The organism is Stenotrophomonas sp. (genome assembly GCF_059505245.1).
On record NZ_JCACKF010000034.1, the window covers coordinates 1 to 42,796 of the forward strand.

34 protein-coding genes are annotated in these 42,796 nt (G+C 66.6%); 28 read left to right on the forward strand and 6 right to left on the reverse strand.

Features of this window, described 5'->3' with window-relative positions:
- The first annotated feature begins 119 nt into the window (after positions 1–119).
- The 10 genes from AC5JLE_RS12820 to AC5JLE_RS12865 all read left to right on the forward strand — a co-directional run bounded on the left by AC5JLE_RS12820 (position 120) and on the right by AC5JLE_RS12865 (position 15,576).
- Complete coding sequence (locus AC5JLE_RS12820) at positions 120–1,058, forward strand: nucleoside hydrolase (RefSeq protein WP_496065339.1); 939 nt, start codon at positions 120–122, stop codon at positions 1,056–1,058.
- A gap of 88 nt (positions 1,059–1,146) precedes the next feature.
- A complete protein-coding gene (locus tag AC5JLE_RS12825; protein WP_005410871.1) occupies positions 1,147–1,389 on the forward strand; it encodes a type B 50S ribosomal protein L31 in 243 nt (80 codons plus the stop codon).
- Positions 1,390–1,685: 296 nt separating this feature from the next.
- Entirely contained in the window at positions 1,686–2,963 is a 1,278-nt protein-coding gene (locus AC5JLE_RS12830) for a citrate synthase (protein ID WP_014038331.1), read from the forward strand.
- Between the two features lie 292 nt (positions 2,964–3,255).
- On the forward strand, positions 3,256–4,344 hold the full coding sequence (locus tag AC5JLE_RS12835; protein ID WP_197561502.1) for a hypothetical protein: 1,089 nt from the start codon (positions 3,256–3,258) through the stop codon (positions 4,342–4,344).
- A 376-nt stretch (positions 4,345–4,720) separates the two neighbouring features.
- A complete protein-coding gene (locus AC5JLE_RS12840) occupies positions 4,721–5,227 on the forward strand; it encodes a CS1 type fimbrial major subunit (RefSeq protein ID WP_496065340.1) in 507 nt (168 codons plus the stop codon).
- 49 nt (positions 5,228–5,276) lie between these two features.
- Positions 5,277–8,000, forward strand: a complete 2,724-nt coding sequence (locus tag AC5JLE_RS12845; protein WP_496065341.1) for a TcfC E-set like domain-containing protein — start codon at positions 5,277–5,279, stop codon at positions 7,998–8,000.
- Positions 8,001–8,020: 20 nt separating this feature from the next.
- On the forward strand, positions 8,021–9,130 hold the full coding sequence (locus tag AC5JLE_RS12850; RefSeq protein ID WP_496065350.1) for a CblD like pilus biogenesis initiator family protein: 1,110 nt from the start codon (positions 8,021–8,023) through the stop codon (positions 9,128–9,130).
- Between the two features lie 19 nt (positions 9,131–9,149).
- A complete protein-coding gene (locus AC5JLE_RS12855; protein WP_105164584.1) occupies positions 9,150–9,848 on the forward strand; it encodes a pilus assembly protein in 699 nt (232 codons plus the stop codon).
- Between the two features lie 67 nt (positions 9,849–9,915).
- Complete coding sequence (locus tag AC5JLE_RS12860; RefSeq protein ID WP_496065342.1) at positions 9,916–14,763, forward strand: ESPR-type extended signal peptide-containing protein; 4,848 nt, start codon at positions 9,916–9,918, stop codon at positions 14,761–14,763.
- Positions 14,764–14,832: 69 nt separating this feature from the next.
- Positions 14,833–15,576, forward strand: a complete 744-nt coding sequence (locus tag AC5JLE_RS12865; protein WP_164110380.1) for a hypothetical protein — start codon at positions 14,833–14,835, stop codon at positions 15,574–15,576.
- Positions 15,577–15,712: 136 nt separating this feature from the next.
- On the opposite strand, the gene AC5JLE_RS12870 is transcribed toward AC5JLE_RS12865, so the two are convergent.
- Together AC5JLE_RS12870 and AC5JLE_RS12875 are read right to left on the reverse strand one after the other, a co-directional pair.
- Entirely contained in the window at positions 15,713–16,357 is a 645-nt protein-coding gene (locus tag AC5JLE_RS12870; protein ID WP_164110378.1) for a hypothetical protein, read from the reverse strand.
- 258 nt (positions 16,358–16,615) lie between these two features.
- The gene (locus AC5JLE_RS12875; protein WP_164110376.1) at positions 16,616–19,039 is read right to left on the reverse strand and encodes a penicillin-binding protein 1A; all 2,424 of its coding nucleotides are present in this window, start codon (positions 19,037–19,039) and stop codon (positions 16,616–16,618) included.
- 219 nt (positions 19,040–19,258) lie between these two features.
- Between AC5JLE_RS12875 and AC5JLE_RS12880 the strand changes: the two genes are divergently transcribed.
- The 15 genes from AC5JLE_RS12880 (at position 19,259) to AC5JLE_RS12950 (ending at position 36,003) form a co-directional block, all read left to right on the forward strand.
- A complete protein-coding gene (locus AC5JLE_RS12880) occupies positions 19,259–20,317 on the forward strand; it encodes a pilus assembly protein PilM (RefSeq protein WP_014038321.1) in 1,059 nt (352 codons plus the stop codon).
- A complete protein-coding gene (locus tag AC5JLE_RS12885; RefSeq protein WP_496065343.1) occupies positions 20,317–21,189 on the forward strand; it encodes a PilN domain-containing protein in 873 nt (290 codons plus the stop codon). Before AC5JLE_RS12880 ends, AC5JLE_RS12885 begins: the two co-directional genes overlap by 1 nt.
- Positions 21,186–21,842 carry a type IV pilus inner membrane component PilO gene (locus AC5JLE_RS12890; RefSeq protein ID WP_005418916.1) on the forward strand — a complete coding sequence of 219 codons (657 nt, stop codon included), beginning with the start codon at positions 21,186–21,188 and terminating at the stop codon, positions 21,840–21,842. The genes AC5JLE_RS12885 and AC5JLE_RS12890 overlap by 4 nt, the downstream gene beginning before the upstream one ends.
- Complete coding sequence (locus tag AC5JLE_RS12895) at positions 21,842–22,375, forward strand: pilus assembly protein PilP (RefSeq protein ID WP_005418914.1); 534 nt, start codon at positions 21,842–21,844, stop codon at positions 22,373–22,375. The genes AC5JLE_RS12890 and AC5JLE_RS12895 overlap by 1 nt, the downstream gene beginning before the upstream one ends.
- A 21-nt stretch (positions 22,376–22,396) precedes the next feature.
- A complete protein-coding gene (locus tag AC5JLE_RS12900) occupies positions 22,397–24,367 on the forward strand; it encodes a type IV pilus secretin PilQ family protein (protein WP_197561496.1) in 1,971 nt (656 codons plus the stop codon).
- A 186-nt stretch (positions 24,368–24,553) separates the two neighbouring features.
- A complete protein-coding gene (locus tag AC5JLE_RS12905; RefSeq protein WP_164110374.1) occupies positions 24,554–25,579 on the forward strand; it encodes an AAA family ATPase in 1,026 nt (341 codons plus the stop codon).
- An 8-nt stretch (positions 25,580–25,587) separates the two neighbouring features.
- Positions 25,588–26,517 (forward strand): DUF58 domain-containing protein, encoded by a 930-nt coding sequence (locus AC5JLE_RS12910; RefSeq protein ID WP_496065344.1) that lies wholly within the window; start codon positions 25,588–25,590, stop codon positions 26,515–26,517.
- Positions 26,514–26,963 carry a DUF4381 family protein gene (locus tag AC5JLE_RS12915; RefSeq protein WP_496065345.1) on the forward strand — a complete coding sequence of 150 codons (450 nt, stop codon included), beginning with the start codon at positions 26,514–26,516 and terminating at the stop codon, positions 26,961–26,963. Before AC5JLE_RS12910 ends, AC5JLE_RS12915 begins: the two co-directional genes overlap by 4 nt.
- The gene (locus tag AC5JLE_RS12920; protein ID WP_496065346.1) at positions 26,960–27,964 is read left to right on the forward strand and encodes a vWA domain-containing protein; all 1,005 of its coding nucleotides are present in this window, start codon (positions 26,960–26,962) and stop codon (positions 27,962–27,964) included. Before AC5JLE_RS12915 ends, AC5JLE_RS12920 begins: the two co-directional genes overlap by 4 nt.
- On the forward strand, positions 27,961–29,799 hold the full coding sequence (locus tag AC5JLE_RS12925; protein WP_496065347.1) for a VWA domain-containing protein: 1,839 nt from the start codon (positions 27,961–27,963) through the stop codon (positions 29,797–29,799). The genes AC5JLE_RS12920 and AC5JLE_RS12925 overlap by 4 nt, the downstream gene beginning before the upstream one ends.
- Positions 29,796–31,511, forward strand: a complete 1,716-nt coding sequence (locus AC5JLE_RS12930) for a BatD family protein (protein ID WP_496065348.1) — start codon at positions 29,796–29,798, stop codon at positions 31,509–31,511. The genes AC5JLE_RS12925 and AC5JLE_RS12930 overlap by 4 nt, the downstream gene beginning before the upstream one ends.
- 57 nt (positions 31,512–31,568) lie before the next feature.
- Complete coding sequence (locus AC5JLE_RS12935) at positions 31,569–32,888, forward strand: dicarboxylate/amino acid:cation symporter (protein WP_014648249.1); 1,320 nt, start codon at positions 31,569–31,571, stop codon at positions 32,886–32,888.
- A gap of 214 nt (positions 32,889–33,102) precedes the next feature.
- On the forward strand, positions 33,103–35,100 hold the full coding sequence (gene tkt, locus AC5JLE_RS12940) for a transketolase (protein ID WP_496065349.1): 1,998 nt from the start codon (positions 33,103–33,105) through the stop codon (positions 35,098–35,100).
- 307 nt (positions 35,101–35,407) lie between these two features.
- Positions 35,408–35,686, forward strand: a complete 279-nt coding sequence (locus AC5JLE_RS12945; protein ID WP_032962148.1) for a type II toxin-antitoxin system RelE/ParE family toxin — start codon at positions 35,408–35,410, stop codon at positions 35,684–35,686.
- An 11-nt stretch (positions 35,687–35,697) separates the two neighbouring features.
- A complete protein-coding gene (locus AC5JLE_RS12950; RefSeq protein ID WP_495233156.1) occupies positions 35,698–36,003 on the forward strand; it encodes a HigA family addiction module antitoxin in 306 nt (101 codons plus the stop codon).
- An 87-nt stretch (positions 36,004–36,090) separates the two neighbouring features.
- Here AC5JLE_RS12950 and AC5JLE_RS12955 read toward each other — a convergent pair whose 3' ends face one another.
- Both AC5JLE_RS12955 and AC5JLE_RS12960 read right to left on the reverse strand, forming a co-directional pair.
- Positions 36,091–38,043: an acetyl-CoA hydrolase/transferase C-terminal domain-containing protein gene (locus AC5JLE_RS12955; protein ID WP_495233155.1), complete on the reverse strand. Its 1,953-nt coding sequence runs from the start codon at positions 38,041–38,043 to the stop codon at positions 36,091–36,093.
- A gap of 33 nt (positions 38,044–38,076) precedes the next feature.
- The gene (locus AC5JLE_RS12960) at positions 38,077–38,634 is read right to left on the reverse strand and encodes a flavin reductase family protein (RefSeq protein ID WP_069118237.1); all 558 of its coding nucleotides are present in this window, start codon (positions 38,632–38,634) and stop codon (positions 38,077–38,079) included.
- 118 nt (positions 38,635–38,752) lie between these two features.
- Between AC5JLE_RS12960 and AC5JLE_RS12965 the strand changes: the two genes are divergently transcribed.
- The 3 genes from AC5JLE_RS12965 to AC5JLE_RS12975 are packed head-to-tail and all read left to right on the forward strand — an operon-like array spanning position 38,753 to position 40,912.
- Positions 38,753–39,118 carry a BlaI/MecI/CopY family transcriptional regulator gene (locus tag AC5JLE_RS12965; protein WP_014648244.1) on the forward strand — a complete coding sequence of 122 codons (366 nt, stop codon included), beginning with the start codon at positions 38,753–38,755 and terminating at the stop codon, positions 39,116–39,118.
- Positions 39,111–40,352, forward strand: a complete 1,242-nt coding sequence (locus AC5JLE_RS12970; RefSeq protein WP_414614254.1) for a M56 family metallopeptidase — start codon at positions 39,111–39,113, stop codon at positions 40,350–40,352. Before AC5JLE_RS12965 ends, AC5JLE_RS12970 begins: the two co-directional genes overlap by 8 nt.
- On the forward strand, positions 40,349–40,912 hold the full coding sequence (locus tag AC5JLE_RS12975) for a hypothetical protein (protein WP_197562135.1): 564 nt from the start codon (positions 40,349–40,351) through the stop codon (positions 40,910–40,912). The genes AC5JLE_RS12970 and AC5JLE_RS12975 overlap by 4 nt, the downstream gene beginning before the upstream one ends.
- A gap of 53 nt (positions 40,913–40,965) precedes the next feature.
- On the opposite strand, the gene AC5JLE_RS12980 is transcribed toward AC5JLE_RS12975, so the two are convergent.
- Together AC5JLE_RS12980 and AC5JLE_RS12985 are read right to left on the reverse strand one after the other, a co-directional pair.
- Positions 40,966–41,766 (reverse strand): MBL fold metallo-hydrolase, encoded by an 801-nt coding sequence (locus tag AC5JLE_RS12980; protein ID WP_197575474.1) that lies wholly within the window; start codon positions 41,764–41,766, stop codon positions 40,966–40,968.
- Between the two features lie 11 nt (positions 41,767–41,777).
- Positions 41,778–42,596 carry a S1/P1 nuclease gene (locus AC5JLE_RS12985; RefSeq protein WP_414614253.1) on the reverse strand — a complete coding sequence of 273 codons (819 nt, stop codon included), beginning with the start codon at positions 42,594–42,596 and terminating at the stop codon, positions 41,778–41,780.
- Positions 42,597–42,796 lie beyond the last annotated feature (200 nt).

The window sequence follows — 42,796 nt, forward strand, 5'->3', positions numbered from 1 at the left end:
AGTTGCCGGCCAGCGGCCGGCACTACCGCGGGTGCAGGGCGCAGCCCTGCCGAACCCCCCATACTTGCAACGGTCATCATCCCGGTCCACACTTCGTTGCCGATCTGAAGACGGCAACGATGACCCACAAGATCCCCCTGTTGATCGACACCGATCCCGGTGTGGACGACGCCCTGGCCCTGCTGATGGCCTTTGCCGATGAACGGCATGACGTGGTCGCCCTGACCATCGCCGCCGGCAATGTCGGCCTGCAGTACACGGTCCGCAACGCCCTCAAGCTCTGCGACATCGTCGGCCGCACCGACGTGCCGGTGTTTGCCGGCAGCCCGGATCCGCTGCTGCATCCTTCCGTTGATGCTGCCCACGTGCATGGCCGTGATGGCTATGGCGACGTGGACCTGCCGCCGCCGAGCCGCCAGGCCGAAGCCGAGCATGCTGCGCTGGCCATCCTGCGCCTGTCGCACGCGCATGCCGGCGAACTGATGCTGGTGATGCTGGGCCCGCTGACCAACCTCGCGCTGGCACTGAAGCTGGACCCGACCCTGCCCCAGCGCATCAAGCGCATCGTGGTGATGGGCGGCGCGGTCACCTGCCACGGCAACATCACCCCGGCGGCCGAATTCAACATCGCCTTCGATCCGGAAGCGGCGCATGTGGTGTTCACCTCGTTCAAGCATCTGCTGGTGTCGGACTGGGAGGCCACCGTCGCCCACGGCCTGCCGCTGGAAGAAGCCGAGAAATGGCTGCAGGCCGATTCCGATCGCGCCCGCTTCTACGAGCTGATCTCGCGCAAGACTCGTGGCCTGTCCGAGGACAGCAAGGGCGGGCGCTGGTACACCGCCGACGCGGTGGCCATGGCCTGGGCACTGAACCCGGAAGGGCAGCTGCGGGTCGAGTCGCGTCCGCTGAACGTTGAGCTGAACGGCACGTTCAGCCGCGGCGCCACCATCGTCGACTGGAACCGCCAGACCGGCCAGCCGGACAACTGCGATCTGCTGATGGCCTACGACCAAGGGCGTTTCGAAGCCCTGGTGCGCCAGGCCCTGGGCGCGGACTGACGTCCGTTGCCCGGCACCGGTTGCCCCGAGCGGCAACCGGTGCTTATAATGCCGCTCTTGACCACCAGCCCATTTACGGTGTGAGCCCATGAAGGCCGATATCCATCCGAACTACCGCGACGTCGTCTTCCATGACGTCACCTCCGATTTCAAGATCCTGACCCGCTCCACCATGGCGACGAAGGAAACCATCCAGTGGGAAGACGGCAACGAATACCCGCTGGTCAAGGTTGAAATTTCCTCGGCTTCGCACCCGTTCTACACGGGCAAGCACAAGGTCATCGACACCTCGGGCCGCATCGACAAGTTCCAGAAGCGCTACGCGCGCTGATCTGTCGATCCAGCTTCGAACCGACGGCCGCGCTCTGCGCGGCCGTTTGTTTTTCCCCAACGCCAACCCAACGGGCGTTTGGATGGACAGAACACTGCGTTCGTGTGACAACGCTTTTGCCGATCCGGGCCGCTTGCTGGCCGGGTTCTGGCCGCCTGCCGTCTACGACTTCTGTCTAGCGCCGGGCAAATGCTGCTGTGCGATAATGGCATGATCCCCGGCACAGGCCGAGGACGTCATTCACGTGCCTGACCAATGCGCTTGGGCAGGCGCCTTCCCATGAAGGAGCGCACACAGTGTCCGATCTTGATCAGGTCACGCTCAACGCCGGCGATAAGTCCGTCGTTCTGCCCGTCATCAAACCCACCCTTGGCAACGACTGCGTCGACATCGCGAAGCTGACCAAGGAAACGGGGTTTTTCACCTACGATTCCGGCTTCACCGCGACGGCCAGCTGCAAATCCGCCATCACTTACATCGACGGCGACAAGGGCGTGCTGCTGTATCGCGGCTACCCGATCGAGCAGCTGTCGGAAAAGTCGAGCTACGTCGAAGTGGCCTACCTGCTGATCAACGGCGAGCGCCCGAGCGCCGAGCAGCTGAAGGCCTTCACCGATGAGCTGACTGCCGAAGCCAATGTCGACGACTCGATCAACACCCTGATCGGCAGCTTCGCCAAGGACGCCCACCCGATGGCCATACTGGCTGCTGCGATCGCGCAGCTGTCGGCCATCTACCACGACTCGCTGGACCTGTCCGACGCCGAACAGCGCCGCCAGGCCGCCGTGCGCCTGATCGCCAAGGTGCCGACCCTGTCGGCGCTGATCTACCGCCATGGCAAGGGCCTGCCCGCCAACAAGCCGGACACCTCGCTGGACTACGTCAGCCGCTTCCTGAAGCAGACCTTCGAGTCGGCTGACGGCCAGTACGATCTGAACCCGGACGTGGTCAAGGCGCTGGACCTGCTGTTCATCCTGCACGCCGACCACGAGCAGAACGCCTCGACCTCGACCGTGCGCCTGGTCGGTTCGACCGGTGCCAACCCGTACGCGTCGGTCGCCGCTGGCGTCACCGCGCTGTGGGGTCCGGCCCACGGCGGTGCCAACGAAGCCGTGCTGAAGATGCTGGAAGAGATCGGCAGCGCCGACAACGTCGAGTCCGCCGTGGTCAAGGCCAAGGACAAGACCTCCGGCTTCCGCCTGATGGGCTTCGGCCACCGCGTCTACAAGAACTTCGATCCGCGCGCCAAGGTCATCGGCGAGATGACCAGCAAGGTGCTCAAGCAGCTGGGCGTGCAGGATCCGCTGCTGGACGTGGCCGTGAAGCTGGAACAGGCCGCGCTCCAGGACGAGTACTTCGTCGCCCGCAAGCTGTACCCGAACGTCGATTTCTACAGCGGCATCATCTACAAGGCGCTGCAGATCCCGACCGAGATGTTCACCGTCATGTTCGCCCTCGGCCGCACCTCCGGCTGGGTCTCGCATTGGCTGGAACAGCAGGTCGACCCGGAAATGAAGATCGGCCGTCCGCGCCAGGTCTACACCGGCAGCGACGTGCGCGACTACCAGGGCTGATCTCCTGCCGTAGTTCGTGATGAAACGCCCCGCATCCGCGGGGCGTTTTTTTTTGCGCGGACCTGGTAGGTGCGGACCGTTGGTCCGCACGATTTCGGCGCCCGCGAAAAATCATCCACGCATGGCGTGGATCTACCACCGCATCCGCCTTCGGTAGGTGCCAACCTTGGTTGGCACGCGCTTCACCGCGCCAAGACCGCGTGATTCAAGGGTCTCGCCAGCTTCACAACCGCTCGCGCAGCCTCAGGACACCAACTGCATCCGCAGCACCTGAAATGGAGCATCCATCCCGATGAGTACCCGATTCGACCCACCCGAGCGCGGCCCGCTCGGCCCAGACGTCGCCACTGTCGTCACCGCCCCCATCGTCGCCCCTCCCAGCGAAAGCGCCGTGTCCTGGGGCGCGATCTTCGCCGGCGCCGCCGCTGCCGCTGCACTCTCCCTCATCCTGCTGATTCTCGGCGTGGGCCTTGGTCTGTCATCGGTGTCACCGTGGTCGTTCGAAGGCGTCAGCAAGGAAACCTTCGGCTGGTCCAGCATCATCTGGCTCACCTTCACCGCGCTGGCCGCTTCCGGCCTGGGCGGTTATCTGGCCGGTCGCCTGCGCACCAAGTGGACGCAGATCCACGGCGATGAAACCTACTTCCGCGATACCGCGCACGGCTTCGTGTCCTGGGCCGTGGCCACCCTGCTCACTGCTGGCCTGTTGACCTCGGCCATCGGTGGCGTGCTGGGCGCTGGCGCAAAGGTTGCCGGCGCCACTGCAGGCGCCGCTGCATCCACGGCCGGCGTTGCCGCCGCGGGTGCCGGTAGCGCCGCTGCGGCCGCACCGGAAGGCGACCTCAACTATTGGGTGGACTCGCTGTTCCGCAACGCCACCCATGCAGACCCCGCAGCTGCGAGCGCGCCGCCGGCCCCGGGCGCCGCCGACGCTACGCCGGGCGTGCCGCCCATGGGCCCGGCCACGCCTTCCCCGGTCGCCAGCGTCGGCCCACGTGACGCCCGCACGGCCCCGCCGCCGCGCCCGATGTTGGGCAATGGCCCGATGGGTGACCGCCGCGAACTCCGTGCCGAAGTGAACCGCATCATCGTCAACAGTCTGCAGGGCGATGGCCTGGATCCGGCCGATACCCAGTACCTGTCGCAGCTGATCGCGCGCGAGACGGGCATGAGCCAGGCTGAAGCGCAGGCCCGTGTGACCGACGTGCAGACCCGCATGCGTGCTGCGCTGGAAAAGGCCAAGAACACCGCCAAGCAAGCTGCCGACGATGCGCGCAAGGCCACGGCCTATGCCGCACTGTGGCTGTTCATCACCCTGCTGATCGGCGCGTTCTTCGCCAGCCTCAGCGCCACCTGGGGCGGCCGTCGCCGCGACCTGTAACCCCATCTGATGCAAGGAGACCTGCCATGAAAACGCTTCTGCTCTGGTTCCTGGGTGTGCCGATTCCGCTGTTGATCCTGTACGCGATCTTCTTCTAGGCACCGCACCGTTCATCGCATCAGGCCGCCGAAAGGCGGCCTGATGCATTTTGGCGTCAGTGCAATGAGGGTTGTTGCAAAGGACTGGTGAGGACAATTGCATAGCCCTCAAACATTGAACGCCTTCAAGGAATCTCCTTAACACGCATCTATTTAGGAAAGCTTGAATGGCCGCAGGGTAGGGCGCTGCCTACCATTCTCTCCGTCGCCCGCCCCCACGCAGGCGGGTGATGCCTCCGCACTGGAGGCCTCATATCCCACCGTCCGAGAGAGACACCATGAACTCCATCCTGAAGAAGGCCGCGCTCGCTGCAGCGCTGGCTACCGTTTCGCTGTCCGCCAATGCATTTGACGCCGACATCAAGGTCTGGGCCAACGTCGATCCGACCCTGGCCCTGCTCAAGGCCGATGGCATGGCGCTGGATTCGGTGGTCAACATGGTCCACAACCCGGTCAGTGGCCTGGTGCCCTGGTCGCAGCAGGTGCGCATCTACTCCAACGATGAAAGCAAGGACATCGAAGTGCGTGTTGGCAGCACCCCGCAGCTGCTCAACACCGATGGTGGCGGTACGCCGGTGCCGCTGACCGTCAGCCTCAACGGCAGGGCGCTGACCGTGGCGGCGCAGGATTTCACTGCATCCGATCTGTTCGATGGCGCCATGCCCGGTGCGTCGATCCCGATGGCGCTGCGTATCGCGCAGACCAGCCCGGCGCCGATCACCCGCGGTGGCCGCTACGAAGGCATCGTCACCATCGCCATGCAGCAGAAGACCACCAGCCCGTAAGGCACCCGCGCCGGCCCGCTTGCCGGGCCGGCTGCTTCCGGTAATCCCCATGAATGCTCCCGCACCCGCCGTCACCCGGCTGGCGGTCGCGCTCGCCCTGTCGCTGGCCACACCCCTGGTCGCGGCGCGCGGCGTTCCCGCCGGTTTCGAGGATCTGGTCGAAGGCCAGACCGAACAACTGGAGATCCGTCTGTTCGGTCGTTCGACCGGGCTGGTGCCGGTGCGCGTGACCCTGGAACACGTGCAGCTGGAAACCCCGGCCGAGGCGCTGCAGGCATTGCAGCTGTCCGCCGAAGCGCAGGCAGCGCTGCTGCCGGCGTTGTCGAAGCCGCTGCCGCGCAACAGTCATCTGGCATGCCGTTACGGCGGTGCCAGTGCCGGTTGCGGGTACATCGATCCTCCCCAGGAGCCCACTGCCGTGCGCGCGCTGTATGACGAAGGCGAGGGCGCTGTGCGCCTGTTTGTCGCCCGCCAATGGATCCCCGGCGAGCCGGCCGCCGAGCGCTACCACCAGGTCAGTGCCAATGCCGAGAACGCCTTCCTGCACCAGCACACCTTCAATGTCAGCGGTGGCCGCGGCTACCAGGCGCTGGCCGCGCAGGGCATGGGTGCACTGGGCGTGTTCCAGCGCGGGCACCTGTCCGCCGACTGGACCTTCAGCCAGCAGCACTACCGCGGCGGTCTTGCCAGCCGCCGTTTCCAGCTCGACAACGCCTACTACCGCCATGACCTGGGCCAGCAGCACTACCTGCAGGCCGGGCGCATGGACCGCCGCAACCTGAGCAGCCCGCAGGGCGGCACCTTCAGTTTCAGCATGCTGCCGATGGATCGCTTCCAGGGCCTGCGGCTGGGCACCACGCAGGCCTACGTGGACTCCGCCGCCGCCGTGCAGGCCACGCCGCTCACCGTGCTGCTGGCGCGCGATGCGCGTGTGGATGCGTTCGATGGCGAGCGCCTGTTGCAGACCTTCTACCTGCAGGCAGGCATCAACCAGCTCGATACGCGCCGGTTCCCCATGGGCAACTACACCGTCAGCCTGCGCATCTACGAAGACGGCGTGCTGGTACGCAACGAGGACGCGCCGTTCGACAAGGGCGGTGACTGGACCGACAGCAGCGTGCAGTGGTTCTTGCAGGGCGGCCGCCGCAACGAGCGCCGCAGCGACCGCTTCGACGACGAACTGGCGGCCATGGGCGGCCTGCGCGTGCCGATGGGGCGCAACGTGGCCATGACCGCTGGCATCGCCGATCTGGGCGGTTTCAGCTACGGCGAACTGCGGGTGTACCTGCGCCATGTGTTTGCCACCCAGGAAGTCCGCGCTACCTTCAGTGGCATGCACGGCAGCGATGGCAGCCGTGGCCAGCAGCATCAGCTTTCCTACCGTCGCCGTGCTTCGTGGAATGTGTACCACCAGCGCATGCGCGGCCGTGCCTGCCAGTTCGAGGATGACGCGCGCGACCGGCTCGGCTGCGCCGATTCGCTCAGCGCCTCGATGGCGCTGCCGGTGGCCGGCGGCAACGCCTACGTGGCCTATACGCGCCGCCAGACCTGGCGTGCAGGCACCGTGCGGCCGGGGCTGGATGATGATCCGCTGGCCGGGCTTGACCCGCTGCTGCCGCCGTGGATGCCACAGCCCACGCGCATGCCGCAGCTCAGCCGCACCTGGCAGGCCAGCTACAGCCGCAGCCAGCGCTGGGGCGAGTTCAGTGTCTCCAGCCGCATCGGCGTGTGGCAGCAGACCAGCGGCGGTGGACTGCGCGATGGACGTGACCGCGGCGTCTACCTCAATTTCAGCCTCAACCGCCTGCAGCACGATGACCGCGGCAGTTCGCAGCGACGCTATGGCGTGGACGTGCGGCAACCACAGCATGCGCGGCCGGACATCAACTACAGCGCCGGGCAGACGCTGCGCCAGGAATACGAGGATCAGTACCGCGAGGTATCGGGCGAACTGCGCGGCAACAACAACGAGCGCTACAGCGCCACGCTGAGTACCCAGCTGCAGAACCGCATCGGCCAGACCGGTGCCACGGTGTCGCGCTACCAGCACCAGGGTGGCAACGAAGTGGCATACAGCGCCACGCACAGTTCCGGCCTGGCCATCGGCAAGCGCGGCGTGTACTGGGGCGCTGGCGTTGGCGCCGACGCGGGGCTGGCGGTGCAGGTGGATGACACCGACGACCTGGACCTGAGCGGCGTTGCCGCCGAGCTGCAGGTGGGCGGGCTGCGTCGACAGCGACTGAAGCTGGGCGAGCGCCGGCTGCTACCGATTTCCGCCTACCAGTCACACCGCGCTGAAGTGCAGGACGCCAGCGCCCTGGACAGCATCGCCGCCGTGCGCGTGAGCGGTGTGGGCGGCGCGCGTCCGTTGTTCCTGCCACCGGGCCGGCTGGTGCGCATGCCGGTGCCGATTGAAGTGACCTACACCTTCATCGGCAACGCCCAGGACATCGCCGGCGCACCGCTGCGCGGTGCCCGCATTCTCAACGCGCCGGTGCCCGGCACCGGCAGCAATGGAGGTTTCGTGGCCGACTTCCCACGACGCGAGAAGACCCTGTACCTGCTGCAGGACGACCGGTTGCTGCACTGCCCGCTGCAGGTGCGCGAGCGCCGCAGCGTGGTGATGCTGGTAGGCGCCGTGCAGTGCGAGCCGCTGGCCGTGGCCCAGCTGCCGGCCGACATCCGCCACCAGGCACGAGTGACTCGGCTGCTGCAGGAGCAGGCGCTGATCGCCTCCACGCCACAGACCGCAGCAGCGGGAGGTGCGAAGTGAGCCGTCGGTTGTGGTGGGTGATGGCGGTGTTGTGTGGGCTGGTGCTGTTGGTGCCGAGGGCGAAGGCGCAGAGGCCGCCGGAGACGCATCCGTCGAGTGAACACCGCGACATCGTGATGAGCTGGGATCGCTCTGCGATGCCGGGAGATATCGAGTTGTGGGCGCCGAGGACTGTGCTTGGTTACAGCAGAGATGAGGGTCTGCAATACGGTCGAATTCATCTGACATGCGAATCGGAATCGAATTCGAGCACGGGCCTGTGCCCGGTAGTTGGAACTGAACGCTTGGCAAGCGGTTCGATGCCAATCTTGTTGCGAGTAGTGGAGAAGCGTAGCGGTCTTGCTACAGACGTGCGCGTCATGGCATCGCTGAGTCGCGCGTTGGGGGAGAGAGCATGCGGGCTCGATTTCTGGCTAAGTGAGAAGAGACCTGTCTGGACCTCACGACAGGAGGAATGTGGAGGTGAGAAAGCGATAGGAACATCGGTGGAGCTGCTGCTTCCCGTGAAGGAACTCGATCAACTTGTCGCTGGCAATTGGAGCGGTAAGTTGATCCTGAACTTGAGGACGGATCCCGCATCGTTAATCGTTGCGGTCAACACTTTCACATTCGACTTCACCATCACCGACCACAACGCGGTCTCCATCTACTTCCCGCTTTTCGATCAGGTCACCCCGCACTTCGGTCTGAACCTGCAGTACGACCCCATCGCGCAGACCATCGGCGGTCGTACCCAGCTCGACATGTGCCTGTACGACGGGCTTGGCTCGCAGAGCAGCTACCTCGGCGTCACCGTGCGTGACAGCGGCGCGCAACCTCCCGGGCCCTCGGGCTACTCGGTATGGCACGTCGATGGCGGCAGTGATGCCAGCCAGCGCGTGGACTACACCGTCACCCTGGATCACAACGGTAGCGCCTTGCCCATGCGCAATGGTGTGGAGCAGCTGCTGCATGGCATCGACAGCGCACGACTGCGGCTGGTGTTGCTGCCCGGCATGACGCAGCCGGTGTTCTGCGTGCCTACGCCATTGACGCTGGAAACACCACGCGTGCCGGTCAGCACCAAGCGCCCCGGCTACTACAGCGGCGATCTCAAGGTGGAACTGCGTGTTCCCACTGTCACGCCCTGAACCCCACATGGAGTCCCCGATGAAACCCCTAGTCCGCTGCTTGCTGCCGCTGTCACTGCTGATGGCGTTGCCTGCCCATGCCAATCTCACCGTGCACCCCATGCGTACGTCGGTAGACGCGAAGAAAGGCGCACAGATACGCATCTACTCGCAGTCCACCCAACCGCAGTACGTGCAGGCATCGATCAAGCGCATCGTCGACCCGGCGGGGGCAGGTGAACAGGAGGTTGAGGTGGAGCCGAATGAGGCCGCCATCGCCATCACGCCGGGAAAGTTCGCCCTGGCCGGTGGCGGCAACCGGCTGATCCGTGTGATTCCGCTGCAGCCAGTCGAAAAGGAAACGGCATACCGCGTGTACTTCGAGGGCGTGCGCGGCCCCGAACGTGCGGACCCGGCAGGCGAGGGTGAGAAGGCCCAGGCCAATGTCGGCGTCAGCCTGGTATGGGGCGCGCTGGTCAATGTACTGCCCGCGCAATCGACGATGGACGTGCAGGTGGAGGGAAACCAGCTGCGCAACACCGGCACGGTACGCGTGGGCATCACCAGCATCGCTGACTGCGATGGCGCGCGCTGCACCGCGCATGACGTCTCGCGCAGCCTGTACCCCGGCAGCGCGCTGGAACTGCCATTTCCCCTGCAGCCGGGCCACACGCTGCAGCTGCGCTATCGGCTGACCCGCGATGGCTATCGCGAGCACGTGCACAACGTCGCGCTCTGAGTGCATCTCGCCGCTGTGGCTTGGTGCCACAGCGGTTCCTTCTGTTCCGTTTGTTAAGGAGAATCCCATGAACAAGATCTATCGACGACTCTGGTCCGCCGCCCGCCAATGCTGGGTGGTTGCAAGCGAACTGGCGGCAGCGCGCGGCACGCGCAGGCACACATCGCGTGGTCCCGGACTGGCGCTGGTGCTGGCCATGCTGCCGGCATCGGTCATGGCAGCCACTGCGGGCCATCTCGAAACAGGCGCTGATGAGTGGACGGAAGATGCCCTCTACGCTGCCTTTGGCCCGTTCAACACAAGCGCCATGCTTGTGCACGAGGATGCCGTCACCGCTCCCAGCGGGCGAGCGTTCTCCCGCGCGAACGCGCTTCCGCTGGCCTACAGCGATTTCGTCCAGCTCGGTTCGTACGCCGGTGCCCGTGACAGGGCGGTCGCGGTCGGTGTATCGGCCTTCTCCAACAGCTACGGCGTGGCACTTGGCTATCGGGCCGATGCCAATGGGCAATACGCGACCGCGCTGGGGCACAAGGCAGTTGCCTGGGAGCTCGGCAGCGTCGCGGTGGGCAATGATGCGAAGTCGTATGCGCATAACGCGGTCGCCTTGGGGAGCGGCGCGCTCGCAGCCGGGCGCAACTCCGTCGTGCTGGGGGCGGATTCCAACGACTACGGCGACAATCAGGTGTCGGTCGGTAACGGCGGCATGCGGCGCAAAATCGTATACGTTGCCGACGGTGCAGTCGACGCAAACAGCAGCGAGGTTGTGACCGGCAGGCAGCTGCACGCTACGCAGCAGGCGCTGGCCAGCGTGAGCCAGAGTCAGAAGTTGCTGGCGACGGGGACTGCGGCGACCAATGCCAACGCTGCCCAGGCAGTGGGTAGCCGTGCGCTAGCGATGGGCGTTGGCTCAACAGCTGATGGCGACGATACCATCGCGTTGGGCGGGGGCGCACGCACAGCGTCCGGCCCGGGTATCTCCCGCATCGCCATCGGTGCAGGCGCCTCCGCGGGCACCAGCGGCTGGACGGGTGCCGTCGCCTTGGGCGGGGGCGCCAGTTCCACGCATGACGGCGTTGCCATCGGCTATCAGGCCAAGACAAGCAGCAGCGGTACGACCGCGCTTGGTCGCGGGGCAACGGTCACGCACGGAAATTCGGTTGCACTGGGCGCCAACTCGGTGACCTCCAGCGCCAATACGGTGTCGGTGGGTAACAGTAGCAACAAGCGCAGGATCCAATACCTCGCCGATGGTGTGATTGCGGCGGGCAGTACCGACGCGATCACCGGCAACCAGTTGCATACGACCAATGCATCGGTGGCGACCGCGGCGGCAACGGCCGCTGAGGCAAAGGCCGGTGTTGATGCAGTCAACCGGCGACTCAATGCAGAAGCGCTGGCGTTGGGGGGCGGTGCGCTTGCAGAGTCCAATGCTTATGGCATCAGCACCGCAGTGGGACGCAACGCCAGGGGCTACAACGGCAAGAGCGTCGCGCTGGGTGACGACGCAAGGTCTGGCGTGGACAAGGACGGGAACCGTGTTGCCAATGCCAATGGGGGCGTGTCGGTGGGGGCAATGTCACGCAGCGGCAACGGTGCTGTTGCGGCAGGGTTGCAGGCCAGCGCGGTAGGTGATCGTGCCATTGCCGTTGGCCATGAGGCGTCGGCGGATGTGATTCACGCGACCGCGATCGGATATCAGAGCAAGGCCAGCGCCGGGCATTCCACCGCACTCGGGCGCGGTACCCACGCAAGCGGCCTCTACGCGACGGCCATGGGCAATCTGGCCAGGGCCTCGGCCGAAAGTGCCGTGGCCATTGGTGATCGCTCCCTGGCTCAGCACAATGGTTCGGTGGCGTTGGGCAATGGTTCGCAGACCAGCGCTGCCAATCAGATTTCCGTTGGCAACAGCGCCATCAAGCGCAAGCTGGTCAATCTGGCTGACGGTGCGCTCAGTACGTCCAGCACCGAGGCCGTGACCGGCAAGCAGCTCAACGCTACCAATGCCAATGTGACCACCGCGCAGAATGCGGCCAATGCCGCGCAGACGGCGGCAACCGGCGCCAAGACCGCCGCAGACAACGCGCTGGGCAGGGCCACAGCGTTGAGTGGTCTGGTCAGCCAGGTATCGGCCACGGGCAATGTGCGCCTGGGCGCAGACAACGCTGGCTCCGTGGTGGATGTGGCCAACAAAGACGGCGCGAAGCGGCGCGTCAACAACGTTGCCAACGGCGTGCTGAGCGGTACCAGTACCGATGTCGTGACCGGACAGCAGCTGCATGCCACCAACCAGTCTGTTTCCACGCAGGGCCAGTCACTGGTGCTGCACGGCCAGCAGCTGGCAACGCATACCCAGACCCTGGCGGCACAGGACCAGCGCGTCGCGACCAACCGCGCCGACATCGATCAGCTTCGTACGGACGTGGACGACTTTGATCCGGATCTGGATGGGGTGGTGAAGTTCAGTGCCGATCGCCTGCTTGTGGACATGGAAGGTGCGCGCATATCGGGAGTGGCGGCGGGAGATGTGAGCTCGGCGGCCAGTACCGATGCGGTGAATGGTGGGCAGTTGTTTAGCACCAATGAGCGAGTGACAGCAATCGAGACTGCCAAGGGTTTCGTGCAAGTTGGTGTTGATGGCGAAAGTCAATTCGCGCAGGCGGGCTTGTTAGGGGTTGCCATTGGTGACTCTGCAGAAGCTGCAATTGATTCTGACGGAGCTACTGCAATTGGTGCATTCGCACGAGCCCGTGGACAGGGGTCAGTGGCCCTCGGCAGAGGCGCACTCGTTGTCGCTGCGGCCCAGAACGGATTTTCACTTGGGACCGGCTCGAATGTCTATGCCGCAGGCGGAACGGCTCTAGGTTCTTTTAGTCAGGTTGAATCGGGAGCGGAGAATTCAGTGGCATTGGGCAACAGTTCGATAGCTGAGGATTCAGATGTCGTTTCAGTCGGCAACTCTCATCTCACGCGGCGTGTTGTCAACGTAGGGCGTGGTGTGAACTCCAGCGATGCAACCACTGTTGCTCAACTACGTGATGCGGTGACCGTTTTTGGCGGAGGCGCAGATCTGGGGCCAGACGGCAACATTGTTTCACCATCGTATGGAGTGCAGGGGGGTGTTCAACATACGGTTGGCGATGCTTTGGATGTACTCGATGGCGCGGTTCTCCGGTCCGGCGGCCGCATCGATGGTGTCGAGAACCAGCTGCGGGCAACGTTCCAACAGTCGCCTTCAACCAATGAGAATGGAATCGGCCAATTGAACCTGGCTGGTGCGCAGGGCATGGTTCTGTCGAATCTCGCCGATGGGCGTATTGATGCGGGGAGTCGTGATGCGGTGACTGGTAGTCAGCTGTACGCGGCCAAGCAGGAAATCGCTAGGAACGGAGATGAGATCGAGCGTATGAAGGGCATGTCAGATAAAGGCGTGAGGCATGTTCTTCAGCAAGCACATGATGAACGAGGAGGGCCGATTGATTTCGCTGGATCGCGACTGACTGGGATTGATTCGGGGGACATCTCATCTGCCTTCAGTACTGATGCAGTTAACGGCAGTCAGCTGTATGTAACCAACGAGCGAATAGCGAGCGTGGAATCGACTCATCGATTCTTCAAAATCGGTCGGGACGATTTGAGTGAGGACGCCAAGGCTGGATCGTTTGGTGTTGCGATTGGTGAATCCGCGCAAGCCACACCTCAGCATGGCGGTGAAGGGGGAACAGCCGTTGGCGCTTTTGCGATTGCTTTGGGTAAGAATTCCGTTGCTCTGGGGAGAGGGGCCTTGGTCGAAGAGGGAGCAGATAGCGCATTCGCTCTCGGTGTAGGGTCACGTGCGGCTGGTTCTGATAGCGTGGCGCTAGGCGCAGTCACTAGAACAGAAGTCGGTGCGGTCAGGTCCGCCGCCATTGGCATGGGATCCGTTGCCACAGAGGCAGACACGGCATCCTTCGGAAATAGCAGATACCAGCGCCGCCTCGTCAACGTAGCCAACGGCCGCAACGCCAACGACGCCGCCACCGTCGGCCAGCTCCGTGGCGCACTGTCCACCCTCGGCGGCAACATAGACGCCAACGGCAACGTCACCATCCCTGGCTTCAACGTCCAGGGCCAGCAGCAGAACACCATCAACGAAGCCCTCGCCACGCTCGACTCGGCCGTAGTCACCACCGGCTCCCGTGTCGACCGCGTGGAAACCCAGCTCCGCTCGGTGTTCCAGGAATCTCCGTCCATCCGCGGCGACGGCACCGCCCAGCTCACCCTGGCGGGTGCCAACGGCATGGTCATCTCCAACGTCGCCAACGGCTTGATCGCCGCCGGCAGCCGCGAGGCGGTCAACGGTGGCCAGTTGCATGCCGCGCAGCAGCAGCTCAACGGTCGCATCGATGGCCTGGAGCAGCGCGTGGACGGCCAGCCGCAGGCGCGTGCAATGGCCAAGGCATCGGCGGCGCCGACCGAAGAGATCATGCCAAGCCCGGAAGCCAGCGGTTCGCCGCAGGTCGCTTCGGCAGGCGAGGGCGCTTCGCCTGCACCGCAGCCGAAGTCGAAGAAGGACGATTCGCCCGCGCCCACGCCGCAGGTCGACACCGCCGATCTGGAGAAGATGCTGGCCCGCGCCAACGAGTACACCGATGGGGCGATCAGCAATTTCGAACGCCGCCTGGACAAGATGGACAAGCGCTTCAACCGCATGGCGGCAATGAGCAGCGCGCAGACGGCCATGGCCATGAACACCGCCGGCCTGGCCACCTACAACCGCCTTGGCGCGGGCGTGGGCTACGCCGAGGGCGAGTCGGCCATGGCGGTGGGTTACCAGCGCGTGCTCAACGACAAGGGCTCAGCCACCTTCAGCCTCAATGGGGCGTTCACCAACAGCGGTGAGCGCAGCATGGGCGTCGGTGTGGGCATCGGCTGGTAAGCCATGGAGCCCTGGCGTGACGCGCGTAATTCACCCCGTCGCGCCGGGGTCCTTGCCGAGGAGATGGCCATGTACCGATGGGTAAGCCGGTTCATCAGCTACCGCACGTTCTATCTGTGGCGGGCGCGGTACTTCTACTACACCCGCAATCTGGACAGCTGGGTGCTGTTCACCCTGCTGTGCCTGACCGGCATGGTGCTGGTGCTCTGGTACCACTGGCGGGTGGTGAGCGTCCCGCCGCCGCGCGTGCACCCGGAGGTGGCAGCGCTGCGCGTGGAGAACATCACCGGCGAGGCGATCCATCGCATCGTGCTGGTGCAGCATGGCGGCACCACGCCCGGCGAGCCGTTCACCACGCCGGAAGAAGTCCGGGCCGGTACGCTGCGCACGATGCGGGTGCGGGAGCTGCTGGACAGTTCGATGGTGTGGCAGCTGAAAGCTCACATGCTGGCCGACATGGCGTCGTACATCGAAGCCACGGGCAGCTGCTTCCCGTACCCGTGCTGGCAGCTGAAGCATCGGCTGTCACTGCTCCGCGCAGCCCAGGCGGAAAACACGGCCATCAACGAGGCGCTGGCGCCGGTGCTGGAGGTGCCGCTGGACAGGATGCCCAACCTCAATGGGGGGGAGCGCGCGCGGATACAGACGGCCTGGTCCGACACGTTCGGCGACGTCTACAACCAGACCTGGCTGTTGGCTGACCTGCAGGACATGCACGCCCGGATGATGGTGGAGTACCCACGGCGCGCGGGTGCGCCGTGGCTGGCACGCCTGCTGACCGGCGATGCCAAGGAGCCGCATGAGCTGCGGTAGGCGGGCTTGAGCCAGGCTCGACTGCTCTTCGGTCAGGTATCCGGACGACTGAAGGACCGTGCGGACCAACGGTCCGCACCTACCAAAGGCGAGCGCGGACCAACGGTCCGCACCCACCAAGAGACCGTAGCTACCGTCACCCGCCGACGTACGCGGTGATCTCTGCCTCGGCCAGCACTTGCCGCAACTGCGCCACCGACGCGCGCCGCATCGGCTTCTCATCCACCGGTGACAGCGGCGCCTGGCGCAGGGCGTCATAGGGCAGCACGGCCAGGTCGAAGGTCAGCTCTTCGGCACTGAACACCCACACCGGCACGTCCAGGCTGCGCTCGCGATCCATGCGCAGGCGACGTGTCCTCGATTCGGCGGGGATGCCGTGTTCGTCCAGGAAGCGGTGCACGGCTTCCGGGTCATCGCTGTGCAGGTGCAGCTGCACGGGACTGTTGGCGTCGGCGGTGCCCTCCAGCACCGGGCCAGCCAGGCGCGGGGCGAAGCCGTGCAGGAACTCCAGTGCGCGCATGGCGGCTTCGCGGCGGCGCTGCAGTTCGTTGCCATGCTGGGGCCCGGAGAACAGCCGCTGGTACTCGCGCAGGGCGTCTTCGATCTCGGTGTTGCGGGGCAGGGAGGCATCGTCGTGGATGCCGAGCCGGCTGGCGGCCTTCAACTTGGCCTGGTGGTAGTCGCGGATGCCGCCTTCGGCCATCAGGCGGGCGGCTTCGTGGGCGAGGCGATGGCGCCGCTCGCGGGTCTGGCTGGCAGCATGCTGACGGGCGCGATGCATGCGATGACTCCTGTTGCGACCTGGCTACAGACTAGCGCACGGATGTGACATCCGCGTGGGTATGGCGGAGGCAACCGCTCTGGTAGGTGCCGACCTTGGTCGGCACGGGCCGCCAACCAAGGTTGGCGTCTACCGGAGCAGCATCGGCACCAACCAACGGTTGGCACCCACCAACGCTTTGGTAGGTGCCAACCAAGGTTGGCCTCTACCAGAGCCGCATCGGTATCAACCCATGGTTGGCACCCACCCGACCCTTCCTCAGAAGATGTCGAACGCGGCGGCGTCGGCCTGCGGCGTATTGAGGTTCAGGTCGTAGTCGGTCAGGCGGTCCATGTCTTCCACCTTCACCCACTCGGTCGCGCCGTTGAGGGTGGCCTGGACCATGCCGCTGGGCGGGTCGTTCTGCGCGATCGGGGTGTCCTTCAGCGCGGTGCGCATGTAGTCGATCCAGATCGGCAGGGCGGCCTTGCCACCGTATTCGCGGTAGCCCAGCGAGCGGAAGTCGTCGCGGCCCACCCACACGGTGGTCACGTACGGGCCGCCGAAGCCGGAGAACCAGGCATCGCGGTGGTCGTTGGTGGAGCCGGTCTTGCCGCCTACGTCCTCGCGGCCGAGTACCTTGGCCTGGGCACCGGTACCGCGCTGGACCACGTCGCGCATCATCGACACCAGCTGGTAGGCGGTGCGGGCGTCGATCGCGCGCGGGGCGGTGCGGGCATCCGGGTTGGCCGGAGCCGCCGGGGTTTCGGTCTTGGCTTCGGCCTTGGCGGCAGCAGCCGGGTCCACCTTCGGGGCCGGAGCGCCGAAGTTGAAGCCGTCCACCACCTGGTTGACCGGCTGGTCACTGCTGCCGGCGCAGTCGCGGCAGGCCAGCGCCGGGTTTTCCTTGAACACCAGGTTGCCGTCGCGGTCATTGACCTGGTCGATCAGCCAGGTGTCCACGCGCGAGCCGCCGTTGGCGAACACGGCGTAGCCACGGGCCACCGACAGCGGGGTGAGCGAGGCGGTACCCAGCGACATCGACAGGTTCGGCGGCAGTTCCGATTCGGCGAAACCAAATTCGCTGATGTACTTGCGCGCGTAGTCCACGCCCATGCCATCGAGCAGACGCACCGAGACCAGGTTGCGCGACTGCACCAGCGCTTCGCGCAGGCGCATCGGGCCGCGGAAACCGCCGCCGTCGTTCTGCGGGGCCCAGGTCTTGCCGCGGCGGTCGCGGAACACGACCGGGGCGTCGAGCACGATCGAGGCCGGGTTGTAGCCCTTGTCGAAGGCAGCTGCGTAGACGAACGGCTTGAAGCTCGAACCCGGCTGGCGGCGGGCCTGGGTGGCGCGGTTGAACTTGTTGCCGGAGAAGCTGAAGCCACCCACCAGCGCCTTCAGCGCGCCGCTGTGGGCATCCAGCGAGACCAGCGCGGACTGGCCGCGCGGGATCTGGTCCAGCAGCCACTCGCCCTCCTTGGCACCGGCGCGCACGCGCACGATGTCGCCGCGCTGCACCAGCTTGCCCGGGGTCTTGTTGGTCCACTTGGCGGCACCGGCCGGCAGCACGATCTCGCTGCGGTTGGCCAGCACCACGGTGGCGCTGCCGTCGGCGCCGGTGCTGGCGACGATCGCCGGCAGCAGGCCGGCCTGGCCGTACATGCCGCGCAGGTGCTCGGCCAGGGCGGCGGCGTCTTCGCCAGCACCCACCTGCACCTGTTTCTCCACGCCGTGCCAGCCGTGGCGGTGGTCGTACAGCAGCAGGCCGTCGCGCACCGACTGGTTCGCGGCGGTCTGCAGGGTGGAGTCGATGGTAGTGGTGACGTGATAGCCCTTGTTGACCACGTCGCCGCCGAAGCGGGCGATCATCTCCTGGCGCACCAGCTCGGCCACGTACGGGGCATCGACCTGCACCGGCGGCTCATGCGCGGTGGCGTGCATCGGCACGGCCTTGGCCGCGTCGGCCTCGGCCTGGCTGACGAACTTCAGGTCGGCCATGCGCTGCAGCACGTAGTTGTCGCGGCGCTGGCGGGCACGCTCCGGGTTGGAGATCGGGTTGCCCGACGAGGGGAACTTGGGGATGCCGGCCAGCGAGGCCATCTCGTCCAGGTCCAGCTCGTTCAGTTTCTTGCCGTAATAGAACTCGGCGGCAGCGGCCACGCCGTAGGCGCGGTTGCCGAAGAAACTCTTGTTCAGGTACAGCTCGAAGATCTCGTCCTTGCTCAGCTCGGACTCGATCTTGCGCGCCAGCAGGATCTCGGCCAGCTTGCGGGTGTAGCTGTACTCGGAGCTGAGGAAGAACTGGCGGGCCACCTGCTGGGTGATGGTGGAGCCACCCGGCACGCGCTTGTCGCTGGTGGTGGCCAGCAGCCAGACCGCCCGGCCGATGCCCATGTAGTCCACGCCGCCGTGCTCGTAGAAGCGGGCGTCCTCGGTCGCCAGGAAGGCCTGCTTCAGCTTCTCCGGCACGTCCTTCATGGTGATCGGGGTACGCCGGGTCTCGCCGAACACCGCCATCAGCTTGCCATCGGCAGCATAGACGTACATCGGCTCCTGCATTTCCACGTCGCGCAGGGTCTGCACGTCGGGAAGCTTGGAGGAAACGGCATAGTACAGACCGCCCACGGCGGCCGCGCCGATCAGCGCCAGGACCAGGACAATCAGGAAGATCCAGCGCAGCCAGCGGCGGAGTCGAGTCATCGGGTTCAGATTCCGATTGCGAATTTCGTGGTCGCAGAGTATAGATTACGCAAGGTGGCGGCTGGGGTCGGCACCGGGGAGCGCAAGGGGAATCGCCAGGGGCTGCATCGTGAATCCGTGAGGGATTTCACAGCAGGGCGGTTGCCATTTGCTAAGAATACGTTATTAATGCGCGGACGCAGCTCTTGCGTCCAAGTGCCCGTCGGCAGGGGAGAAACCGTGGGGCTCATCCCAAAAAGTCAGTCGCCGCTTGTTGGCGTCGACATCAGTTCGACTGCGGTAAAGCTTTTGCAGCTGTCCCGCAGCGGCAATCGTTTCCGCGTGGAACATTACGCTGTGGAACCTCTTCCGCCGAATGCGGTGGTGGAGAAGAACATCGTTGAAGTGGAGGCCGTGGGTGAGGCCATCCGCCGGGCGATGAACCGTTCAGGCAGCAAGGCCAAATTGGCCGCTGCCGCCGTCGCAGGGTCGGCGGTGATCACCAAGGTGATCCCGATGCCGGCCGATCTCGACGAAAACGACATGGAAGCCCAGATCGAGCTGGAAGCGGTCAACTACATTCCGTATCCGATCGAGGAAGTGAACCTGGACTTCGAGGTGATCGGGTCGATCCCGAACAACCCGGAGATGGTCCAGGTGCTGCTGGCCGCGTCGCGTTCGGAGAATGTCGAGCTGCGCCAGTCCGCGCTGGAACTCGGTGGCCTGCAGGCCAAGGTGATGGACGTGGAGGCCTTCGCGGTCGAGAACGCCTACGCCCTGGTCGCCAGCGAGCTGCCGGTATCCATCGACGGCGTGGTCGCGCTGGTCGATATCGGCGCCACCATGACCACCCTCAATGTCCTGCGCGGCGGCCGCAGCCTCTACAGCCGCGAGCAGGTGTTCGGTGGCAAGCAGCTGACCGACGAGATCATGCGCCGCTACGGGCTGAGCTACGAGGAAGCCGGGCTGGCCAAGCGCCAGGGCGGCCTGCCGGAAAGCTACGAGATGGAAGTGCTGGAGCCGTTCAAGGAAGCCACGGTCCAGCAGATCAGCCGCCTGCTGCAGTTCTTCTACGCAGGCAGCGAGTTCAACCGCGTCGATCACATCGTGCTGGCCGGCGGCTGCGCCGTGCTCGGTGGCCTGCCGGAGATGGTCGAGGAACAGCTGGGCGTGCCGACCGTGGTCGCCAACCCGCTGGCGCAGATGACCCTGGGGCCGAAGGTGAACGCGCATGCGTTGGCCCAGGATGCCCCCGCGCTGATGATCGCGACCGGTCTGGCGCTGAGGAGCTTTGACTGATGGCACGCATCAATCTATTGCCCTGGCGCGCCGAGCGGCGCAAGCAACGCCAGCGCGAGTTCTACGCAATGCTGGGCATGGCCGCCGTCGGTGGCCTGCTGCTGTCGCTGATGATCTGGTTCTACTACGACCGTCAGGTGAGCGGCCAGATGGACCGCAATGCCTATCTGGAAGCCGAGATCGAGAAGGTCAAGGAACAGAACAAGGAGATCGATCGCCTCGACGCGCAGAAGGAACGCCTGCTGGCCCGCAAGAAGGTGATCGAGGAACTGCAGGCCAAGCGCTCGCAGATGGTCCACCTGTTCGACGCGCTGGTGCGCACCATCCCCGACGGTGTGGTGCTGACCGCGCTGAAGCAGGAGGGTGATGTGCTGACGCTGGAAGGCCGCACCCAGTCCAACGCCCGCGTTTCGGCCTACATGCGCAACCTGGAGACCTCCGGCTGGATGACCAACCCGGAGCTGTCGATCATCGAAGCGCGCGACCCGGAGAAGGACAAGGACGGCAAGACCGGCCCGCTGGCCGACATCAAGGCGCTGCCCTACGTGTTCGTGGTCAAGGTGAAACTGCCGGCACAGAGCGAAGAGGTTTCGGCGACGCCGGGCCTGAACGCCGATGGCTCGGTGGCGACGGCTGCCCCGGCACCGGTGGCACCGTTGGCCGCAGGTCCGGATGCCGCGACGCCTGCGGCTCCGGCAGCGGGCCAGCCGGCAGCGGCTCCCGCCGCACCGGCTGCTGCACCGTCGGCCGCTCCGGCCAAGCCGAACCAACCGGCCGCTCCGGCCCCGGCACCTGCCCCGAAGCCTGAGGGCAGCCGCCTGGCGCAGCCGCCGCAGGCCTTCAATGCGCTGCTGCAGGGGGACCGCGCATGAGCCAGAAGATCGACATCAAGAACCTGGATTTCAACGACATCGGCAACTGGCCGCAGAAGGCCAAGATCGTCTTCTGCTCGTTGCTGGCGCTGGTCATCATGTTCGTGGCGTGGATGCTGCTGATCAGCGGCAAGCGCGAGGAACTGGCCGGCCTGGAATCGAAGGAAGTCGAGCTGCGCACCGAGTTCACCAAGCAGCAGGAACGCGCGGTGAACCTGGGGCCGCTGAAGCAGCAGCTGGCGCAGATGGAGCAGGTGCTGCAGCAGATGCTGCGGCAGCTGCCGAGCAAGACCGAAATGCCCGACCTGATCATCGACATCTCGCAGACCGCGCTGTCCAGTGGCCTGACCAACGAGCTGTTCGAGCCGGAGCAGGAGCAGATCAAGGAGTTCTACGCCGAAAAGCCGATCAAGCTGCGCATGGTGGGCAGTTACCACCAGTTCGGCGCGTTCGTCAGTGGCGTGGCCTCGCTGCCGCGGGTGGTGATCCTGACCATGCATGACATCAACCTCAAGCCCAAGGAAAAGACCGGCGGCAACGTCCGCAGCGGTGCACTGGAACTGTCCGGTACGGTCAAGACCTACCGCTACCTCGACGAGACCGAAGTGCAGGCGCAGCAGGCGGCCGACGCTGGCAAGGAGGGCAAGAAGTGATGCGCGCGCAGACCGTACGTGGTGCGATGGTGCTGGCTGTGCTGCTGCTGGCCGGTTGCGGCCGTGGCGTGACCAGCACGCCCGGCGACGCACCGAACCTTGAGAAGTGGGTGGAAGGCGAGCGTGCGCGACCGGCGCAACCGCTGGAACCGCTGCCGGTGATGCAGCAGTTCGAGACCTTTGAATACTCCGCGCAGGGCATGCGCGATCCGTTCACCGATGCCTGGACCAATCCGCAGCAGGGGAACGGCGGATTGCGACCGGACCCGAACCGGCGCAAGGAGCCGTTGGAAGGCTTCCCGCTGGATGCGCTGGACATGGTCGGCACCATCGGCACCGGTGCAGGCACCGTGGCGCTGGTGATGGGGCCGGACAAGGTCACCTACCGGGTGCGCCCGGGCGGTTACCTGGGGCAGAGCGACGGGCGGGTCACGGCGGTCTTCGAAGACCGCGTGGAGCTGATCGAACTGGTGCCGGATGGCGCGGGTGGCTGGCTGGAACGGCCGGCAACGCTCTCGCTTGAAGATCAATGATCGTTTACTGGGGATAGCACGATGACCTTTCACCAAGCCAAGGGGCTGCGTCCCATCCGGCGCTCTACCTTGAACCGTGTCAGCGCGCTGGGAGTCGCGCTGATGCTGGCCTGTGCTCCGGCGCTGGCTGCCGCACCGGCGGAAAAGCCGGTGGGCGCCACCGTGGCACCGGCCGCCGCGCCGGCAGGCCTGTCGGTGGCCAAGATCGATTTCAAGCGTGGCGATGACGGCGCCGGGCGCCTGATCGTGCAGTTCGACGGGCAGGGCGCGATCCCTGACCTGCGCACGCAGGGCAACAGCGTTGTGGTCGACGTCGGCAATGCCCGACTGCCGGCCAACCTGCAGAAGCCGATGAACGTCACCGACTTCGCCACGCCGGTACAGCGCATCGACGCCAAGCCGTCCGGTGCCGGCACCCAGCTGGTGCTGAGCACCGGTGGTGCAGTGGAATCGCTGGCCTACCAGAGCGGCAACGAGTACGTGGTCGAGATCAGCCCGCGGCAGGCCCAGGCCGCCGTTGGCGCGGTCACCGCCGGCAGCGTCACCCAGGCGGCCAAGGCCGTCGGCCAGCGCGGTTTCACCGGCAAGCCGGTGACCTTCAACTTCCAGGACGTGCCGGTGCGCACCGTGCTGCAGTTGATCGCCGAGGAGTCCAACCTGAACGTGGTTGCGTCCGACTCGGTGCAGGGCAATGTGACCCTGCGCCTGGTCAATGTGCCGTGGGACCAGGCGCTGGACATCGTCCTGCGCGCGAAGGGCCTGGACAAGCGTCGCGACGGCAGCGTGATCTGGGTGGCGCCGCAGGCCGAACTGGCCAAGTTCGAGCAGGAGAAGGAAGACGCGCGCATCGCCATCGAGAACCGCGAAGACCTGCAGACCGACTACATCCAGATCAACTACCACAGCGCCACGCAGATCTTCAAAGCGCTGACCGAGGCCAAGGGCATCGGCGGCAGTGGCGGTGGTGGCAGTGGTGGCGGTGGTGGTGGTTCCTCGCAGGAAGACAGTGGCTTCCTGTCCTCGCGCGGCCGCATCGTGGCCGACGAGCGCACCAACACGCTGATGATCAGCGACATTCCGAAGAAGATCGCGCGCATGCGCGAGCTGATCAACGTGATCGACCGCCCGGTCGACCAGGTGCTGATCGAAAGCCGCATCGTCATCGCCACCGATACCTTCGCCCGTGAGCTGGGCGCGAAGTTCGGTGTCAGCGGCAGCCGTGACAACGTGTACTTCAGCGGCAGCCTGGATGCCAATGCCGAGACCCGCAAGTCGCAGGTCGCGACCGACCTGGCCAATGCCAAGGCCGAGCGTGACTGGGAAGCCGGTGGCCGGGTCGGCCCGCCGCCGGTGAAATCCGGCTCGGCGATCACCCGTGGCCTGAACTGGAACCTGCCGGTCGCCGCCGCCAGCAATCCGGGTTCGCTGGCGCTGTCGATCCTCAATGCCGGTTACTTGCTGGACGTGGAGCTGTCGGCCATGCAGCAGGAATCGCGAGGCGAGGTGATCTCCAACCCGCGCGTGGTCACCACCAACCAGCGCGAAGCGATGATCAAGCAGGGCAAGGAGATCGGCTACGTCACCATCAGCGGTGGTACCGCTGGCGGCGTGGCGACGCCGAACGTGCAGTTCAAGGAAGTGGTGCTGGAGCTGAAGGTCACCCCGACCATCACCAACGACAACCGCGTGTTCCTCAACATGCAGGTGAAGAAGGACGAAGTCGACCAGCTGATCCAGCTGGAAGGCTACGGCACCGTGCCGTCGATCAACCGCCGCGAAGTCAACACCGCGGTGCTGGTCGAGGATGGGCAGACCGTGGTGATCGGTGGTGTCTACGAGTTCACCGATCGCAACAGCATCAGCAAGGTGCCGTTCCTGGGCGACGTGCCGTTCCTGGGCAACCTGTTCAAGAAGCGCGGCCGCAACAAGGACAAGGCCGAGCTGCTGGTGTTCGTCACCCCGAAGGTGCTGCGCGTGGCCAAGCAGAACTGAGCCAACGCACTCAGGTGTTCGAAGAAGGGCCGCCTCGTGCGGCCCTTTTTCGTTTGGGCTGGCGGCATGCACGAAGCAGATCCACGCCTCGCGTGGACGGCTGTTCAGCCGTTCTTGATGCCAATCGCAAGGCACCCTGCGATGATGTCGGGAACCCGTGCCGTCCTGCGCCGGTCAAAGGCCCCCATGAACCTGCCACCGCCGATGCCCGAAACTGTCTCGCCGCCGCCCGCGCCGGCCACCTCCCGCCTGCATGCGGCATTCACCCAGCTGCGCGATGCGTTGTCGGCCGAGATCGTCGGCCAGGCGGCACTGGTCGAACGCCTGCTGATCGCGCTGCTGGCCGACGGCCACCTGCTGGTGGAGGGCGCGCCGGGCCTGGCCAAGACCACGGCGATCCGTGCACTGGCCTCGCGCCTGGAAGCGGACTTTGCCCGCGTGCAGTTCACCCCCGACCTGCTGCCGGCCGACCTCACCGGCACTGAGATCTGGCGCCCGCAGGAAGGCCGTTTCGAGTTCGTGCCCGGCCCGATCTTCCACCCGATCCTGCTGGCCGACGAGATCAATCGCGCGCCGGCCAAGGTGCAGTCGGCGCTGCTGGAAGCCATGGGCGAGCGCCAGGTCACCGTTGGCCGCCATACCTATGCGCTGCCGCCACTGTTCCTGGTGATGGCCACGCAGAACCCGATCGAGCAGGAAGGCACCTTCCCGCTGCCGGAAGCGCAGCTGGACCGCTTCCTGATGCATGTGCGCATCGGCTACCCGGACCAGGCGGCCGAATCGGAAATCCTGCGGCTGGCCCGCGAGCGCGCCCGTGGCGCGTTGGGCGAGGCCGCGCCGGCGCCCGAAAAGATGCCGATGCAGGACGCGTTCGACGCCCGCCGCGAAGTGCTGGACCTGCACATGGCGCCGGCGCTGGAGCGTTACCTGATCGAACTGGTGCTGGCCTCGCGCGATCCATCGCGCTACGACGCGGGCCTCGGCCGCCGCATCGCCTGGGGTGCCAGCCCGCGTGGCTCCATCGCACTGGAACGCTGCGCACGTGCGCGCGCCTGGCTGGCTGGCCGCGACTTCGTCACCCCCGATGACGTGCGTGCGGTGGCCGCCGACGTGCTGCGCCATCGCGTACTGCCCAGCTATGAAGCCACCGCCGAGGGCTGGGACGGCGAGCGCCTGGTGCAGGAGCTGCTGGCCCGGGTGCCGGCACCCTGAGCCTGCGCATGACCGATCCATCCCTGGAACACGCACCGTCTGCGCTCGAAGGTGACGGGCTGCGCCCACAGCTGGCCGAACTGGTCGCGCTACGGCGGCTGGCGCAGCGTCCACCGCCGCCGCGACGTGGACGCACCGGCAACGCGGGGCAGGCGCCGTCCCCGCTGCGCGGCCGCGGCATGGAGTACGCCGAGTCGCGCGAGTACGTGGCTGGCGACGACGCGCGCCACATCGACTGGCGCGTGACCGCGCGCACCGGCCGCGCCCACACCAAGCTGTTCCAGGCCGAACGCGAGCGGGTCAGCCTGATCGTGGCCGATACCTCGCCGGCGCTGTACTTCGGCACCCGCGTGCGCTTCAAATCAGTGCAGGCCGCACGCGCCGGTGCTGTTGCGGCATGGTCGGCGCAGCGCCGTGGCGACCGCGTGGGCGCGCTGCGTGGCAGCGACCGCGAAGCGCCGATAGCGCCTGCAGGTGGGCCGCGCGGCGTATTGCGCGTGCTCGACGCGCTGACCCGCTGGTATGCACAGCCGCCGGCTGACGATCTGGGCCTGGAGCGCGCGCTGGATCATGCCGGTCGCGTGCTGCGCCCTGGGGCACGCATGCTGGTACTGGCCGATCCGCAGCAGGCCATCCGCATTCCACCGGCGCGCTGGAGCGCGCTGGCCCAGCATCACGACCTCAGCCTGGTGCTGCTGGTCGATCCGCTGGAGCTGCAGCCACCGTCGGCCGCACTGCAGTTCCAGGCCGCGCAGCAGCGCATCGGTCTCGACCTGCGCCGCAGCGAGGTACAGGCGCATTGGCGGGCGCATTTCGTTGAACCGTTGCAGGAACTGCGGCGCCAGCTCGGCGCGCGCCGCGTCGACGTGCAGGTGCTGTCCTCCGATGCGCCCAGCGACGCCTGGCTGGCGCCGTCGCCGACCGAGGTGCCGGCATGAGCGCCGCACTGCCGTTGCGCGATGTGCAGCTGCCGCCGGCACCGTCATGGTGGCCGCCAGCCCCCGGCTACCTGATGATCGGCGCGGTGGTCGTGCTGGTGCTGCTGGTGATCGGCGTGGTGATGTGGCGACGTCGCCGGCGTCGCCAGCGCTGGTTGCAGCTGTTCGACCAGGAGCTGGCAGCGACCACCGACGCAGCAGCAGAACTGGCGGCGATCGCAGGGCTGCTGCGCCGTGCCGCGCGTCATGCAGTGCCGGGCAGTGAATCGCTGCGCGATGACGCCTGGTGGCAGCGTGTGGACCCGCAGGGCACGCTGCCCGCTGCACGTCGCAGCCTGCTGGCCGAAGGGGCCTATCGCCCGCGCGTCGACAGCAACGACGTGGCCGCTGTGCGCAGCTGGGCCCGCGAACGCTATCTGGCGATGCTGCTGGAGCGCCGTCGATGAACCTGTGGACGACCTATTGGCCATGGCCGGACCTGCAGCTGGCATGGCCGCTGGCTTTGCTGGCGCTGCCGTTGCCGCTGCTGATGCATTGGTGGAAGCGCCGTGCAGAACCAGGCGCCGCACTGCGTGTGCCTTATGCGGCTGCCGAGCTGGAAGCGCTGTCCGGTGGCGGCCGTGTTGACGTGTCGTGGTTGCGCACGCTGCTGCTGTGGCTGGGCTGGTGTGCACTGTGCGTCGCACTGGCGCGACCGCAGCAGCTGGGCGAAGCCATCACGCCGCCGCAGCAGGGGCGGCAGATGATGCTGGCGATGGATGTGTCCGGCAGCATGGGCGAGGGCGACATGGTGCTGGGTGGCCAGGCGGTCGATCGCCTCACCGCGGCCAAGGCCGTGCTGGCCGACTTCCTGGATCGTCGTGCCGGCGACCGCGTCGGCCTGCTGATTTTCGGTGATCGCGCCTACACGCTTACGCCGCTTACCGCAGACCTGGCCAGCGTGCGCGATCAGCTGCGCGACAGCGTGGTCGGCCTGGCCGGGCGCGAGACCGCCATCGGTGATGCCATCGGCTTGGCAGTGAAGCGCCTGCGCAGCCAGCCGGAGGGACAGCGCGTGCTGATCCTGTTGACCGATGGTGTCAGCAACGCCGGTGTGCTGGAGCCGCTGCGCGCCGCGGAAGTCGCGCGCGCCGAAGGCGTGCGCATCCACACGGTTGCATTCGGCGGCGATGGCAGCATGCGCCTGTTTGGTATCCCGATTTCCACCGACCAGGATCCGGTCGATGAGGCCACCCTGAAGAAGATCGCCAGCATGACCGGTGGCCAGTTCTTCCGCGCGCGTGACACCGCGCAGCTGGCCGGGATCTACGCCGAGCTCGATCGCCTGGAGCCGGTCGCCGCGAAGGGGCCGAGCCTGCGTCCGCGCGAAGAACGCTATGCCTGGCCGTTGGGGCTGGCGTTGCTGCTGGGCGTGCTGGCCTGGCTGTGGCCGGAGCGTCGCCGATGATCGCGTTTGCTTCGAATCTCCCCGATTGGAGCGCATTGCACTTCCTGCGACCGGAGTGGTTGTGGGCGCTGCTGGCGTTGCCCCTGATCCTCGCGCTCGCGATGTACCGGCAGCGACGCAGTGATGCGTGGCGGCAGGCGGTGGACGCACACCTGTTGCCACATCTGCTGGCCGCGGGCGCGAAGCGGCGAGTGCGCCTGCCATGGGCGCTGCTGCTGGGCTGGACACTGGCATCGCTGGCCATGGCCGGGCCGAGCTGGCGCCAGCAGGCACAACCGATGTTCCAGGCCAGCGCACCGCTGCTGGTGGTGCTGGACCTGTCCAGCCGGATCACGGCAACCGATCTTCCGCCGTCGCGCCTGCTGCAGGCGCGGGCGAAAGTGGGCGAACTGCTGCGCGCGCGCCAGGGCGGGCAGGTGGGGCTGGTGGTGTATGCCGATGATGCCTACACCGTGGCGCCGCTGACCGACGACGGCAGCAATGTTGCGTTGTATCTGGATGCGCTGTCGCCGGACGTGATGCCGCGTGATGGCCAGCGTGCCGACCGCGGCATCGACTGGGCGACACGCTTGATGCGGCAGATCGGCGCGTTGCAGGGGCAGATCCTGCTGGTCAGCGATCAGGCGGACAGCGAAGCTGCACTGGCGGCGGCGCAGGCACGCAGCCTGGGCCTGCAGGTGTCGGTGCTGGGCCTGGGCACGCCTGCCGGTGCGGCCTACCGCGATGGCAATGGGCAGATCCGCCAGGCCGCGCTGGATGAGGGCAGCCTGCGTGCAGTCGCCACTGCCGGTGGCGGCCGCTATGCGCGCATCTCTGCCGATGACGGCGATCTGCGTGCGCTCGGTGTACTCGACGCGCGCGACGGCACGGCGGCGCAGCGGCCGGGCGAAGGCAAGCAGTGGCGTGACGAAGGCTTCTGGTTGCTGCCGCCGGTGATGCTGCTGGCATTGCTGGCCTTCCGCCGTCGCGCGGTGCTGGCCGCGGTGCTCGCGGTGGGTCTGCTGCCATGGATGAATGACGCGCAGGCGCAGGCCCCTGCGACGCCTGTCTCGCAGCCGGCGCAGGGCACGCTGTGGAAGCGCAGCGACCAGCTGCAGCATCAACGCCTGGCCGAGGGGGTTCAGGCCTACCGCAGGGGCGACTTCGCCACTGCACGCAGACAGTTCGAAGGCATCGACAGCGATGCCGGTTGGTACAACCTGGCCAACACGCTGGCACGCGAAGGCAACTACGACGACGCAATTGCCGCCTACGACCGCGCGCTGGCGCTGCATCCGGGCATGGCCGATGCGGTGGCCAACCGTGCCGTGGTCGATGCCGCACGCAAGCGCAGGCCATCCGGGGGCGGCCAAGGCCAGGATCAACAGAAGCCACCGCAGAACGGGCAGCAGAAGCAACCGCAGGGCCCGCAGGGCCAACAGAACCCACAGGGACAGCCGAAGCAGGGCCAGCAGCAACCCGGCCAGGGCCAGCCGCCGTCGGGCCAGCAGGGCCAGCCCAAGGCGGGTGACAACAACGCGCAGTCGGAGCCTCAGCCTGGCGAACGTGGCCGCGATGGCCAGCAGGCACCACCGCAGGTGGAAGATGCCAAGGCGCAGGCGCAGGCCGATGAACAGCAGCGCCAGCGCATGCAGCAGGCGATGCAGCAGGCACGCGAGGGTGAGGCCGGCAAGGGGGGCAAGCCAGTGCCGGGTGGTGAGGGCCGCACGCCGCGCCAGCGCGAGGAGCAACAGGCGGTGGAGGCATGGATGCGGCGTGTGCCGGATGATCCGGGCGCATTGCTGCGGGCCAAGTTCCAGCTGGAAAACGAACGCAGGAAGAGGGAAGGGCGATGACGCGGTCGATCAACATGCACGGGCACTGGCCTCGACAGGTACTGGCGGCGCTGCTGTTGTGGCTGCCGCTTCTGGCCTGGGCGCAGCCGCGCGCGTGGCTGGACCGCGACCGCATCGCGATGGGCGACACGGTCACGCTCAATGTCGAGAGCGACCAGGGCGCCCCTGACTTCACGCCATTGCGCACCGACTTCGACCTGAGCGGGCAGACCAGCAGCCGCCAGGTGGAATGGAGCAATGGCAGCATGCAGCAGCGCAACCTGTATGGCGTGGCGCTGACACCACGACGTAGTGGTGCGCTGGTGGTACCGGGCCTGCAGGTGGGCAGTGTGCGCACCGCACCGCTGACGCTGCAGGTCGATGCGGCGGCCGTGGCGGGGCCCGACAGCAATGCGATGGCCTTCATCGAAACCGTTGTCGATGACGATACGCCGTATGTGCAGCAGAGCGTGGGCGTGGTGGTGCGGCTGTACTTCGCCTCGCAGCTGGCCTCCGGCGAGCTGGTGCTGGATACCCCGGCGGGCGCGTCGTTGCAGCGTGTGGGCGACGACCGCACCGATGCACGCCAGGTCAACGGGCGCCGCTACAACGTGGTCGAACGGCGTTTCCTGCTGATCCCCGAGCGCAGCGGCGCGTTGCGCCTGGCCGGTGCCCGTTTCAGTGGGCGCAGTGCGGGTGGCTTCTTCGACGACTTCTTCGGCGGTGGCGATGGCCGCATGAATGCCACCGGCGCAGACCGCACGCTGCAGGTGCAGGCCCAGCCGGCGCAGGCCCCGCAGCCGTGGCTGCCACTGCAGAGCCTGCAGCTGCGCTACACCAGTGCGCCGACCAGTGCCCGCACCGGTGAGGCCGCCAACGTGGTGGTCGAAGCGGTTGCCGAAGGCGCGACGCGCGCGCAGTTCACCGACCTGCCGGTGCCGGATGTCGGCACCAATGCGCAGGTGTTCGCCGAACCGGCACAGTACGAAGAGACCTTCAACGGCAGCACGCCGCGCCTGAAGATCACCCGCCGCTATTCGATCGTGCCGCGCCAGCCGGGTTCGCTGGTGGTGCCGGGGCCGCGCCTGCCCTGGTGGGATGTGCGTAACGGCAAGGCGCAGGAGGCGAAGCTGCCGGACCTGACGCTGGCCGTCGCGGCCGGCACCGGCACCGGCACTGCCTCACCGGCGCCATTGCCGCCGATCGACACCGATGCCGCGCTGCCGGGCGCCGATGGCCGGGACAGCCGCATCGCCGCGACCGATCCGCGTGCCAGCGGCCTGTCCGAGCGTCCGTGGCCGTGGATGGCGGCGGCCATCGGCCTGGCGTTGCTGTGGCTGCTGACTCTCCTGTGGGGCTGGCAGCGAGGTCGGCGCCCGCGCGCAGTGGCGCCAGTAGCGGGCAAGGCCTCTGTGCCGACTGCGGCGGGCGGGCGTGCCGGCCTGGCAGAACTGCGCCGCGCGCTGGATGGCGAGGGCTTCGACCAGGTGGAAGCACAGCTGTGCGCGATGGCTGGTGTGGAACGCATCGAGCAGGTCATCGCGCGGCTTGGGGATGCAGCCCAGCGTCAAGTGCTACAGGACCTGCAGCAGGCGCGGTGGGGCGGGCAGGGGGATCTGGCGCCGCTGCGCACGCGCCTGCGCGAGGTCTTCCGTGACGGACCGCACTGGTCGGCGGCTGCGGGCACCGCCGACACTGACCTGGCGCCGCTGTATCCGCCGCGGCGAACCTGAACCGGCGCCGCTTGCGCGCTTTGTTAGAGTGCATTCATTTTTCGAGGAAACCCGCGTATGACAGCAGCTGCTGCCGACAAGAAGAAGTTGCCCCTGCATTGGAAGATGGGCATCGGCTTTGCGATCGGCCTGGTCCTGGGACTGATCGTGCACGCCCTGGGCGGCAGCGTCGATGGTCTGCAGGCTGGTGCCAAGTGGGTAATGGACTACGTCACCACCCCGGCGTCGGGCCTGTTCCTCAACCTGATCTTCATGCTGATCGTGCCGCTGATCTTCTCGGCGCTGATCATGGGCGTGTCGGAGATGGGCGACATCCGCGCCCTCGGCCGCATCGGCTGGAAGACCCTGGCCTACACCGTGCTGCTGTCCGGCATCGCGGTGGGCATCGGCCTGGTGCTGGTCAACCTGCTCAAGCCGGGCGCGGGCGTCGATCCGCAGACTGCGGCACTGATGCTCTCGGAGAACGCCGAGCGCAGCAAGGAAATCGTCGCTGGCATCCACGGCACGCCGAAGGGCATGGACATGCTGCTGTCGATCGTGCCGAGCAACGTGCTGCAGGCCGCGTCGGACAACGGCGCGATCCTGTCGCTGATGTTCTTCGCGCTGATGTTCGGCATCGGCATGGTGCTGACCGACAATGAAAAGGTTGCCCCGCTGCGCCGCGCCATCGAAGGCGTGTTCGAAATCTCGATGACCCTGATCAACCTGGTCATCCGCCTGGCCCCTTATGCGGTGGCCTGCTTCATGTTCAACCTGGCCGCGCTGTTCGGCTTCGAGCTGATCATCCGCCTGGGTGCCTATGTGGGCGTGGTGGTGCTGGCGCTGGGTCTGCACATGATCGTGACCTACGGTACCGCGGTGTGGCTGTCCGGCCGCTCGCCGCTGTCGTTCTTCCGCGATACCCAGGAAGCAACGGTGATGGCGTTCTCCACCGCCTCCAGCAATGCCACCCTGCCGACCGCGCTGCGCGTGGCCGACCAGATGGGCTTGCCGCAGCGCGTGTCGCGCTTCGTGCTGACCGTGGGTGCCACCGCCAACCAGAACGGCACCGCGCTGTTCGAGGGCGTGACGGTGATCTTCCTGGCCCAGTTCTTCGGCGTGGACTTGAGCATCGGCCAGCAGATCATGGTGATGGCGGTCTGCATCCTCGGTGGCATCGGTACCGCCGGCGTGCCGTCGGGATCGCTGCCGGTGGTGGCGATGATCTGCGCGATGGTCGGTGTGAATCCGCTGGGCATCGGCCTGATCCTGGGCGTGAATCACTTCCTGGACATGTGCCGTACCGCGCTGAACGTGACCGGCGACCTGGCCCTGACCACGCTGGTGGCCAAGGGCGAGTCCCACGACGGCCCGGCGCTGGGCCCACAGCAGGACTGAGTCCGGGGCCACTGCTGGCGACCTGATCGGGGTCGGATTCCTTTCCGCAGGGGAAAGGGCTCCGGCCCCTTTCACATGCGGAATCCGGCGGAGATCATGACGTGCCGGCCAGCGGCCGGCACTACCCGGCCATGTGAACTGACCCCCCGCCCGGCGACTATGGGACAATAGGCCGCCCGCACGTCCGCGGCCGCCTCCCGATTCCGACAGAACCATGACGCAGCCTACCCGTCGCCAGTTGGCCAACGCCATCCGCTTCCTTGCCGCCGATGCGGTTGAAACCGCAAAGTCCGGCCACCCCGGCATGCCCATGGGCATGGCCGACATCGCCGAAGTCCTCTGGAACGACTATCTCCGCCATAACCCGAGCAATCCGCACTGGTTCAACCGCGACCGTTTCGTGCTGTCCAACGGCCACGGTTCGATGCTGCAGTACGCGCTGCTGCACCTGAGCGGTTACGACCTGCCGATCGAGCAGCTGAAGCTGTTCCGCCAGCTGGGCAGCCACACCGCCGGTCACCCGGAACGCCACGAGACCCCGGGCGTGGAAACCACCACGGGCCCGCTGGGCCAGGGTTTCGCCAACGCCGTGGGCTTCGCTCTGGCCGAGAAGCTGCTGGCACAGCGCTTCAACCGCCCGGAGCTGGAAGTGGTCGACCACCGCACCTGGGTGTTCATGGGCGATGGCTGCCTGATGGAAGGCGTGTCGCATGAAGCGGCCTCGCTGGCTGGCACCTGGGGCCTGCACAAGCTGGTCTGCTTCTGGGACAACAACCACATCTCCATCGACGGCAACGTCGAGGGCTGGTTCACCGACAACACCCCGGAGCGTTTCGAGGCCTACGGCTGGAACGTGGTCCGCGACGTCGATGGCCACGACCCGGAAAGCATCAAGGCCGGCATCGAGGCCGCGCTGTCGCAGAGCGACAAGCCGACCCTGATCTGCTGCCGCACCACCATTGGTTTTGGTTCGCCGAACAAGGCGGGCAAGGAATCCAGCCACGGCGCACCGCTGGGCAAGGACGAGCTGGAAGCCACCCGCAAGCAGCTGGGCTGGGAATACGGTCCGTTCGAGATCCCGCAGGCGATCTACGATGGCTGGCGCGCCAATGGCGCCGGCACCCTGCGCCAGGCCGAGTGGGAACAGCTGTTCGACAAGTACGCCAGCCAGTACCCGGCTGAAGCGTCCGAGCTGACCCGCCGTTCGCACGGCGAGCTGCCGGCCGACTTTGTTGCCAAGGCCGATGCCTACATCGCCCAGGTGGCCGCTGAAGGCCCGACGATCGCCTCGCGCAAGGCCTCGCAGCTGGCCATCGAAGCTTATGCCCCGCTGCTGCCGGAAATCGTCGGCGGCTCGGCCGACCTGGCGCATTCCAACCTGACCCTCTGGAAGGGCAGCAAATCGGTCGCCAGCGACGACGCCAACGCCAACTACGTGTACTACGGCGTGCGCGAGTTCGGCATGACCGCGATTGCCAATGGCCTGGCCCTGCACGGTGGCTTCATTCCGTTCGACGCCACCTTCCTGGTGTTCAGCGATTACGCCCGCAATGGCGTGCGCATGAGCGCCCTGATCCCGGCCCACGCCATCCACGTGTACACCCACGACTCGATCGGCCTGGGCGAAGACGGCCCGACCCACCAGCCGGTGGAGCACCTGGCCTCGCTGCGCTACATCCCGAACAACGACGTGTGGCGTCCGTGCGATGCGGTCGAGTCGGCGGTGAGCTGGAAGGCCGCGATCACCCGCCAGGACGGCCCGAGCTGCCTGGTGTTCAGCCGCCAGAACCTGCCGCACCAGCCGCGCAACGCCGAGCAGATCGCCCAGATCGAGCGCGGTGGTTACGTGCTGGCCGATGCTGCCGGCACCCCGGACGTGATCCTGATCGCCACCGGTTCGGAAGTCTCGCTGGCCACTGAAGCCAAGGCCCAGCTGGACGCGGCCGGCCTCAAGACCCGCGTGGTCTCGATGCCGTCCACCGACGTGTTCCTGCGCCAGGATGCGGCCTACCGTGAAGCGGTGCTGCCGAATGCGGTGCGCAAGCGCGTGGCCGTGGAAGCCGGCGTCACCGGTTTCTGGCGCCAGTTCGTCGGCCTGGACGGTGCCGTGATCGGTATCGACACCTTCGGTGCCTCCGCCCCGGCCGACCAGCTGTACAAGCACTTCGGCATCACCACCGCCCACGTGGTGGAAGCCGCCAAGGCGCTGTAAGCAGCATCGCGACGTAATGAGGAAAGGCCGGCGCACGCCGGCCTTTTCTTTGCCGCAGGAAAAAAGGGGACGGAGGGGATTAAGTCGTTTGTGCACATGCGACCTAATTCCCTCCGTCCTTATTTCTTTGTCCGGCATGTTCCACCCGGCGGTCCCGGCGTCGCGTTGGCCTCTTCATCTGACCTGCGTTCTCTGCGAAAAAAGGACCTGCCGAGGAACCCTCAGAAGTAGGCATGGATAAGAAGCGCGGCGCAGAAAACCACGGTGGATTTGCGGGGTGTAAGGTCATGCCTTACACTTGCGCTGCATGATCGTCAGCTTCAGGCACAAGGGCCTGAAGGCGCTCTATGAGCGGGGCGACATTTCCGGAGTCCGTGCCGATCATGTGGCTCGGTTGCGGCGTTTGCTTCTGCAGCTGGATCAGGCCCGGCTGCCTGGGGACATGGGGCTTCCCGGAAATCGCCTGCACCCCCTGCGCGGAAGCTATAGCGGCTACTGGGCTGTAAGTGTTTCGGCGAGTTGGCGATTGGTGTTCCGCTTTCGTGGGCTCGACGTTGAACTGGTCGATTACCTTGACTACCACTAAGAGGCTGCTCGATGCCGTTGCATGATCCGCCGCATCCCGGAGAATCGCTGCGCGAAGACATCCTGCCGGCGATCAGCATGTCGATCAGTGCGTTGGCGCAGCATCTTGGCTATTCGCGCGGACAGCTGTCGACCGTCATCAACGGGCACGCCGGTATCTCCGCGGAACTCGCGTACCGTCTTGAACTTGCAGGTCTGGGCAATGCCCGCATGTGGCTGGCGATGCAGGCGGCATATGATCTGTGGCAGGTCGAGCATCGAGCGCATCCACCGATTGCCCGCCTGTATCTTGAGGAAGCAGTAAGGATTGGTCAGTAGATTCGCGCCATGCATCGATGAGAAAAGGGGACGGAGGGGATTAAGTCGTTTGTGCACAAACGACTTAATCCCCTCCGTCCCCTTTTCTCAGGCGGTGCGCGCCAGTGCCAGCCGCAGCAGGCGCGCGTCCAGGCGTTCGGCGAAATCCTTCGGTGCCTGCAGGCCCATGCGCTGCAGGTACACCGCATCGCCGTCGCCGGCCGGTTGCCGTAGTGCTGCCCAGACGGTACGCAGCTTGTCGCCGCGGGTCTGCGTATTGGCCTTCAGCCACGCCAGCGCTTTCACCAGCACCTGCTCGATCTCGTTGAAGTCACTGCCCAGCGGATAGTCCGGCAGGCTGCCATCGGCGCGGAACGGGGCCAGCGCCGCTGTCAGCGCCTGCGGCGTATTGCGCTGCTGCCGCTGCGGATCCGGTTGCGCGACCGCCAGCAGTTTGCGCGAGGCGTGCGCCTGCTGCAGCAGGCCGCCCTGGAACGGGGCCTCGGTGATTGCGGTCATCGCATGCACGCAGTCCTCGTCGGTCAGCCCACGCAGATCGGCGATGCCGTATTCGTTGAGGTAGATGTCGCGCAGGTGGCGCGGGATGGTGGTGTGGCCGTAGTTCCAGCGGATGTTGGATTCGCGCCGGCCCTTGTCATCGCGCGCGGCGCGGAACATCAGCACGCTGCGGGCTTCCGGCAGGGCATGTGCCATCGCCACGAAGTTGTACTGCCCGCCCACGCCGGACACCACGCGTCCATCGTCCAGCGCATCCGACACCGCCGCGCCCAGCGCGGTGGCCATCATGCAGGAGTTGAAGAAGCGCGCGTGCCGGCGCTGCAGGCGTTCCAGCGTTTCGTTGCCGCCGTACAGCTGGTTGATCTCGCTGATGCGGCGCATGCCGATCGCACGGCACTCGTCCTCCGGCAGCGTGCGCAGCCACTCGTAGAATTCCGGCGAGCCCAGGTAGAACGCGCCGTGCAGGTACTCACCTTCGGCCGCCAGGGTGGCGTGGTCGATCGACAGCGTGCTGCCGTTCTCGATGCGCTGCATCAGCGCCAGGTCATCGTGTACCTTGCGCTTGATCACCCCGGTCTGCACCAGCCTGCGGAAGCCCTCGTTGAGCATCTCGCTGCAGCCGTACAGGCCCACTTCGAACGGGTCCACGCCGCCGATCTCCTGCACCAGCGGGTGGCTGGCCAGCTGCGGATCCAGCGCGTGCAGCACGCGGCGGTAGCGCGCGTTGTCGGTGTGGCGCAGCACCAGCGCATGGCTGAGCGCGTCGGCCAGCGTACCGATGCCGATCTGCAGCGTGCCGCCATCGCGCACCAGCGTGCTGGCGTACAGGCCGATGGCGTAGTCGACATCGCCGACCGGCTGCCGCGGCAGCCCGAACAGCGCCGGGTACGGCGGCGGTGGGGTGATCACCAGATCGAAGAACGAGACATCGACCGTGGCCGAGCCGCCCAGGTAGGGCAACTGGGGATCGATCTCGGCAATCAGCAGCGGACGCGGCAGGCCACGTGCGGTCATCGCGTCCAGCGTGTCCTGGGTGATGTCGTTGTTGCACGACAGGGAAAGCCGGCGGTCGTTCGGGCGCATCGCCACTTTCTGCACGATCACCTGTGGCGCGCGCTGCGCCACCGCGTCGGCGGCGTGGGTGTAGTTCAGGCTGGTATAGCTGGACTGCGCCTGGCGCGACCCGAGCAGGGCGCCGGATTGCATGTAGAACTCTTCCACCTGCACATGTGCCGGCAACGCGTCGCGTGCGATCGCATCGGCATAGGCCAGGCGCGGGAAGTCGTCGCCGAAATGGCGCTGCGCGAACGGCGCCAGGAAGCGCGCCTCCAGGCCGTTGCCCCGCGCCTTCGGCGGATTCAGCGACAGCGCGGTATACAGCTGCAGCGGCCGCGAAGGATCATGTTCGACGCGTGCGTAGAGGGCATTGAGCAGCCGATGCGGCTTGCCCAGTGCCAGCGGTGCCCCGATCCGCAGCGGCCCGTCCACGCGCGCAAACAACCAGTCGACGGCGGCGTCCAGGTCGGTGAGGTGTTCGGTCATGCGCGGCGGTCCTGCGTCGGGGGAGTGCGGGCATTACAGCATGTCGGGCTTGAACCGCCGTCGACGCGAGACTTCCGCGCCGGCCACCATGAACTGCCCATCGCCGCGGTAATGCACCGTGCGCGGCAGTTTCGGCCGGGGCGCAACATGGGCGCGCACGATTTCCCAGACAAACAGATTGCTCGACGCCACCTGGCTGTCGTCGTACAACCGGCATTCGAAGCACGAATGGCATTGGCCAACCAGCGGCGCGCCGACCTCGCGCGCGGGCAGCGCATCGAGCTCGAAACGGGCGAACTTGTCGACCTCGCGGCCGCTGCAGTTGCCGATATCCACCACGGTATCGAGCAGTTCCACCCCGGGCACGTTGATCACGCACTCGCCGCTGCTACGCGCCAGCGCATGGCTGTGGTTGGCGTCCCACAGGTAGGTGGCGACCAGCGAAGGCGAGAAGCCCATCACCATGTGCCAGCCCATCGTCATCAGGTTGCGCTGGCCGCGCCAAGCGGTGCTGACCAGCACGATCGGGCCAGGTTCGAGGAAGCGGCGGGCCTGCTCGACCGGGAAATCCTTCTTGGGCAGCGCTTTCATCCGATGCCTGGGGCGGGAGGAATCGATGCTGGCGCAGCCGGGATGAACCCGGAGTCGAGGGGCTTGACAGGCAGTTCGATTACGCGCGTAATCAATCCGTCGATTACGGATGTAAACCATGACCCCGATCAGCGAAGCCGAAGCCGTCGTGATGGAGGTGCTGTGGCAGCAGGCACCGCGTAGTGCCGATGACGTGGTGGCCGCGCTGGCCCATCGCGACTGGGCCGAGCCGACCATCAAGACCCTGCTCAACCGCCTGCTGACCAAGGGCGCGATCACTGCCGAGCGCGATGGACGGCGTTACCTGTACCGGCCGCTGCTGCAGCGACAGGCGTGGGTGGAGGCGCAGAGCCAGGACTTCATCGGCCGTGTCTTCGAAGGGCGCGTGGCGCCGCTGGTCGCGCACTTCAGCGAACGCGGCCAGCTGAGCGCGCAGGACATCGCCGAACTGAAGAAGCTGATCCAGGAGCTGGACCATGACTGAGCTGCTCGACGGACTGTGGCGGGCCAGCTTGTGGCTGGCCGTGGGTGTGGTCCTGCTGGCGGTGCTGCGACCGCTGCTGGTGCGGTTGGGGGGCGCTGGGCTGGCCTACCGCAGCTGGTGGCTGCTGCCGCTGCTGCTGGTGGCCCTGACGCTGCCATTGCCACAGGTTGCGGTGTTGCAGCAGGTACCCACGCTGCCGCTGAAAGTGATGCCCGGTGCCCTCGATGCCCTGAGCGGGCCCTCGCTGCCATGGGCCGGGCTGTTGTTCGCGCTGTGGGCATTGGGCGCGGGCATCCGCCTGTTGCGCGACCTGCACGCACAACATCGTTTCGAACGGCGCATGGGCCCACTGACGCCGCGCACCGATGGCAGCTGGCAGGCCAGCGGCGATCCCGGCTTGCCCGCGCTGGTTGGCCTGTGGCGCCCACGCATCGTGGTTGGTCCCGACTTCGACCTGCAGTTCACCGCACAGGAACAGAGCTTGATCCTGCAGCACGAGCGCAGCCATCACCGTCATGGCGATCACTGGGCCAACGGTGCGCTGCTGCTGGTGCGCGCGGTGTTCTGGTTCCACCCGCTTCTGCCGTGGGCTGCGGGCCGCTTCCTGCGCGACCAGGAACTGGCCTGCGATGCCCGCACCATGGCCCCGCAGCCGGCGCTGCGCGGCCTCTACGCCAGCACGCTGCTGAAGGCGCAGCTGGTCCACCCGGTTGCGCCCGCGGTCTGCCATTGGCGCAGCCAACCCGTTTTGAAGGAGCGTATCGCCATGTTGAAGCAGTCCAAGCGGAAGGCATTGCCGTGGGTGTCCGGGCAGGTGCTGGTGGTCGGGTTGTGTGTGGGCATGGGCGCGGTGGCATGGGCCAGCCAGGGCGGCGCGGCCGGGAGCCCGGGGATCGGTGTCGAGCCGTACGCGACTGCGGAAGAAGATGCGGCCAAGGCTGGGCTGGACCGTCCGATCCAGATCGACAGGATGCCACCGCCGTCCTATCCGAAATCCGCGTTCGAGCAGCGCCAGGTAGGTGTGGTGAACCTGCGCGTGGAGGTGGATGCGCAGGGGCGTCCCAGCGATGTCCGCGTGCTCAGTGCCACCAATCCGGGCGTGTTCGATGCGGTGTCGATCGCTGCGGCACGCAGCTGGACCTATCGGCCGGCGATGAAGAACGGTAAGCCGGTTGCAGCGGCGGTGAAGATTCCGATCACGTTCGCCATGGACAACACCGAGGACACCCAATGAAGTCCGCTGCGCTGATCATGGCGGCAGCGCTGCTGGTGGGGTGTGCGAGCCAGGACCGCCTGACCACGGTGGATACCCGCAGCGAAAATGTCGGCCACCAGCGCCTGCAGCCGCAGGCGGGCAGCGGCGGTGGACAGCTGCAGGTGTATTCGCTGGGTGCGACCGAAGGCTACCGGATGCCCCAGCTGTACGCGGCACCAGACCCGGAGGTTGGCGATCGTGACCCGCGCGCGGAACTGGCGCCGACCACGATCTGCCTGCAGGTGGTGGTTGATGCCAATGGCGCCGTGGAGCGAAGCGTGCCATTGACCGATCGTCCGGAGTGCGCGGCAGGTGCTGCGGGCGAGAATGCGCCCCTGCTGCAGGCTGCCCAGGAAGCCGTGGCGATGTGGAAGTACTCGTCCGCAGCGGTCTGCCACTTCGCGGCGGGCAAGGTGCCTGCCGACCGCGGTGACTGCCGGGGCGCCGAGCGCGTCGAGCCGGTAGCGGTCACCCTGCAGTACGCCTTCACGTTCGAGATCGTGAAGGGCCGGCACGTGGTGCGGATGCAGGGAAAATGAACGCTCGCGGTCCGTGATGGAAACCGATGGCGCCGGGCTCTGCCCGGCGTACGTCAGGCCCCGCCCTGGATATTGGCCTTTACCGCAGGCTGCATCAGCTTCGGTTCTTCCAACGTCGCATCGCGGGCCTGGCGCACGCTGACGAACTCCGCCTCGGCCACGCCGTCGTGCACGTGGATGTTGTGCGCGCGCTGTTCACCGATGGTGGTTTCGTTGGCGAAGTCGCGGCCGCCCGGGCCGTAGTCGTGGCAGACGAAAACGCGGGTGGCATCCGGCAGGGCCAGCAGGCGCTGGATCGAGCGGTACAGCTGTGCGGCATCACCGCCGGGGAAGTCGCAGCGGGCAGTGCCGCCGTCGGGCATGAACAGCGAGTCGCCAGTGAACAGCGCATCGTCGATCAGGTAGGCGATGCTGTCGCTGGTGTGGCCGGGCACGGCGATCACCTGGCAGCGCAGTTCGCCCAAAGTGAAGGTCTCGCCATCACTGAACAGGTGGTCGAAGATTTCATCGGCGCCCGGAAGCTGCAGGCCATAGCGTGGCGCAAACGTCGCCTGCACCGCGCGGATGCCTTCACCGATGGCCAGCGTGGCCTGCGGAAAGTGCTGCTTGAGTCGGCGCCCGGCCGACACATGGTCGGCGTGGGCATGCGTCTCCAGCAGCCAGCGCAGCTGCAGGCCCTGTTGTTCGATGGCCTGCAATGCCGCGCGCAGCGGTGATTCGCTGCTGGCGTCGGTGTCCGGGTCGTAGTCCAGGACCGGATCGATCAGCGCCGCCTCGCCGCTGGCCGGGTCGCTGACCAGGTAGCTGAAGGTGTTGCTGTCACGGTGGAAGAACGACTGCACCTGGACCGGCATTGGAGCTCTCCTCAGCGCGTGCCGAGCACGCGGTTCAGCAACTGCGCCAGGTTTTCACCGGCCAGCCGCAGCTGCGCTTCGGCCAGCGGCCGGTAGCGCTCGGTGTACTCGTCACCGATTTTACGCGAGGCCGGATAAACGCCAGGTTGCATGGAGATGCGGCAGCTGGCCTCGGCCCAGGCCTGCGGGTCGCGCTGCGGGTTGGACTGGCGTGCCAGCTTCGGTACGCGCTGGCTCTGCAGCACCGGCAGGTAGCCGGCATCGTCCAGCTTGCGGGTGTTGAGCATGCCGCTGTCCCACAGCGAGTGCAGGTTGGTACCGCGGTTGCCGAACTGCAGCTGGAAATCATTGCCGCCCTTGTCGTGGGCGTAGCCGGCGTGCATCGGCTGGTGGATGTCGCCGACCAGGTGCACGACGAACTTCAGCGCCTGCAGGCGCTCGCCGTCAGTCAGGCTGCGGTCGCCCAGAATGGCGCTCTGCGCCTTGAGGGCTTCGACGATGCAGTTGCCGTTCCTGCAGTGCTTCGGTGCTTCGTAGTGGCAGTCGTCTTCGGCAATGTTGACGTAGTGCCAGCCGGCCGAGCGACGGCCCAGGCCCGGGTCCTTGGCGCGCAGCTGGTCGGCCCAGGGCGCGATGCTGGCCAGGGTGGCGTCCGGTTCGGTGGCCAGCAGGCGGTCCACTTCGGCGCGGGCGGCGGGGGTGAGGCGGGCGTCGGCGACTTCGGCGACAAGGCGGTGGCCTTGCGCGCCCCAGGCATGGGCAGGGGCGGAGACGGACAGCAGGGCCGGCGCCAGGGCGGCGGCGAGGAACAGGGAGTGCAGGGCTTTCATGCGCCCATTCTAGCGGGGTAGGTGGATTGAAGAGCGGCGCGTTCCTGTTCCGAAGTGGAAGCGTAGAGGGAGGGGCGGCGGGACACGCCGTAAATCCGTACCGGGGGGGGGGGTGGGGCCTGCCCTGGCGCCGACGGGCGCGCCCCCCCGCCCGCGGCGCTCCCCGCACGGTGGCTCTGCTCCCGGGCGCCGACGAGCTG

What these genes read in the sequence shown, in the direction of transcription:
- AC5JLE_RS12965 (WP_014648244.1), top strand. Translation starts at nt 38,753, where the DNA reads ATGACCCCGATCAGCGAAGCCGAAGCCGTCGTGATGGAGGTGCTGTGG.
- AC5JLE_RS12875 (WP_164110376.1), bottom strand. Translation starts at nt 19,039, where the DNA reads ATGACTCGACTCCGCCGCTGGCTGCGCTGGATCTTCCTGATTGTCCTG.
- AC5JLE_RS12920 (WP_496065346.1), top strand. Translation starts at nt 26,960, where the DNA reads ATGAACCTGTGGACGACCTATTGGCCATGGCCGGACCTGCAGCTGGCA.
- AC5JLE_RS12925 (WP_496065347.1), top strand. Translation starts at nt 27,961, where the DNA reads ATGATCGCGTTTGCTTCGAATCTCCCCGATTGGAGCGCATTGCACTTC.
- AC5JLE_RS12825 (WP_005410871.1), top strand. Translation starts at nt 1,147, where the DNA reads ATGAAGGCCGATATCCATCCGAACTACCGCGACGTCGTCTTCCATGAC.
- AC5JLE_RS12860 (WP_496065342.1), top strand. Translation starts at nt 9,916, where the DNA reads ATGAACAAGATCTATCGACGACTCTGGTCCGCCGCCCGCCAATGCTGG.
- AC5JLE_RS12850 (WP_496065350.1), top strand. Translation starts at nt 8,021, where the DNA reads ATGGCGGTGTTGTGTGGGCTGGTGCTGTTGGTGCCGAGGGCGAAGGCG.
- AC5JLE_RS12900 (WP_197561496.1), top strand. Translation starts at nt 22,397, where the DNA reads ATGACCTTTCACCAAGCCAAGGGGCTGCGTCCCATCCGGCGCTCTACC.
- AC5JLE_RS12865 (WP_164110380.1), top strand. Translation starts at nt 14,833, where the DNA reads ATGTACCGATGGGTAAGCCGGTTCATCAGCTACCGCACGTTCTATCTG.
- AC5JLE_RS12885 (WP_496065343.1), top strand. Translation starts at nt 20,317, where the DNA reads ATGGCACGCATCAATCTATTGCCCTGGCGCGCCGAGCGGCGCAAGCAA.
- AC5JLE_RS12890 (WP_005418916.1), top strand. Translation starts at nt 21,186, where the DNA reads ATGAGCCAGAAGATCGACATCAAGAACCTGGATTTCAACGACATCGGC.
- AC5JLE_RS12975 (WP_197562135.1), top strand. Translation starts at nt 40,349, where the DNA reads ATGAAGTCCGCTGCGCTGATCATGGCGGCAGCGCTGCTGGTGGGGTGT.
- AC5JLE_RS12820 (WP_496065339.1), top strand. Translation starts at nt 120, where the DNA reads ATGACCCACAAGATCCCCCTGTTGATCGACACCGATCCCGGTGTGGAC.
- AC5JLE_RS12960 (WP_069118237.1), bottom strand. Translation starts at nt 38,634, where the DNA reads ATGAAAGCGCTGCCCAAGAAGGATTTCCCGGTCGAGCAGGCCCGCCGC.
- AC5JLE_RS12840 (WP_496065340.1), top strand. Translation starts at nt 4,721, where the DNA reads ATGAACTCCATCCTGAAGAAGGCCGCGCTCGCTGCAGCGCTGGCTACC.
- AC5JLE_RS12870 (WP_164110378.1), bottom strand. Translation starts at nt 16,357, where the DNA reads ATGCATCGCGCCCGTCAGCATGCTGCCAGCCAGACCCGCGAGCGGCGC.
- AC5JLE_RS12935 (WP_014648249.1), top strand. Translation starts at nt 31,569, where the DNA reads ATGACAGCAGCTGCTGCCGACAAGAAGAAGTTGCCCCTGCATTGGAAG.
- AC5JLE_RS12910 (WP_496065344.1), top strand. Translation starts at nt 25,588, where the DNA reads ATGACCGATCCATCCCTGGAACACGCACCGTCTGCGCTCGAAGGTGAC.
- AC5JLE_RS12970 (WP_414614254.1), top strand. Translation starts at nt 39,111, where the DNA reads ATGACTGAGCTGCTCGACGGACTGTGGCGGGCCAGCTTGTGGCTGGCC.
- AC5JLE_RS12915 (WP_496065345.1), top strand. Translation starts at nt 26,514, where the DNA reads ATGAGCGCCGCACTGCCGTTGCGCGATGTGCAGCTGCCGCCGGCACCG.
- AC5JLE_RS12945 (WP_032962148.1), top strand. Translation starts at nt 35,408, where the DNA reads ATGATCGTCAGCTTCAGGCACAAGGGCCTGAAGGCGCTCTATGAGCGG.
- AC5JLE_RS12980 (WP_197575474.1), bottom strand. Translation starts at nt 41,766, where the DNA reads ATGCCGGTCCAGGTGCAGTCGTTCTTCCACCGTGACAGCAACACCTTC.
- AC5JLE_RS12985 (WP_414614253.1), bottom strand. Translation starts at nt 42,596, where the DNA reads ATGAAAGCCCTGCACTCCCTGTTCCTCGCCGCCGCCCTGGCGCCGGCC.
- AC5JLE_RS12930 (WP_496065348.1), top strand. Translation starts at nt 29,796, where the DNA reads ATGACGCGGTCGATCAACATGCACGGGCACTGGCCTCGACAGGTACTG.
- AC5JLE_RS12845 (WP_496065341.1), top strand. Translation starts at nt 5,277, where the DNA reads ATGAATGCTCCCGCACCCGCCGTCACCCGGCTGGCGGTCGCGCTCGCC.
- AC5JLE_RS12895 (WP_005418914.1), top strand. Translation starts at nt 21,842, where the DNA reads ATGCGCGCGCAGACCGTACGTGGTGCGATGGTGCTGGCTGTGCTGCTG.
- AC5JLE_RS12855 (WP_105164584.1), top strand. Translation starts at nt 9,150, where the DNA reads ATGAAACCCCTAGTCCGCTGCTTGCTGCCGCTGTCACTGCTGATGGCG.
- tkt (WP_496065349.1), top strand. Translation starts at nt 33,103, where the DNA reads ATGACGCAGCCTACCCGTCGCCAGTTGGCCAACGCCATCCGCTTCCTT.
- AC5JLE_RS12835 (WP_197561502.1), top strand. Translation starts at nt 3,256, where the DNA reads ATGAGTACCCGATTCGACCCACCCGAGCGCGGCCCGCTCGGCCCAGAC.
- AC5JLE_RS12950 (WP_495233156.1), top strand. Translation starts at nt 35,698, where the DNA reads ATGCCGTTGCATGATCCGCCGCATCCCGGAGAATCGCTGCGCGAAGAC.
- AC5JLE_RS12955 (WP_495233155.1), bottom strand. Translation starts at nt 38,043, where the DNA reads ATGACCGAACACCTCACCGACCTGGACGCCGCCGTCGACTGGTTGTTT.
- AC5JLE_RS12905 (WP_164110374.1), top strand. Translation starts at nt 24,554, where the DNA reads ATGAACCTGCCACCGCCGATGCCCGAAACTGTCTCGCCGCCGCCCGCG.